Raw genomic sequence first — 55,061 nt, 5'->3', positions numbered from 1 at the left:
CGTCGGCACGTCCACCACCGCGCACGAACGCCAGGAGCTCCTCGGCGGTGCCCAGCTCATCCACGACGTGCATGTCGGGTTCGTGCTCGATCACCGCCCGCAGACCGGCGCGCACGACCGGGTGGTCGTCCGTGAGCACGACGTCGATCACCGGTCCTCCTCGTGCTGCTCGCCGCGGGCGGGTGGGCTCTGGGCTGCGCCGTCCTCGTCGCGGGCAGGGACACGGACGGCGAGCGCCGTACCGTCGCCAGGGCTGGTCTCGATCGTGAGGGAGCCGCCGAGCTCGCGGGCGCGGGAGCGCATCGCGATGAGCCCGAAGCCACCGTGCCGGGCCGGTCCGGGGTGTCGGTCCGGATCGAAGCCGCATCCGTCGTCGACCACGTCGAGGATGACCTCCTCGGGCAGGAAGGTGAGCGTCAGCGTCGCGTGCCGGGCGGCGGCGTGCTGGACGACGTTGGCCAGTGCCGACTGCGCGATGCGCACCAGCGCGGCTTCGACCTGCAGGGGAAGAGCACGGGGAGTGCCTGAGGTGTGGACCCGAACGGTCAGGGACGCCGGCGCCGCGGCCTGAGGACCGCGGTCGGTGGCCGGGGCGCTGACCGCCGCTGCCTGGGTCCGGTCAGCGATGCGATGCAGCGCCGCGACGAGGGTCGTGCCGTCCAGGTCCGCCGGGGCGAGGGCACGGACGAAACGGCGGGCCTCGGCGAGGTTCTCCTGGGCGGTGCTGCGAGCCTGGCCGATGTAGGCGTGAGTGCGGGTGTCGTCGTGTCCCACGCTCTGGTCCGCTGCCCGGAGGAGGAGCTCGATCGCCGAGTAGCCCTGCGCGAGGGTGTCGTGGATCTCGCGGGCGAGGCGTTCCCTCTCGGTCGCGATCGCCGCCTCCTGCTCGGCCGCCGCGACCTCGTGGCGGGCGCGGGCGAGCTCCTCGAGCATCCGCTGCCGCTCCTGGGACTCGCGCACGAGCGCTTCGAGCCCCAGCGTGACGGCCACGGCGACGGCAGCACCGACGGCTGGTCCGAGCGCCGGCGCGATGGAGGTGTCCGTGGCGGCGCGCTCCAGCATGCCGTCGACGCCCGCGACGACGGTGGTCACGGCCACGGCGAGCACCCCACGGTGCGGGCCGAGGACGTGCATCTGCAGCAGCATCAACGGGAAGGCGATCCACAGGGCGCCTGCGCTGAGCTGCAGGAGGATCGTCCAGACGACGATCAGCGCGGTGATCCACGCTCCCGCCGGCCACCATCGGCCCCGAGCAGCGTCCAGGGGCGCCTCGTGGACCCGGATCGTGGCGCGCCCCACTCCGTACAGACCCGTGAACACCGCGGCTGTCAGCAGGGTCGCCCACTGCGGCACGGACTCGGGGGCGCGCAGCACGGCCACGACGACGAGGCCGGCCACCAGGACGTCGAGCCCGACGAGCAGGCGCCGGGTCACCGACGGCAGGGTGTGTGCGCGCACCCTGCCACGGTAGCCAGGGCCCCGCGGGGCACATCGGCCGAAAGGTGGAGCCGGGTGGCCACCCTTCGTCTGCCGAGGTGCGTTCCTGGGCGCGATGGCCGGAGTCCTGGATCGGCGCAGGCTGGTTGCAGCCCGCAACCCAGGAGGTCCCATGTTCGTCGCGCTGCGCGACCTGCGCCACGCCCGTGGCCGCTTCGCCCTCATGCTCGTCGTGATCGCGCTGATCACCTTCCTCGTGGCGTTCCTCTCCTCGCTGACCGCCGGCCTCGCCCGGGAGTCGACGTCGGCCGTCACGGACCTACCGGTCGACCACCTCACGTTCACGATGCCTGCGGCGGACGACGGCCCGGACTTCACCGCGTCGACCGTCACCTCCGCCCAGAGGGACGCCTGGTCCGCGGCGGCCGGCGTCGAGGACGTCGAGCTGCTGGGCGTGGCCACCACACGCGCGCAGTCGGCGGCCACGACCGCCGCCGTCACCGCCTTCGGTGTCGAGCCGGGTTCGGGCCTGCTGCCCGCCCGCACGCCCGCGCCGACCGGCGGGACCGTGACCGTGTCCCGCGGCGCTGCGGACGGCATGTCGGTGGCCGCCGGCGACACGGTGAGCCTCGGCGGCCAGGACCTGCAGGTGGGGACCGTCCTCGACGTCGACGCGTCCTACGCCCACACCCCCGTCGTCTGGGTCGCCCTCGCCGACTGGCAGGCGATCGGCGCCGGGGCGCCTGCGTCCGACGAGGAGGCTGTCGCGACCGTGCTCGCCGTGACCGGCGACGTCGACGACGACACCGTCCGCCGCACCGACGCCGCCGAGGGCACCACCACGCGCGGTGTCAGCGAGGCACGAGCCGCCATCAGCTCGTTCTCGTCGGAGAACGGGTCGCTGCTGACGATGCAGGCCTTCCTGGTCGCGATCTCGGCACTGGTGGTCGGCGCGTTCTTCACCGTGTGGACGATCAGTCGCTTCGGCGACATCGCCGTCCTCAAGGCGCTCGGTGCCTCCACCCGCTACCTGCTCCGCGACGCCATCGGCCAGGCGCTCCTCATCCTCGTCATCGGGGTCGGTCTCGGCACCGGTGTGGCCGCCGTCGGCGCCACGCTCCTGTCCGGGCTCGTCCCCGTGGTCGTCACCACCACGACGACGCTGGTGCCCGCGGCAGCACTGATCGCCCTCGGCCTCGTCGGCGCGGTCCTGGCCATCGCCCGCATCACCACCATCGACCCCCACGCCGCTCTCGCCGCGCGCTGAGCACAGAAGGAAGACGCCATGGACCTGCACCTGGACACCATCACCCTCGTCTACCCGGACGGTGGCTCCACGCTCACCGCCGTCGACGACGTGGACGTGACGATCCCCTCGGGAACCACGACGGCCCTGCTGGGCCCGTCAGGTTCCGGTAAGTCGAGCCTGCTGGCAGTGGCCGGGGGCCTCACCCCGCCCACCGCAGGCACCGTCCGGATCGGCCAGGACGTCGTCTTCCACCCGGGTACCACCGTCGCGGCAGCCACCCGGACGCGGCTCGACCGGATCGGCATCGTCTTCCAGTCCCCCCAGCTGCTGGGATCGCTGACCGCGCTCGAGCAGCTCGAGCTGCACGCGCACCTGCGCGGCAACCGGCCCGCCAGCATGCGAGCACAGGCCATGGACCTTCTCGCCGAGGTGGGGATGAGCGACCACGCGCACAAGCGACCGGCGCAGCTCTCCGGCGGCCAGCGGCAGCGCGTGGCGATCGCGCGTGCCCTGATCGGCACCCCTCAGGTCCTCCTGGTCGACGAACCCACCTCGGCGCTCGACCACGTCCGCGGCACCCAGGTGATCGACCTCATCACCCGCCTCGCCCGAGAGCTGGACGCGGCCACACTCGTGGTGTCGCACGACGCCTCGACGCTGGGGTTCGGTCGACCGGACGGTCCGGATGCTCGACGGACGACTCGACGAAGGATCTCGGCCCGCTGCGTGAGCTGACGCGGACGGACGCCGATCGCGACCACCAGCTCAAGGAACGACGTACGAGGCCTGCGAGACCGTCCAGCCACGCAGCCCGACGAGAACCCCCCATGCTCGGCATGGCAACGGCGTGCGCCGTCACGCGTCGAGCGGCTCGCCGGTCGGATCGGCGCCCGCGTCGTCGCGCAGCGTCGGGCCGCCCAGGGGGTCGGCCGACCATGCGACGAGCCGCCACCCACCGACGGGGTCGCCGTCGATCTCGATCACGCCGGTGTTGTCCAGAGGCGTCTGCTCGACGTCGTCGACGTCGAGACCTGCGACGCGGGCGCCCGCCCAGCACCGGATGGCGGCTCCGTGCGAGACCACGACCGCGGTGCTCCCGCCCGCGGCGACGACCTGCGCCACGGCGTCGTCGAACCGGGCCAGGAACGCCGCCCCGTCGGGCCCGCCCGGCATGCGCCGGCTCGTGTCCCCGCGCGCCCACGCGAACACCGTGGAGAGATAGGCCTGGTGCGACTCGTGACCGCTGGACATCTCCAGGTCGCCGGCCTCGACCTCCCGCAGCCCGTCGTAGGTCGTCGGTGCGAGGTTCAGCCGGTCCGCGAGCGGAGCCGCGGTGAGCGCCGTGCGCACCAGGGTCGAGACCGCGATCGCGTCGATGCGCCTTCCCTGCAGCGCCGGCGGCACCGCAGCGGCCTGTCGCTCGCCCAGCGCGGTGAGCCCCGGGCCCGGGATGGCGGTGTCGACGAGTCCTCGCACGTTCGACGGGGTCTGGCCGTGCCGCAGCAGCAAGAGACGCATGCGGCATTGTCACCGCCGGGCCGTCGGGTGCCGACGACGGTTGCCCGCCGCACAGCGCCGCGCCCGCCTGACGCACGCGAAATCCCCCTCCTGCCGGACAGGCCGACGCCCGTGAGCCGGGCCGGTCCCGACCGTCGGTGAAACGGTTCTTGCCCTGTCTGCCCGGCTCGTACACACGTACGTTCGATCGCGACCGTCCGTATCCGACCCACACCCGGTCGAGGTGACCCAGCATGAGATCCACCGCTCTCCCCCATGCCCGACGACCCGCCCCCGCGCGGCTGCTCCTGTCCGCCCTGGCGGCGATCGCACTGGCGTTCGCGATGCTCACGCTCGCACCCCCGCCGTCGGCACAGGCCCACGGGTGGATCTCCGACCCGCCGAGCCGGCAGGACCTCTGCTACACCGGCGCGATCAGCAACTGCGGCCCGGTCCAGTACGAGCCGTGGAGCGTCGAGGCCAAGAAGGGCTCGATGCTGTGCTCCGGCGGCGGCCGCTTCACCGAGCTCGACAACGAGTCCCGCACCTGGCCGCGCCAGGCGGTCAGCACCAACCAGACGTTCACGTGGGACATCGTCGCGAACCACTCCACATCGACGTGGGAGTACTTCGTGGACGGCCAGCTGCACACCACGATCAACGACAACGGGGCGATGCCGCCCAAGCGGTTCACCCACCAGATCAACAACCTGCCGACGGGCAACCACAAGATCTTCGTCCGGTGGAACATCGCCGACACGGTGAACGCCTTCTACCAGTGCATCGACGCCTACATCACGCCCGGCGGCAACCCGGCACCGCAGCCGACGGCCACCACGCCGGCACCGCAGCCCACCGCGACGACGCCGGCGCCGCAGCCGACGGCGACGACCCCGGCGCCGCAGCCGGGCAACGGCGCCTGCACCGCCACCGTGCGTGCCGCCAACTCCTGGGGCAGCGGGTTCCAGGGTGAGGTCACCGTCAAGGCCGGCAGCGCCGCGATCAACGGCTGGAAGGTCACCGTGAACGGCGCGACGATCACGCAGGCGTGGAGCTCGACGCTCAGCGGCTCCGACACGCTCGCCAACGCGGGCTGGAACGGGAGTCTCGCCGCAGGCGCCTCGACCACCGCGGGCTTCATCGCCAACGGCAGTGGCAGCAACCTGAGCGCCACCTGCAGCGCGAGCTGAGCCTGACCGGCAGCGCTGCGACGACCGGCCGGGGCGAGGGCGCCCCGGCCGGTCGTGCGTCCGGACGGATGGACGCCCAGCTCGCCCGGCGAGCCCCACGATCACCGCGGAGAGGAGAGCTCGCCGGCGGTCAGCAGGGCCTCAGCGCGTCACCCGTTCAGCCATCGCCTGCACCCACGACGCGATCCGGCGGGCGTGCGGCCGTGGGACGTCGGTGGCAGCCAGTCGCTCCAGGAGAAGCGGCGGGTTGAGCAGACCGGCCTTGAGCATGGCGTACACGAACTCCTGGTCCTTCTCCCGGTACGCGACGAGCTTGGAGATCGCGAGGTCGTGCGGGTCCAGGCACAGAGCCCGACCGGGTGCCGAGGACTGGGACTCCCACCGCACGATCCGGCCCTGCCAACCCTCGGGCAGGACGATCAGACCGTCGATCTCGACGCCTTGGCCGTAGTAGCCGTACATCTGGTGGAAGCCGGAGTCCTCGCCGATGGCCCCGTCGACGGCCAGCGCCTTCTCTGCGGAGCCGTCGCCGAGGAACGCGACATCGGCCTCGATGGACCCGACAGCCTCGTCAGGCAGGTCGTCCTCGTCGAACGACCCGAGGATCGACTGCGACCCGACGATGACGATGTCGGTGGTGTCAGTGATGCGTGACGCTGCACGGAGGATGTGAGCGAGCTCGGCCCGCTTCACCGTGTCGACGCCAGGGCTGCACGACGCTCGTCGTCGGTCAGGACACCGGCGAACGGGGAGTTCTGCCTCAGCTCACGCGAGCGCTGCGAGGGCGACGTCAGGGCGATCAACAGCTCGTCGAGCGGGCCGTCGAGCAGCTCCTGCCACTGCGCCAACCACTGCGCGGGGCGCCCACGAGTGTGCCGCGCACGCATGCGCTCGAGGTTCTGGCGTGCGACGTCGACGAGCGCAGGGTCCTGGACCAGCTTGCCGGCGATCGCGTACGCCAGATGGAGGGAACGTCGCTGGTCGGCCGATAGTCGTTGGGTGGAGTACCGCACGCGGTCCACGTCGGACAGGCGGACACGACGGTGCGTGCCGGTCGTCTCGTAGGGAAGGTCTCCGCGCTTCGTCAGGTTCACGACGTGCTGGCGGGACGTGCCGAGCACGCGTGCGGCCTCACCGGTGGTGAGGAGCTGGTCGCCCGACGGCATCGAGACGCTGCGCATGGATCGACGGTAGAAGGTAACCACCACAAACGCAACACGCACGCACGGTCGTTGTGCCTTTCGCGGTGGATCCGGCCGTCACGTGCGACCCTCCTGAGGCAGTGCCCGCGCGCAGCACACAGCCTGCTCCCGCATCCATCCCTTGCCCGCGCCTCCCCGCCGCTGCCAACCTGAGGTCTCGTCACCGGAGGCACCCATGGGCAAGCTCATCTACGCGGCCAACACCTCGCTCGACGGCTACCTGGAGGACGAGAGCGGCGCGTTCGACTTCTCGGTGCCCGACGAAGAGGTGCACGCCTTCTGGAACGAGCACGAGCGCGGCATCGGCACGTCGCTGTACGGCCGGCGCATGTACGAGACGATGCGCGTCTGGGAGGACGACGACTGGCTGACGGACCAGCCGGCCGTCGTCCGCGAGTACGCGGGGATCTGGCGCGACGCGGACAAGGTCGTCTACTCCACGACGCTCGACGCGGTGTCCACGGCGCGCACGCGGATCGAGCGGGCGTTCGACCCCGAGGCGGTGCGACGACTCAAGGAGGAGTCCACCGCTGACCTCAGCGTCGGCGGCGCGATCCTCGGGGCGGAGGCGTTCCGGCACGGGCTCGTCGACGAGATCGTGCTGCTGCTCTGCCCGGTGGTCGTGGGCGGCGGCAAGCCTGCCCTGCCGCGGGGCGTGCGAGCCGACCTGGAGCTGCTGGACCACCGCCGGTTCACCAACGGCGCGGTCTACGTGCACCACGCGGTGCGCAGCGCCACCTGACACCGGCGGTCGCGTCACGACGGACGAGACCTGGACAGACCGCGCAGATCGGGCAGGATGTCCCCCGAGGACAGGGGGTCCCGATGACGACGAACGGTACGCAGGATCGAACGACGCAGGATCGGACGACGTGCGCGGTCGTCGGCGGCGGACCCGCCGGCCTCATGCTCGGCCTGCTGCTGGCGCGCGCCGGCGTCGAGGTCACGGTCCTCGAGAAGCACGCCGACTTCCTGCGGGACTTCCGCGGCGACACCGTCCACCCGTCGACGCTGCAGGCGCTCGACGACCTCGGGCTCATCGACCGCTTCCTCGCGCTGCCGCACTCGCGCGTCGAGGCCATCCGGCTGCCCGACCCGTCGGGCGGCGCGCCCGTGGCCGCCGTCGACTTCTCGCGCCTGCGCGTGCGGTACCCGTACATCGCGATGGTCCCGCAGTGGGACCTGCTCGACCTGCTCGCCGACGCGGCGGGCGCCGAGCCGGGGTTCACGCTGCTGCGCGAGCACGAGGTGACCGACGTCGTCCGCACCGGCGACCGCGTGACGGGCGTCAGGTACCGGACGCCGCAGGGCGAGGGAACCCTGGGGGCCGACCTCGTCGTGGCGTGCGACGGCCGCTGGTCGGTCGTGCGACGCGCCGTCGGGTTCCCCTCCCGGCAGTTCGGTGTCCCGTTCGACGTCTGGTGGTTCAAGGTCCCCACGAGCCACCCCGTCGGCGGTGCGCTCATGCCGCGCCTCACCCCGGGGCGCGCGCTCGTGACGATCCCCCGCGAGGGCTACCTGCAGATGGCGTACCTGGGCCCCAAGGGCAACGACGCCGCGCTGCGGGAGCGTGGGATCGAGGCGTTCCGGGCCGAGGTGGCCGAGCTCGTCCCCGAGGTCGCCGACGACGTCCACCGCCTCGCCTCGATGGACGACGTCAAGCACCTCGACGTGCGCCTCGAGCGGTTGCGCCGCTGGTCCGCGCCCGGCGTGCTGTGCCTTGGCGACGCCGCGCACGCGATGTCGCCCGTCGGCGGCGTCGGGGTCAACCTCGCGGTGCAGGACGCGATCGCGGCGGCACGCCTCCTCGCCGCGCCGCTGCGGTCGGGGGCGTTCCGGGACGCGTTCCCCGCGCACGTCGTCGCCCGCGTGCAGGCCCGTCGCCGCCTGCCCACCGCGGTCATCCAGGGGGTGCAGCGCGCGATGCACGCACGGGCCATCGGGCCCGTCGTCGCCGGGGCGGACGGCGGGCCGCCCGTCGGCGTGCTCCGGCTCCTGCGGCGGGTGCCCGCGCTCAGCACGCTCACGGCCCGCCTCGTCGGCGTCGGCCCGCGGCCCGAGCGGGTGCCGGTGTGGGGGCGGCGGCCACCGACCCCGGCGCCTGAGGAGGGACCGGTCGGGCGACGTCTCTCACCGTGACCCAGCCCGCGCGTCCTGCTCACGGACGTGCCACAGCACCCGACCGTGCTCGTCGGTCGTGACCCTGCGCACCTCGAAGCCGCCGAGCTTGGCCAGCACGCGCAGCGACGCCGCGTTCGACTCGCGCACCGTGGCCCAGACCCTGTCCCGGCCCGTCGCGAGGACCGCGTCGAGGACGACGCGCGCCGCCTCCGTCGCGTAGCCGCGGCCGTGCGCGGCGGGCAGCAGCTCGTACGCGAGCTCGGGCTCCTCGACGGTGCACCGGCCCACGACCAGGCCGACGTAGCCGACGGGCGCGGTCCCGTCACGCGGCCGCAGGACGTAGACGCCGATCCCGTGCCGGCGCGTCAGCTCGTGCATCGCCGCCATGCGCTGCCACGCCGCGTCGTGCGTCACCGGGCCTGCACCGCGCGCCGTGAACAGCTCCGCGAGCCACGGGACGTCCGAGGGCTCCTCGGGGGTCAGCACGAACCGCTCGGTGTCGAGGCGCTCGGGCATCGGGGAGAAGGGCATCGCCCTAGCCAACACCGCAGGGCGTCACACGGACAGCGCCTGCTGCCGACGCTCCCTGAAGGGGGTCGCCCCAGGACGCGCGCTACGCGATCCGTAAGGAACCGACGGCGGTGAAACGCTTCGACGACTGCGCGGGAGCGCCGTGCCTGGTGGTCTTGGCGCGCGCTCGTCCGCACTCCTGAGAGGGACTCCCCGTGCACGCTCTCCGCAAGGCGCTGACCACGACCACGGCGGTACTCGTCGCGCTCGTCGGCTCGGTCGCGATCACCAGCCCCGCGACCGCCGCCGCAGGCTGCCGCGTCGACTACACCGTGGCGAGCCAGTGGCCGGGCGGCTTCAACGCCGCCGTGCAGGTGACCAACCTCGGGGACCCGCTCACCGCGTGGGACCTGCGCTTCTCGTTCGGCGCGGGGCAGACCGTCAACCAGCTGTGGAACGGCACCGTCGCCCAGACGGGGACCGCCGTGTCCGTGCGCAACGCCGCGTACAACGGCACCGTGCCGACCAACGGCACCGCGTCGTTCGGCTTCAACGGCACGTTCGCCGGCAGCAACCCCGTGCCGACCGCGTTCACGCTCAACGGCGTCGCGTGCACCGGCGCGGCGGCCACGCCGACCGCCTCACCGACCGCGTCACCGTCGACGTCGCCGTCCGCGACCGCGACGCAGTCGCCCCGCCCGACGACGAGCCCGACCACCACCCCGACCCCGACCCCCACGCCGTCCACCGGCACGGTCACGGCCGACCCCGCACGGCTCGTCGCCGAGATGGGGCAGGGCTGGAACCTCGGCAACCAGCTCGAGGCCAGCATCGACGGGGTGCCCAGCGAGACCGCGTGGGGCAACCCGGTGATCACGGGTGCCCTGCTCGACCAGGTCAAGGCCGCCGGCTTCGACACGGTCCGCATCCCGGTGTCCTACCTCGGCAAGATCGGCGCGGCACCGGACCACACCGTCGACCGCGCCTGGCTCAGCCGGATCCAGCAGGTCGTCGACCTCGCGTACGACCGCGGGCTGTACGTCGTGATCAACATGCACGGCGACGGCTTCAAGAGCGTCAGCGGTGCGTGGCTCATCTGCGACGCGTCGGGGCAGGAGCAGATCCGCGCCAAGTACCAGAAGGTCTGGGAGCAGGTGGCGACGACGTTCAAGGACTACGGCGGCCGACTGGTCCTGGAGTCGATGAACGAGAACTTCGACGGGCAGTACGGCAACCCGACGCAGCCGTGCTACTCCAACATCAACGCGTACAACCAGGTCTTCGTCGACACGGTGCGCCGCACCGGCGGCACCAACGCCTCGCGGTGGCTGCTCGTCCCGGGCTGGAACACCAACATCGACTACACCACCGGCGGCTACGGCTTCACGATCCCGACCGACCAGTACCGGTCGTCGGCGATCCCGAGCGCCGACAAGCGGATCATGATCTCCGTCCACTACTACGACCCGTGGGACTTCGCCGGCACCGAGAGCGGGGCGACCACCCAGTGGGGCCCGGCCGTGACCGACCCGTCGCGCAGCGCGACGTGGGGCGACCAGGTCCACATGGAGAACCAGCTGAAGAAGGTGTACGACGCGTTCGTCGTGCAGGGCTATCCCGTGTTCATCGGTGAGTACGGGGCGATCGACAAGACGAGCGCCGACCCGACCAACAACCGGTACCGCGCCGACTACGCCCGCACCATGGTCACCCTCGCCGAGAAGTACGGCGCGGCCACCGCCTACTGGGACAACGGCTACAACGGCGTGTACGGGTTCGGGCTGTTCGACCGCCAGTCCGCGACCGTGACGCAGCAGGGGATCATCACCGCCATCACGGGCTCGTGACCGGGTGACCGGGTGCCCGGGCGCGCGGCTGCCGGCCGCGTGCCCGGGACGCCGCGGTGGTGCCGGCCGCGCGCCGGCGCGTCAGCCGCGGTAGTCCTCGTCGGTGACGTGCTCGAGCCACGTGACGACCTCGCCGTCCTCGTCGGCCTCCTGGATCGCGAGGTGCGCCATGAACCGCTCGGGCGTGGCGCCGTGCCAGTGCTCCTCGCCCGGCTCGACGTACACGACGTCGCCGGGCCGGATCTCCTGGACCTCGCCGCCGCGCACGGCGACGTAGCCGATGCCGTCGGTGACGTAGAGCGTCTGGCCCCGGGGGTGGCGGTGCCAGGCGGTGCGCGCGCCGGGGGCGAACCGGACGTGGGCGCAGCCGACCGCGGACTGCTCGTCGGGGGTGCGGACGCCGTCGATGTGGACGGTGCCGGTGAACCAGTCCTCGGGGCCGGCGGCGGTCCGGCCGCCGCTTCGCGTGAGCTTCATGGTGATCGTCCTCCGTGGGTCGGGGTCGCCTGCCGCCGTTCAGACGGTGAGGAGCACCTTGGTGGCGCGCCGCTCGTCCATGGCCCGGTACCCCTCGGCGGCCTGCTCGAGCGGCAGCGTGAGGTCGAAGACCTTGCCCGGGTCGATCGTGCGGTCCCAGATGAGCTGGACGAGGTCGGGCAGGAAGCGGCGCACGGGTGCGGGACCGCCGAGGATCTGCACCTGGGAGAAGAACAGCAGCTGACCGGGCAGCTGGACGTCGTGGCTGACGCCGACGAAGCCGACGTTCCCGCCGGGCCGGGCCGCACCGATGGCCTGGGTCATCGACTCCTGGCTGCCGACGGCCTCGATGACCGAGTGCGCGCCGAGGCCGCGGGTCATCTCCTTGATGCGTGCGACGCCCGCCTCACCGCGCTCCTCGACGATGTCGGTGGCGCCGAAGTGACGGGCGAGGTCCTGCCGGTCGGCGTGGCGCGACATCGCGATGACACGCTCGGCGCCGAGCTGCCTGGCCGCGAGCACACCCATGAGCCCGACCGCGCCGTCCCCGACGACCGCGACCGTCCTGCCGGGGCCGGCCTGCGCGGCGACGGCGGCGTACCAGCCGGTGCCCAGGACGTCGGAGGCCGCGAGCAGGTGCGGCACCAGGTCGGGGTCGGGCTGTCCGGGCGTCGCGACGAGCGTGCCGTCGGCGAACGGGATGCGGGCCTTCTCGGCCTGGGTGCCGATCGCACCGTCGACGAAGACGCGGTGCACGCAGCTCGACGGGAAGCCGGCACGGCAGATCTCGCACGTGCCGTCCGAGATGACGAACGACCCGACGACGAAGTCGCCCGGCTTCACGGTCGTGACCGCGGAGCCGACCTCCTCGACGACGCCCACGTACTCGTGCCCCATCTTCGCGCGGTCGACCCGGTCCGCACCGCGGTACGGCCACAGGTCCGACCCGCAGATGCACGTCGCGGTGATGCGGATGACGGCGTCGGTCGGTTCGACGATCGTCGGGTCCTCGCGGTCCTCGACCCGGACGTCACCGGGGCCGTACATGATCACGCCGCGCATGGGGGTCTCCTTCTGGTCGGACCTCCACTGTGCGCCCGCTGCCGCCCGCCGGAAAGCCGGGCGCTGTCGACGTCAGCGCGCGAGCGCCGCCAGGACCACCCGCGCGCAGCCCTCCGGCGACACCCGTGACGTGTCGACCTCGACGTCGTACCGCACGCCGCGGTGGACGGCCTCGGCCTGGGCCACCGCCATGCCGGTCACCCGGTCCCCGCGACGGGCCTCGCGTGCGGCGGCCACGTCGGCGTCGCACCGCACGCCGACCCACAGCACGTCGAGACCGGCGAGCGCCGCGGCGAGACGGTCCTGCGACGCGCCGCCGGCGAGGAGGACCTCGTCGAGCAGCACGCCGACCCCCGCCCGTGCGATGGCGGCGACACCCGCCAGCCACGCCTCCTGGACGCGCATGAACACGGGCCCGACCTGCACGGACCCGTCGGGCGGGAACGTGATGGTCGCGGCGGCGCCCGGACCCTGCCGGGGCAGCGCGTCGACGAGGTCGTCCACGCCGAGCAGCAGCCACGCGTCGTCGAGCACGCCCTGCAGCGCCCGCGCGACCGTCGTGGTGCCCGAGCTGGACCCACCGTTGAGGACGACGACGTCGGGGCGCACGTCACGAGCGTAGGTGAGGCGACCGAGCCGCGGCCGGGCAGCGGGTGCCGTCCCGCGCGGCCGGGTGAGCCCCGTCGGCGGGCATACTGCCCCGATGCCCTCCCCCACGTCATGGACACCGGCCGCGCCGCTGTCCACCGCGCGCCTGTCGCTCGAGCCGCTGCGCACGGACCACGCCGACGAGATGTTCGACGTCCTCGACGACCCGGGCCTCCACACCTACATCGGTGGCGATCCTGCGTCGCGCGAGGAGCTCGGTGACCTCTACGCCCGGCAGGTCGTCGGGAGCTCGCCCGACGGGACGCAGGGGTGGCTGAACTGGGTGCTGCGCCGTCACGACACCGGACGCGCGGTCGGGACCGTGCAGGCCACGCTGACGCACGGCCCGGACGGCGGGCGCGAGGCGGAGCTGGCCTGGGTCGTGGCCGGCGACGAGCAGGGCCGCGGGTACGCGCGCGAGGCCGCGGTCGCCGTCGCGGGGTGGCTGCGTGAGGACGGCGTCGGCACGCTCGTCGCCCACGTCCACCCGGACCACGACGCGTCGGCCGGCGTGGCCCGCGCGGTGGGGATGCGACCGACCGGGACGGTGGTCGACGGCGAGGTCCGCTGGACGACCTGACGCGGCCGCCGCACCCGATGACGTGGCCCCCGTGAATCCTTGACCTGGAGCGCGCTCCAGGTCGCACGCTCGTCGTCATGGACACCACGCAGCGGACCCCCGAGCCCGTCCTCGGGGCCATGTACTTCGGCACCCGCGCCGACGAGGCGCTCTCCACCGACCTCCTCGACGCGTTCGTCGACCTCGGGGGGCGATGGATCGACACCGCGAACTGCTACTGCTTCTGGGATGACCCCTCCGGCGTCGGGGGCCAGAGCGAGCGCCTGCTCGGCCGGTGGTTCGCGGCACGCCCCGGCGTCCGGGAGCGCGTGCTGCTCGCCACCAAGGTCCGCCACCAGCCGCTCGTCCCGCACGCATGGCCCTCGTCCTCCGAGGGCCTGTCCGCCGACGCGATCGCGCGGGGCTTCGCGGCGTCGCTCGACCGGCTGGGCCTGGACTCGGTGGACCTGCTGTGGGCGCACGCCGAGGACCGCGACGTCCCCCTCGCCGAGACGGTCGGGGCGTTCGGTGCGCTCGTCGCCTCGGGCCAGGTCGGGCGGGTCGGTGCCTCCAACCACGCGGCGTGGCGGGTCGAGCAGGCGCGCGCGATCGCCCGCGATCGCGGCGTCGAGCCGTGGTCGGCGGTGCAGCTGCGGTACTCGTACGTCTGGCCGCGACCGGGCGTGGCCCTCCCGGAGGGCGGGCACGTGCACGCCGAGCGGGACCAGCTGGACCAGGCGCGCACGCAGGGCCTCGACCTGTGGGCCTACTCGCCGCTGCTCACCGGGGCGTACGTGCGCGACGACCGCCCGCTGTCGGAGGGCTACGACCACCCCGGGACGCACCGGCGGCTCGCGGTGCTCGCGCAGGTCGCCGACGAGCTCGGCGCGACGCGCAACGAGGTGGTGCTCGCCTGGCTCCTGGCGCAGGGCATCAGCCCGATCCTGGGCGTGAGCTCGCTCGACCAGCTGACGGAGGCCATGGCCGCACGGGACCTGCGCCTGCCCGACGAGGTCCGCGCGCGTCTGGACGCCGCGGTCTGACGGGCGCTGCCACGATGGCTCCCATGACGGGGTACGCACCGGGTGAGGTCGCCGAGCGCACGGGCCTGTCCGTGGACACGCTGCGCTACTACGAGCGCGAGGGCCTGGTCGGTCCGATCGCGCGGTCGACGGGCGGGCAGCGCCGGTACGGCGACGACGACGTCGCGTGGATCGGCCTCGTCACGTGCCTGCGTGACGCCGGCCTGGGCATCGCGGAGCTGCGCCGGTTCACCGAGCTGCTGCGCGCCGAGGCGGGCGCGGCGGACCGGGTCGCCTTCCTGCGGGCACGCCGCGCCGAGCTCGAGGAGCAGGCCCAGCGGATCCTCGCCGCGGTCAGCGTGCTCGACGGGAAGATCGCGCACTACGCGCAGGAGCAGTAGACGGCCCGGCGCCGCCCTCGCCCGCCGTCGCGACCGCGGCGGGGCTGCGGGCGAGGGCGACGCACGCGACGAGCGCGGCGACGAGCGCGAGCACGACGGGCACGCCCCAGCCGTGGCGGACGGTGTCCCCGAGGACCGCGACACCCACCGCACCGGGCACGAGCACCTCGATCACCGACGCCAGCGCGGCCACGCCACCGGCCGACCCACGCTCAAGTGCACGCAGGTACGCGAGCACGCCGACGGCGCCGCACGCCACGATCGCGATCGCCAGCGGCTGCGCCACGGTGGCGAGCAGGTCGCCGGACGCGTGCGCACCGCGCGCCGCGACCGCCGCCCCGGAGTAGCCCAGCCCGGCCAGCAGCGCGAGCAGCGCCGCGCCGCCGCGCGCGTACGCGGCCACGGTCGCGACGACCAGCACCCCGGATGCGACCAGCATGCCGCCGGTGAACCCCGGCGGCGGCGTCGCCGCCGGTTGCTCCCCGGACCCGAGCGCGACGACGACGAGCGCGGCGACGACGACCGCGACGGCCACGGTGTCCCGCCGCCGCGTGCGCGCACCGAGCACGAACCGCGCGAGCACCACCACCACGACGACCGACGACGCCTGGATGGCCTGCACCGCGAACAGCGGCAACCGGTCGAGCGCGAGCAGGGACGCCAGCCACGCGGCGCCGTCGAGGACCAGCGCGGCGAGGACGATCGGCTGGCGCAGCGCGCCGGCCCCCGGGGACCGCCGCGCGCCGACCGCCTCCAGCACGGTGCTCACGCCGTACCCGACCGCGGCGGTGACGGCGGCGAGGAGCGCGAGGCTCACCTGTGCCCCTGTGGCCGGAGGAACGGGAACGCGAGCGTGTCGCGGATCGTGCCGCCCACGAGCGTCATGACGACGCGGTCGACGCCGATGCCCACGCCCCCGGTCGGCGGCATGGCGAACTCGAGGGCGTCGAGGAAGTCCTCGTCGACCTCCATCGCCTCGGGGTCGCCGGCGGCGGCCAGCACCGACTGCTCGGTCAGGCGCCTGCGCTGCTCGACCGGGTCGACCAGCTCGGAGTACGCGGTGCCGAGCTCGGCGCCGAACGCCACGAGGTCCCAGCGCTCGGCGAGGCGCGGGTCGGCGCGGTGCGCGCGCGTGAGCGGCGACGTCTCCACGGGGAAGTCGGTGTAGAACGTGGGCGCGACGGTCTGCCCCTCGACGAACCGGTCGTACAGCTCGTCGACCAGCGCGCCGTGCGTCTGCGTCGGCTCCCACGCCACACCGAGGCTGCCGCACACGGCGTGCAGCTCACCCAGGGGCAGGTCGGGGGTGACCTCCCGGTCGACGGCCCGCGAGACGGCCTCGTGCACGGTGACGACGGGCCACGGCCCGTCGAGCCGCACGACGCCGCCGCCCGGCCGGTGCGCCACCGGCTCGCCGTGCACCGCGAGCGCCGCGGCGACGACGAGCTCGCGCGTGAGCTCGCGCATCGTCGTGTAGTCGCCGAACGCCTCGTACGCCTCCATCGACGTGAACTCCGGGTTGTGCGTCGCGTCGACGCCCTCGTTGCGGAAGTTGCGGCCGAGCTCGAACACCTTGCCCACGCCGCCGACCATGAGCCGCTTGAGGAACAGCTCGGGCGCGATCCGCAGGTACAGGTCGAGGTCGTAGGCGTTGATGTGGGTGGTGAACGGACGCGCGTTGGCGCCGCCGTGGACCCGCTGCAGGATCGGCGTCTCGACCTCGAGGAAGCCGCGGTCGACGAGCGAGCTGCGGATCGACCACACGGCGGTGGAACGGGCGCGCAGCGCTGCCGCCGCGGCGTCGTGCAGCGCGAGGTCCATGTGCCGCAGCCGCACGCGCGCCTCGGCATCGGCCAGGCCGTGCCGCTTGTCCGGCGGGGGCGTCAGAGCCTTGGCCGCCATCCGCCACGAGGACACCGCGACGCTGAGCTCACCGCTGCGGCTGTGCGTGACGACACCGGTCACGCCGACGTGGTCCCCCAGGTCGACCACGTGACGCCACAGGTCGAGCCGCGGCGTGCCGGCCGCGGTGAGCAGCGCCTGGACCTCGTCGGTCCCCTCGCGGAGCACGGCGAACACGACCCCGCCGAGGTCGCGCAGCCGCACGACGCGCCCGACGACCGACACCGCCGGGCCGTCGAGTGGGACGCCGCGCGCCGCGCCGACCGTGTGGGTGCGCGGCACCGTGACCGGGTACGGGTCCAGCCCGGCGGCGCGCAGCACGTCGAGCTTGGCGTGGCGGACGCGCTGCTGCTGGGTGAGCCGGCGAGGGGCGACCTTGACCGCCAGCAGGTCCCGCTCCTGCGCGACGGCCGCGGCGACGAACGCCGGGTCGTCGGCCGCGCGCACCGGCGCCCGCTCGGCACCGCTCAGCCGGCGCAGCGGGGGCACGAAGCCCTCCGCCTGCCCGAGCGCGAGCACCACCCGCGTCAGGTGCCCCGCGGCCTCGTAGCAGAGCAGCCGCGGCTGCCACTCGGGCAGGTACTTCTCGTTCGAGCGGTACAGCTGCTCGAGCTGCCAGAAGCGCGACGCCAGCAGCAGCACCCGCCGGTTCAGGCGCTGCACCGGGGTGGCGCCGACGCGCTCACCGAGCTGGAACGTCTCGCGGAACATCGCGAAGTTCATGGAGATCCGCTCGACGCCGAGGTCCCGCGACGCGTCGACCAGGCCGCTGACCATCAGCTCGGTGACGCCCGTGACCGCGTCGGGCGACCGCCGCATGACGTCCAGCGACAGGCCGCGCCGTCCCCACGGGACGAAGGACAGCACGCCGCGCAGACGCCCCTGAGCGTCGTGCGCGGTGACGACGACCTCGCGGGGGTCGACCGGCGAGCCGAAGCGGTCGAGCGCCATCGAGTACCCGCGTTCCTCGCCGCGTCGCCACCGGTCCGCCTCCGCCACCACCGCGGCCAGCTCGTCGGGCGGCACGTCCGCCTGCCGCCGGACCCGGACCTCGTAGCCGGCGTGGCGTCCCCGCTCGACCGCGCGGCGCACACCTCGCATGGCCGGGCGCGCGAGGTCGAAGGACCGTGTGACGATCACGGCCTCGTCGCCCATCGCGATGGGGTGCAGCCCGACCGCCCGGTAGGCCCGCGCACCGGCCTCGGTCGTCGACGTGACCGCGGGCACCCAGCCGTAGCGCCGCGCGGTCGCGAGCCACCGTGCGACCGCGTCCGGCCACGCGCTCGGGTCGCCGAGCGGGTCCCCGGCCGCGAGGCAGACGCTGGACACGACACGGAACGACACGGCGGCCCGCCGGTCGGCCGAGAACACGGTCGAGCGGTCGTCCCGCGTCGCGAAGTACCCCAGGGAGTCGTCGGACGGGTGCTCGAGCAGCAGCCGGCGGACCTGCAGCCGGTCGTCCGCGGCGTCGGTCCCGACCGGCTGCCGGGAGCGCCCGAACACCGCGAGCCCCACCACCAGGCCGACCGCGGCGACGAACCCGCCGGCGACGCCGACCCAGGCGGGCACGCGCCCGACGGTGCCCGGGTCCAGCACCGAGCCGTACGCACCGAACGCCTGCGCGAGCGCCCAGCGCAGCTGGTCACCCGTCGGGGGCAGCGCGTGCCCGACCAGGCGCAGCAGCACGAAGGACAGCAGTGTTCCGGCGGCGATGAACCCCGCGACGACCAGCAGGGACCGCCACCACGCGCCCGGCCGCACCCGCGCCGGGTACGCGCCGCGGGCGCTGACGAGCACCGGCAGGGCGACCAGGGCCACGACCCACGCGACCACGTCACGCGGCGTCACACCGAGCTCGGCGCGGCCCGCGGGGTCGAGCACCCAGGCGAGCGCCGTCACCACTCCCACGACCGCCACGGGCGCCTGCCACGCGAGCACGAGGAACCAGAACGCCACCCGCAGACGCCGCACGAGCCCCGACGCGACCGTCCCGAGCAGCACCAGCGAGAAGAAGCCCGGGCGGGAGGGCAGGTTGAGCACGGAGAGCACGTCGGCGACCGTGCGGACCACGCCGGGTGCCAGCGGCAGCAGGAGCAGCGCCACGACCTGCCAGGCGGCGAACGCCTGCACGACCCGGCCGGTGACCGCGGCGACCGTGGCGGCCCACGGCCCCGCGACCAGGAGGTCCGGGCGCGCCACCGGCGCGTCCGGACCGGTCCGCACCGTGCGACCGCTCACGACGTGCTCCGTCCCGGGCGCCCGCGCCCTGAGCATCCCCCACCGACGCAGGCCCACGATGCGACCGTCGTCCCCCTGGCAGCGTAAGGACGGGTCCGGCTGCGCGCCCCCCGGCGGCTACCGGACGCGGACGACGGGCGGCAGCTCGTAGGTCCCGTCGAGGACCGCGGGTCGCGGCACGTACATCCGCAGCACGGGCCGGAAGGCGCCGGCGGGCGCGGGCAGCCAGTTCGCGACCTCGTCGGGGCGCGCCTGGCTCATGGTGATCGTCACGCCGCCGGCCGCGTCGAGCGACAGGCCGGGCGTGCGGTCACCGATCGAGTACCGGTCGATCTCGTTGGGCACGAGGAAGTAGTGCGGCACGTCGTACATGGTCAGCGACCAGAACCCGTCGACGGGAGGCGGCGGCGCGAGCGTCAGCGTGTACGTCCGCTCACCGGTCAGCGGCTCGCCCTGGTCGTCGACGTACGTCATGACGTACGCGGCCTCGTAGGCGTGGTTGCCCCACAGGCCCCCGAGGGCGGCGGCCGCACGCTCGACGACGCGCTGCTCGGGGTCCGCGATGACGAAGGAGGGGTCGTCCCGGGTGCCGACCTCGAAGAAGTCGGCGTTGTAGTCGAACGCGTGGAACGTCAGGTGCCACCCGTTCACGACCGGGCTGCTGCCCGACCGGAGCGTGCCCTCCACGACCGCGCGACCGCGTGCGTAGCCGTCGCGCAGCGCCCGCTGCACCGCCTCGTCGGCGTCGTGCACCGGAGCGTCGCCGGCCACACCCAGCGGCGCGAACCGCGCCTGGCGGTCGCGGTCACGCTCGGCGGGCGGGAAGCGCCGCGACCAGACCCTGTAGCGCTCCCAGAAGTCGAGGGCCTCGTCGCCGGACCCGGGCACGGGCGGCACGCCGGCCGCGGGGCGGTCGGCGAGCGGCGTCAGCGTGGTCGCGTCCTGCAGCGCGTGGACCGCCGGCAGGTCGTCCGGCCCGTCGACCGCCCACCGGCCCACGATCGACGCCACGTCGGTCGGGAACCGGATCACGGTGCTCCCCTCCGGCGCGTTGCCGTCCCAGCCGGGCGCGACGAGCAGGAACGTGCCGGGGCCCGTCCCGGTCGCACGCTTGCCGACGTACGCGAAGTTGTCCGTCCACGCGTCGACGAGCTGGAGCACGTAGTAGCGGCCGCCGGTGTCGGGGACGTCGAGGCGCACCGGCCCCGCGCTGACGTCGACCTGCGCCATCGAGTACAGGGTGTCGTTGTTGATGGTCACGAACGTGTCGTCCGGCCCGGCCAGCTGCCGGGCACCGCGCCGACCCCGGTCGTGGCGTAGCGCAGCAGCTGGTCGAGGTCGAACACCAGGGGGAAGCCGTAGACGTAGCACTGCGCCGCCAGCCGTCCCAGGTCGTCATCCATGTCGCTCTCCCGTCGCGCGCACCGGTTCGGTCCGCACCCTCCCGGACCCGGGCACCGGACGGCCTCGCCCGTCGCGGATGAGATCCGGCGCGGGGCTCGTGGCGGGGCTGCGGCGGCCCCGCCCGGGACGCCTGACGGCCGCACCGGCACGAGGCGGTGCATAGTGGCGCCATGCGCCCGCAGCCCGTGACCGCGACGGCCCCCGCGCTGCCCGGGCGGGCGATCACGCGGCAGTCGTGGCGCGACCTCACCTTCGTCCACTGGCGCGTCGCGCCCGACGTCGTCGCGCCCCTCCTGCCGACCGGCACGCGACCGGACGTGCACGACGGGTCGAGCTGGGTCGGGCTCGTGCCGTTCCGCATGGTCGGCGTGGGCGCCGGGTTCGGGCCCGGCGTCCCGTGGCTCGGCACGTTCCCCGAGACGAACGTCCGGCTCTACTCGGTCGACGAGCAGGGGCGGCGCGGCGTCGTCTTCCTGACGCTCGAGGCGGCCCGCCTGGCGTTCGTCCTCGGCACGCGCGCCGTGTTCGCGCTGCCGTACACGTGGGCACGGATGCGCGTGAGCGAGGCCGACGGCGTCCTGACGTACACGTCGCGACGCCGCTGGCCGGGGCCGCGGGACGCCACGACGCACGTGGTCGTGCGGCCGGGCGCGGCGCTCGCGCCCGGTGACGCCGAGGCCGAGTTCCTCACCGCGCGCTGGGGCCTGCACACGCGCGCGTTCGGCCGCACGCTGTACGTGCCGAACCGTCACGAGTCGTGGCCGCTCCAGGCCGCTGAGCTGGTCACGATCGACGACCGCCTCGTCGCCGCGTGCGGCATCCCGGGCACGGCCCTGCGCCCGCCGGACTCCGTGCTGTTCTCGCGCGGCGTCCGCACGGACTTCGGCCCGCCCGTCGACGTCCGCACGCCGCTGCCCGCCTGACCCGGGGCGGCACGTCGACCCGTCGCCGGGCGAGGACCGTCGTACGAGCGCGGCGCGAGCCGGACGGCCGCGCGCGGGCCTGCCGTGAGGCCCACGCCCAGCGCAGCCAGCACCTGTACGACCTCCTCGGCGGCGAGCGAGCCGTGCCGCTCGAGCGTCAGGTGGACGCGCCCACGGACCCGCTCCGCCCGGTGAAGGCCCAGGATCGTCGTCGAGACGGTCGTGTGACGAGGGAACAGCGCACGGGCCGCCGCCTCGTCCCGGTGCTCCAGCAGCACGAGGTCACCGCCGGCCAGCTCGGCCCGCAGGGCGTCGGCACGCCAGTGGACCGGCGCGTCGACCTGGCCGGTGACGTGCCGGGAGCGGTTCGCCGACGAGATGGCGAGCAGACCCGCGGCGTCCGACGCCGCCGCGAGGAACGCCTGCGACGGGCACGCGTCGCCCGGCACGATCACCTGGGCGGTCGTCACCGAGCCGTCGGGCGCGGTCAGCCCCGGCGGGACGTGCGCGGCCGCAGGACCGCGGAACCCGAACGGGCCGAGCGCGCAGAAGGCGTCGACGACGTCCGCCAGCAGGCCCGGTGACACGCACGCCGGCAGGGCCGACAGGTCGAACGCCTCCAGAAGTTGCCCGGCCGGCGCGGTCAGGCTGCCGGTCTGGTAGCGGGGCCGGCCCTTGAGGGCGTTGACCCGACCGACCGCGTCGGCGCGGGACGTCAGCGCGTAGATGTTCCCGAACCCGTGCGCGACGGGGACGCCGTCGGCGAGGAGCCTCGCCGCGAGGGCGACGTCGTCGGGGTGGTCGAGGACGAGACGGTCGTCGGGGCGCATGCGGGCCTCCCAGGGGTCTCTGGGAAGGACGGCGCAGCGGCGTCCGGGATACCGGGAGCGTGTCGACGCGGGCGGGCGTCCGGCCGCTGCACGCGACCCGAGGCGCCCGACGCCTCACCACCAGTAGTTGTCCTGCGTCGTGTACGGCTCCTCCAGCGTCGCGATCTCGTCGGCGGTGAGGTGGACGTCGAGGGCCGCCACGGCGTCGCTCAGGTGGTGGGGCTTCGTCGCGCCGACGATCGGGCAGGCCACCACCGGCTTGGCCAGCACCCAGGCGAGCGCCACCTGGGCCATCGAGATCCCGCGGTCGTGCGCGACCCGCTCGACGGCGCGGACGACCGGCTCGTCGACGTCCCGGTCGAACGCCCGCGCCACGTCGTCGCTCGTCGACCGCGCCGTCTGCTCCCCCCACGGCCGCGCGGCGCGGCCCTTGGCCAGCGGCGAGTACGGCGTGAGCCCGATCCCCTGGTCGAGGCAGAGCGGGATCATGTCCCGCTCCTCCTCGCGGCGCAGCACGTTGTACTGGTCCTGCATCGCGACGAACGGCGTCCAGCCGTGCAGGCGGGCGGCCTCCTGCAGCTTCGCGAGCTGCCACGTCCACATCGACGACGCCCCGAGGTAGCGGACCTTGCCGGCCCTCACGACGTCGTGCAGGACCTCCATGGTCTCCTCGACCGGCACGTCGTCGTCGAAGCGGTGGATGTAGTAGACGTCGACGTAGTCCGTGCCCAGGCGGCGCAACGAGGCGTCGAGCTGCTCGAGGACCGCGGTGCGGGACAGGCCGCTGCCGCCGGGGCCGTCGTGCACGCGGCCGTGGACCTTGGTGGCCAGCACGATGTCCTCGCGGCGCGCGTAGCGCCGCACCGCGCGCCCGACGAACTCCTCGGACGTGCCGCCCTGGTAGACGTTCGCGGTGTCCCAGAAGGTGACGCCGAGCTCGACGGCCTGGCGGAAGAAGGGGGCGGCCGCGTCCTCGTCCAGCGTCCACCGGTGCATGCCGGAGGCGGGGACGCCGTAGGACATGCAGCCGAGCCCCACGCGGCTCACCCGGAGCCCGGAGCGTCCGAGCCTGGTCTGCTCCATCGATGCCCCCTGTCGCCGTGCGCGCACCGCCGCCCGCCTCGCCGCGGGTGCGCCGCGGCGCTGCCACCAGGAAACCTCACGACACCCCGCACCGCCCGCTGGCAGCATGCCGGGATGCCCCATCCCCCCGCGACGCTGCAGCTGCGATCACTGACTCCCCAGGACGAGGACGCCGCCAGGGCGGCGCACGACGAGCTCGCGCGCGAGGGGTTCGACTTCCTGCTCGGGGCGCAGGGCGGTGAGGGGTGGGACGCGTACCTGCGGCGCCTGGACGACGAGCGCGCGGGCGTCGGCCTGCCGGACGGCTGGGTGCCGGCGACGTTCCTCGTCGGGGAGGTCGGCGGCGTGCTCGTGGGGAGGGTGTCGGTGCGGCACGCGCTGAACGAGGCGCTGTCCGTCGTCGGCGGCCACATCGGGTACGGGGTGCTGCCGGCGCACCGCCGCCGCGGGTACGCCACCGCGATGCTGCGCGGGGCGCTGACGGTCGCCCGCTCGGTGGGCGTCCGTGAGGCGCTGGTGACCTGCGACGACGCGAACGTCGGGTCGGCGCGGACGATCGAGCGGTGCGGGGGTGTGCTGCAGGACGTGGTCGACGTGCCGGGCGACGGGGCGCCCAAGCGCCGCTATCTGGTGCCCACGGGCGTCGACGAGGAGGGGGCGAGCGCCCCCTCCTCGTGATCCGGGGAGCGTCCCCCGCGGTCAGGCCGTGACGACCCGCAGCACGAGGACCGCGAGGGACAGGACCAGCGGCACGAGCGGCGTCGTGACGCCCTGGGTGTCGCGGACCCGCAGGTGGCCGATGACCGCGCCGACGAAGTACAGGGTGAGGCCGACCGCGGCGGCGATGCCCAGGGGCGCGACCCACAGACCGACGACGATGCCGACCGCACCGGCGATCTCGAGCGCGGCGAGGACCGGGATGCGGCGCTCGGGGAACCCGACGGTGCCGACGATCGAGGAGATGACCTGCTCGTTCTTCCGCAGCTTCATGACGGCGGAGCTGACCGAGACGAGGGCCAGCAGGACGGTGAGGACGACGAGCGCGATGAACATGGGGGTCCTTCGGTGAGAGGTGCGGTGAACGGCGGGGCCGACGGAGAACGCTAGAGCGTCCTGTGCCGCCCGCGTGACGGGCGCCACCCTCGCGAGGGCCGGTTCAGCATACCCCCGGGGGTATCTTGGTGTCATGAGCCCGACCCCCACCTCCAGCCCTGCCGGACCTCGGCGCATCGTCGTCGTCGGCGGTGTGGCGGGCGGCATGAGCGCCGCCGCGCGTGCCCGCCGCCTGGACGAGTCCGCCTCGATCGTGGTGCTCGAGCAGTCCGCCCACGTGTCCTTCGCCAACTGCGGGCTGCCGTACCACCTGTCCGGTGAGATCGCGCAGCGCGACGCCCTCCTGCTGCACACGCCCGCGTCCCTGCACGCCGCGCTCGCGCTCGACGTGCGCACCGGCAGCCGCGTCACGGCGATCGACCGCGCGGCGCGCACCGTCACCGTGGCGACCGCCGACGGCGAGTACGCGCTCGCGTACGACGCCCTGCTGCTCGCACCCGGCGCCGTCGCCGTGCGCCCGCCGATCGACGGCCTCGACCACCCCGCCGTGCACACGCTGCGCACGGTCCCCGACCTCGACGCCCTCACCGCCCGCGTCGCGGACCTGCCCGCCGACGGCCCACGGCGCGCGGTCGTCGTCGGCGCCGGGTTCATCGGCCTGGAGGCCGTCGAGGCCCTCGTCGCACGCGGGCTCGACGTCGAGCTCGTCGAGCTCGCGGACCACGTCCTGCCCCCGCTGGACGCCGAGCTCGCCCCCTTCCTCGCGGACGAGCTGCACGCGCACGGCGTCGGCCTGCACCTCGGCGTCTCGGCGCGCGAGATCGCGGGCGACGACGAGTCCGCCGTCGTCACGCTCTCCGACGGCACGCGCCTGCCGGCCGAGGTCGTCGTCGTCAACGTGGGCGTGCGGCCCGCGAGCGACCTCGCCAGGGACGCGGGCCTCGAGCTCGGCGCCCGCGGCGCCATCCGCGTCGACGCCGACCAGCGCACGTCCGACCCGCACGTCTGGGCGGTCGGGGACGCGGTCGAGGTCACGCTGGCTGTGACGGGCGAGGCGGGCGCCGTGCCGCTCGCCGGCCCGGCCAACCGCCAGGGCCGCCGCGCCGCCGACGCCATGCTGGGACGCCGCACCACGCCGCAGGCACCCGTGCTCGGCACCGCGATCGTGCGCGTCCTCGGGCTCACGGCCGCCGTGACCGGTGCGAGCCAGGCCGCGCTCGCACGCGCCGGGATCGAGCACGAGGTCGTCCGCATCCACGCCGCCCACCACGCCGGGTACTTCCCCGGCGCGCAGCAGGTCCACGTCGTCGCGAGCTTCGCCCCGGACGGGCGCCTGCTCGGCGCGCAGGCCGTGGGCCGCGACGGCGTCGACAAGCGCATCGACGTGCTGGCCACCGCGCTGCGGGCCGGCATGACCGCCGACGACCTCGCCGAGCTCGAGCTCGCGTACGCCCCGCCCTACGGGTCCGCGAAGGACCCGGTCAACATGCTCGGCTTCGTCGCGCAGAACGTCCTGGACGGCACGATGCCGCAGTGGCACGCCGCGGACCTGGACGACGTCCTCGCCACGAGCCTCGTCCTGGACGTGCGGTCGCAGGGCGAGTTCGACCAGGGCCACCTCGTCGGCGCCCTCCACGTCCCCCACACCGAGCTGCGCGGCCGCCTCGACGAGGTCCGCGCCGCCGCCGGCGGGCGTCCCGTCGCCGTGCACTGCGCCAGCGGCGTCCGCTCCCACATCGCGACACGCGTGCTGCTCCAGGCGGGCCTCGACGCCCGCAACCTCTCCGGAGGCTGGATCAGCCTCACCGCCACCCGCCCCGACCTGCCCCTCGAAGGAGCCACCTCATGAGCCTGCGCGACACGATCGCCCGCCTGCTCGGCCGCACGACCACCGACGGCGGGCTGCCGGCCACCGTCGACGGCCCCACGGCCGTGCAGCTCGTGCGTGACGGCGCGAGCGTGCTCGACGTCCGCGAGCGCTCCGAGTGGAGCACCGGCCACGCCGCCCCGGCGGTGCACGTGCCGCTCGCGGAGGTCGCGACCGCACCGCGCCGCCTGAGGAAGGACGCACCCGTCGTCGTCATGTGCGCGTCCGGCATGCGCTCGCGCACGGCCGCCAAGCAGCTGCGGGCGCTCGGCCTGCAGGCGACCAGCCTGTCCGGTGGCATCAGCGCCTGGCAGGCCGCCGGCGGCGCCGTCCGGCGCTGACCCCACCCTCACCGAACCGATCGCAAGGAGCACCACCATGTGCAGTCCCGCCCGTTGCAGCAGCTGTGGCAAGGTCACCTGGACCGGCTGCGGCATGCACGTCGACGACGTCATGGCCGACGTGCCGCAGGACCAGCAGTGCACCTGCCGCTGAGCACGCAGCCGTCCCCGCACCACCCCGCCGGGACACCGGTACGACCCGAGGAGAACCACGTGGACCTGGACCCGGCCGAGATGACGAAGGTCAGCAACCGGCTCAAGCGCGCCCAGGGGCAGCTCGCCGGAGTCATCCGCATGATCGACGAGGGGACCGGCTGCGAGGACGTCGTCACGCAGCTGTCCGCGGTGTCGAAGGCGATCGACCGGGCCGGGTTCGCGATCATCGCGTCCGGCATGCGGCAGTGCCTCACGCAGCCCGACGGCGCCGACGAGGAGCCGACCCTCGACGTCGCGAAGCTGGAGAAGCTGTTCCTGTCGCTGGCGTGACCTCCGGCCGGGCCGAGGCGGGCGGTCAGGCGCGCGCGACCCGTGCCCCCGCCACCCAGCCCGGGGCCCGGAACCCGTGTGGCGGCTCGACGCCCGACACGCCCGCCCGCTCCAGCAGCCACGCGACCACGGAGTCCGACGTCCACATCTCCCCCGCGCCGGCCTCGTCACGACCCCACGTGTACGCCGGCACGTCGGCGAGGAGGTCCAGGACGTCACCCGGCAGCGCGAGGTCGTCGCTCACCTCCAGGACGCCGGGCAACCGTCCGCCGCCGTCGACCACGCGCACCTCGTAGCGGAACAGCGGGCACCACCCCAGCCACCGCGCACCCACCGGCCCGGTCAGCACGACGCGCCGCGTCCCACCCGTCCTGCCCCACGTGGGACCCATGTCGACGCTCCTGACGACCCCGTCGGCCTCCACCTCGAGCACCGCGTGCACGAGCGGCTGCGGCGCTCGCCCTTCACGGGCGGCGACGAGGCGCTCCCACCAGGCGCTCGTGCGGCGCGCGACGTGACCGCCCGCGCCGACGGCCGCCCACCTCACCCGGGCCACGGCGTCCACGGCTCCATCACATCGCGGGCCGCCCCGCGGGGCGAGGGGCGATGGTCCCGCGAGCGAGCGAGCGAGCGAGCGAGCGAGCGACGGGACGACGTCCTCGCCCGCGGGCCGGGTCCGCGGGTCAGTCGGTCGCGGGCGCCTGCGCGACGCACAACGCGCCGGTGTTGCCGTCCTGGTCGGCGACGACGGTGATCCACGGCGCGTCGCTGTCGTCCACGACGGTGCCACCCGCGGCGACCGCGGCGGCGAGCCGCTGCTCGGCCACCTCGGGCGCGACGTAGACCTCGACGTGGAACCGCTGGCGTGCGGTGTCGTCCTGCACGTCCCCGAACCACAGGTTCGGCACCCGTCCGGTGGCGTCCCGGATCTCGTCGCTCGGGGACCCGTGCCCCTGGGACGCGGCGTCCCCCGTCAGCAGCGCCGCCCACACCGGGGCGACGGTCGCGGAACCGGCCGTGTCGAGGCCGAGCTCGACCACGCTGACGGACGCCGGGTCGGCGGTGAGCCCGTGCTCGGCGGCGATCTCGCTGATCCGCCGGGCGAGGTCGACGTCCTTTCGGGTCACCCACTCGACGACCTGCTCGTTGCCCTCGTCGTCGCGGTAGACGGCGTCGGCGCTCACCAGCTTGAGGTCGACGTGCCCCGTGCCGAGCACCGCGCTCGGGTGGTGCCCGAGGGCGTCGGCCGCCTCACCGACCGCGGCGACGAACCGCGCGCCGGTGCCGAAGTCGTCGACGAGGTACCGCGCGTGCAGCCCCTGCGCGAGCTTGCGCCAGTCGGCCAGTCCGGCCTGCGTGATCTCGCTGCCCGAGAGCATGTCCATGCTCGCCGAATCTAGACCCGCTCGACGCGACCCGCGCGGGCTGCGCCACGTCAGGCGGGCGTGCCCGACCGACCAGACGTGGGCGCCCGTCACCGGGTCGCGGTCCTCGAGCCCCACCGCGTGCACACGCGGGACGACCAGGAGGCGGCCCGGCGTCACCGGGTTGAGGTCCATGAACACGACGACCGTCTCGTCCTCGTGCACCACGCCGGCCTCGGCCGGCCCGGCGGGCGAGCGGCTCACCGATCGCGTCTGAGCGACGCGGCGTGAGCGCCCGGCCGCCGGGACGGACCGTCTCAGACGCGCTCGACGCGGTCCGCCTGCGGCCCCCGGTCGCTCTGACGCACCTCGTACCGGACCCGGTCGCCCTCGTACAGGCCGTCGGACCCGCGCACGACCGACACGTGCACGAACAGGTCGTCGCCACCCGCGTCCGGGGTGATGAAGCCGAAGCCGCGCTCCGCGTCGTAGCGCGCGACCGTGCCCGTGCCCCCGCGAGCGGGGGCGCCGGACCCGCGCGGCCGCTCGGACCGGCCGCGGGACGGGCCGGCGGGCGCGCCCCGGCGTGCCTGACCGCCGACGAGCCGCACGTCGTGGGCCTGCGGCCCCCGGTCGCTCTCGGCGACGGTGAAGCTCACGCGGTCGCCCTCGGACAGGCCCGTGACGCCGACCAGCGTCTTGGCGTGGACGAAGACGTCCTCGCCGCCGGCGTCGGGCGTCGCGAAGCCGAAGCCCTTGTCCGCGTCGTAGAACGTGATGGTGCCGTCCGCCCCGTCGGACACCACGGCCGGGGCCGCCTGCGCGACGAGCGGCAGCAGGTGGTCGGCCTGGGGCCCCTTCTCGCCGGGGACGACCAGGAACGCGACCCGCTGGCCCTCACGCAGCACGCCGCCGCCGACGACGGCGGAGCTGTGCACGAAGATCTCGGCGTCGCCGCTGTCCGGGGTGATGAAGCCGTAGCCCTTGCCCGGCTCGTACCAGGAGACGGTGCCGAGCTGGCCCAGGGTCGCGTCGGCGGCGTACTCGCCCGTGACCCGGACGTTGCGCGCCTGCGGCCCGCGGTCGCCCTCGCCGACCTCGAACTCGACCTCCTGGCCCTCGCGGAGCACCTTGCGGCTGTCGTCGCCCACGATCTCGGACGCGTGGACGAACAGGTCGTCGGCGTCGTCCCCGAGGTTGAGGAAGCCGAACCCCCGCTCGGCGTCGAACCAACGGACAGTTGCCTGGGGCACGGTGTACTCCTCGTCGAAAGCAGATGTTGCTCTCCCATTGTCGCCGACATGACGCCCGAGGGCCGCCCCGCCGGCCGGGCCCGCGGCCCGCGGGGGGCAGACGACGTCTGCGGCGCGTGCGGTCAGGCGGCGCTGCAGGTCGCGCTGAGGTTGCTCGAGCTACCGCTGCCGAGGAAGCCGGCGCTGGCCGTCGCCCCTGCTGCGAGCGAGCCGTTCCAGCCCGCCGACGTGATCGTGCTGCCGGACGCGGTGCCGTTCCACGCCTGCGTGATGGTCGCGCCGGCGACCGTCACCTTCCAGCCGGTGATCGCGGCGGAGCCCGCCTTCACCGTCACGCTGGCCTGGTAGCCGCCCTGCCAGGAGCTCTGCACCGACACCGTCGCGGTGCAGGCGCCGGTGCCCGGGTCAGGGGCGGGCGTCGTCGGCGCGGGGGTCGTGGGAGCGGGGGTGGTGGGTGCGGGGGTCGTCGGCGCGGGCGTCGTCGGCGCGGGCGTGGTGGGTGCGGGCGTCGTGGGGTTCGGGCCCGGGTCGCCGCCGCCACCGAACACGACGTCGCTGCACTGGTAGTACGGCTGGTCGAGGTGGCTCGCCTGCCAGATCGTGAACACGACGTGGTGGCCGGTGCGGTCGCGCGGGACGCTCACGTCGGTGACGTACGGGCTGGACGGGGAGTAGCGGCCCGTCGTCTTGATCAGCTCGAGGTCGGACCACGCGAGCGCCTTGGTCCTGGCGTCATAGCCCTGCTTGGTGACGTAGATCTTCAGGTAGTCCGCGCCGTGGTTGGACGGGTCGTGGACCGTGAGCCGGAAGTCGTACGGCTTGGCGGTCGTGCGCCAGGCGCCCGGCGTGTTCGCGGCGTCGTAGATCGGGTTGTCGGCGGAGCAGAGCTTGCCGTCGGGCAGCGCCTGCTCGTGCTGGCCGCCCGCGCCCTCCTTGAACATGCCGTTCCAGTTCCACATGGCGTTCGGGTTGGCACGCCACGCGGCCCAGCACATCGGGTCCTGCGTCTGCATCGCGGGGTCGGTGTGGGCGCCCGACCAGCGGTCGTAGCACCCGTAGATGCGGGACGGGGGGTCGGACACGGCGCCGTGGGCCGATGCGGGCGCGGCGAGGGCGACGGAGCCTGCCACCATGGCGGCGCCGAACGCGAGCGCGCCGGTCACCGCGACGATGCGGCGACCGAGGGAGAAGCGTGACATGTCCACCTCCGGGGGGACGTACGAGACGTACCAGGACCATCGGTGCGGACGACGGGCGCGGCAACCGACGAAACGCTTCGACGGGCGCGGCCCGGGCACCCCGGTGGCGAGGCCCGCCGTGGCTAGGGTGTCGGGCGTGACGACGACAGCGCGGCAGGTGGCGGAGCGGATCGACGCGCACGTGGGGGTGCCGCCGCGCGCGACGACGGTCGACGGGTTCCTCGCCGGCGACCCGGACACCCCGGTCCGGGGGATCGCCGTCACGATCATGGCGACGTTCGACGTGCTGCAGCGCGCCGCGGCGGAGGGCCTGAACCTCGTCATCACGCACGAGCCGCTCTACTTCGACCACCACGGGACGTCGGACGCGAAGCTCGCGGCGGAGGGCGACCCGGTGTACGCGGCGAAGGCAGCGTTCGTCGCCGAGCACGGGCTCGTCGTCCTGCACCAGCACGACGCCTGGCACGACCGCGAGCCGGACGGCGTCCTCACCGGCGTGGCACGGGCCCTCGGCTGGCTCGCCGCCGAGCGGACCGACGACCCGGGGGTCTACGACCTGCCCCCGACGACGCTCGGCGAGCTGGCCGCGCACGTCGCACGCTCCCTCGACGCCCGCGCTCTGCGCTACGTCGGCGACCCCGACGCACGCGTGTCGACCGTCGGCCTGCAGCCGGGGTTCCAGGGCTTCGAGCTCAACCGGCACCTGCTCGCCCGGGACGACGTCGACGTGGTCGTCATCGGCGAGGGCCACGAGTGGGAGACCGGCGAGTACGCGGCCGACGCCGTGACGGCGGGCGTGTCCGCGGGTCTCGTCGTCGTGGGGCACACGCCGTCCGAGCAGGAGGGCATGGCCGAGTACGCCCGCTGGCTGACGGACGTCCTGCCCGAGGTCCCGGTCGAGCTGGTCGAGGCCCCCGACCACTACCGCACCACCCCACGCTGACCCCTCCCCCACCCCCCAACCCCCGCTCGCGGGCGGGGATCGGGTCAGCGGGCGTCCCGAACCCCACCCACCGAGCCGCGGCGTCCGAGCACCGCGTGCGCGGCGCGGCACACCGTCGCAGGATGGCGGGAACGGAGCTGGCCGCCGACGGGACGGGAGTGACATGCCCAAGACGACGAAGAGCGGGAAGCCGAAGCAGGATGAGCTGCCGAGCACGCTGCAGCGGTCGGGCGCGAAGGCCCAGCGCACGTTCGCCAAGGCGCACAACTCGGCGGCCGAGGAGTACGACGACGCCGAGCGAGCCCACCGGGTCGCCTACTCGGCGCTCAAGCACACGCACGAGAAGGTCGGCGACCACTGGGAGCCGAAGGACGAGAAGGGCCCGTCCGACGCCCAGGCGGAGGGCGGCCGCGGCACGTCGCGGCAGACGGCCGAGGGGGTCGACGCCAACGCCTCCCAGAGCCACCTGTACGACATCGCCAAGCGGCTCGACATCTCCGGCCGTTCCACGATGGACAAGGACGCCCTCGTCGAGGCGATCAAGAAGGAGAACCGGCGCCGCAGCCGGTGAGGCCAGGTGGCTCGCGCCTCGGGGTCGAGGCGCACGGCCGGCACGTGACCGCCCGCCGCACACGCACGGGTCGCACGCCCACCCCGATCCGCGCACCATGAGGAGAACCGACCTGACGGAGACTCCCATGACCGAGCCCCCCATCGGTGTCACCGGGGCGACCGGCCACATCGGCGGGCTCGTCGCGCGGCACCTCGACGACGCCGGCCGCCCGCAGCGGCTGCTCGTGCGCTCGCCCGGCAGCCCGCGGCTGCGGGAGCCGGCGTCGGTCACGGGCGTCCGACGCGTCGACTACGCCGAGCACGACCTGTCGGTCGTCGCGCTGCGGGGCGTCTCCGTCCTGCTCATGGTGTCCGCGCACGAGAGCGCTACACGTGCGGCCGACCACGCGACGTTCATCGACGCCGCGGCCGACGCGGGGGTCAAGCACGTCGTCTACACGTCGTTCGCCGCGGCGGCGCCGGACGCGACGTTCACGCTGGCCCGCGACCACTACGCCACCGAGGAGCACCTGAAGGCCTCGGGCATGGCGTGGACGTTCCTGCGGGACACCTTCTACCTCGACCTCATGGACGAGCTCGTCGGCCCGGACGGCGTCATCCGGGGGCCCGCCGGTGACGGGCGTTGCGCGTTCGTGGCGCGCGGCGACGTCGCGCGCGTGGCGGCCGCGGTGCTCCTGACGCCCGACGCGCACGCGGGCGCGACGTACGACGTGACCGGGCCGCAGGGGCTCTCGCTCACCGACGTGGCCCGCGTCATCAGCGACGTCGACGGCCGTGACGTCACGTTCCACGACGAGACGCTCGAGGAGGCGTACGCGTCCCGGGCGTCCTACGAGGCGCCGACGTGGCAGGTCGCGGCGTGGGTCAGCACCTACACCGCGATCGCGAGCGGTGTCATGGCCGAGCCCTCCGACGCGGTGGAACGGCTCACGGGGCTCCCGCCGACGGACCTCGAGACGGTCCTGCGGGCCCGCTGACCGGCAGGTCCGCGTCCGTCGACCCGAGCACGAGGCCCGCGCGGACCTCCGCGTGGCGCAGCAGGAAGGCGCGCTCGTCGAGCTTCTTGCGCCGGAGCCACGTCGTGACCTCGGCGTTGCACTTGCTCGCGTTGCACGAGCCGCACGCCGGGACCACGTTCTCGACCGTGTACCGGCCGCCGCGGGAGACGGGCAGGACGCAGTCGCGCTGCAGAGCGCGACCCGCCGCACCGCAGTAGGCGCAGCCGCCCCACGCGGCCTGCATGGCCTGCCACTGCGCCGCCGTGAGGTCGTTCTCGACCTGGGCCAGCCGGCGTCGGCGTCGACGAGCGACCCGGACCCGGCGCGTCGAGGTGCTCATGCCGACAGCGTAGGAGCCGCGGTGGGCACGGGCCGGGACCCCGCCCGCACCCGTCCGCCGGCAGTGCGCCCCTCCTCCGAGCTCCGGCCTGCCCATGAGCACGGAAGTGGTCAGATCTCGCCGCGTCGGCGCGGCCCGTGGGCGGATGTGTGACCACTACAGGGGCGGAGGGGTGGGGGCGGGGCGGGGCGGGTGGGGACGGGGGCTCGACCAGGCCGTGGGCAGCGGGCTGCGCGGAAGCGGACGAACTGTCATGATCCAGACGCCCGCGGTACCGGTGACTCGAAGGAGCGTCCCGTGCGCAGCTCCCGCCGCCCCACCCTCGCATCCCTCCTCTCCCTCGTCGCGAGCGCGCTCGTCGCGGTCCTCGTCGTCGGCGCGCCCGCCGCCGGCGTGGCGCCCACGCCGACGCCGACGTGGCCAGGGCCCGTGCCGACGCCGTGCCCGTCGCGGTCACCGGTGCCGGCGCCCGAGCCCACGTCCGACGCCGGGCCGGGCGCGCTGGCGACCAGCGCCGGGCCGGTGCCGCTCTCGACGCCCGTGGCGTGCATCCCGCTCGGCACGTCGACGCTGGGCGGCCGCGTCACCGACGAGGGCGGCACGCCGGTGCAGGGCGCGACGGTCCGCGTGCGGAGCACCTCCTCCGGTGAGGTGACGGCGTCCACCGACGGGGACGGCTGGTGGGCGGTCGGCAGCCTGCCCGGCGGGTCGTACCGCGTGTCGTTCGACGCCTGGCAGCAGGGCTTCGTCTCCGAGTGGTGGGACGACGCGCCGGACTCCGTGACCGCGACGGTGGTGACGCTGGCCGAGGGCGAGTCGGTGCGCGACCTGCAGACGCGGCTGGCGCGCACGGCGACCCTGAGCGGGCGCGTCGTCGCGCCGGGCGGCACGGTGCCCACCGGGACCAGCGTCATGGTCGACGACGCGACCGCGAGCGGGACCTACGGGTACGCACCCGTCGGGGCCGACGGCACCTACCAGGTGGACGGGCTGGACCCCGGCTCGTACGTCGTCCGGGCCGTCCCGCCCGCCGGCAGCTCCTGGGGCACCACGTACTACCCGGACGCGCGCGGGCCGGCGACGGCGACGCCGGTCACGGTGGCCGCGGGCCAGCGGCTCGACGGCCTCGACGTGACGCTGCAGAGCAGCGTGGGCATCACCGGCACCGTCACCCTGCCGCCCGGCACCGACCCGTCCCAGGTCCGGGTCGTCGCGACGCCGCTGGACGACCCGCGGCTGTGGGTCCGCGCGGCCGGCGTCGCCGCCGACGGCACGTACCGCGTGGCCGACGTGTTCCCGGGGTCGTACACCGTGCGCGTCGAGGACGCGGGTGCGAACCCGCCGGTCACGACGCGCTACTACCCCGACTCGCCGACGGCCGACGGCGCACGGCCGGTCGTCGTCGCCGAGGGGGCCGACACGACCGGCATCGACATCACCGCGGTGGCCGCCTCCCGCGTCACGGGGGTCGTCACGGGGGCGTCGGGACCCCTGATGTGGGTCGAGGTCATGCTGGAGCCCGTCCACGGAGGCGCCGGGTTCGGGCCCACGTTCACGGACGCCCCCGTCCACGGGGGCGCCGGGTTCGGGCCCACGTTCACGGACGCGCAGGGCGCCTTCTCCTTCGACGGGCTGCCCGCCGGCGAGTACCGGGTCCGGTTCACGGTGCCGACGGACGGACGCAACCGCACCCTGTACTTCCGCGCGCCGTCCGGCACGGTCGCGCAGGCGCGCGCCGCGAGCGTCGTGAAGGTCGGCAGCGGGGCCACGCTCGAGGTCCGGGCGAGGGTCCAGGGCCGCAGCTGACCCGCCCCGCTGCGCCTGGGCGACGTGCGCTCGGGCGACCGGACCCGGCCCGCTCAGCGGCCCTGCGGGGCGGCGCCGGGTCGGGTCGGGTCGGGTCGGGTCGCGCAGCGGACAGGTCGGTGAGCGGGTCGCCGTCAGTAGCGGTAGACCGTGTCCGCACGGTGGACGCCGCGCGGGCCGTACGGCGCCTTCTCGAGCCACACCGACGCGTCGGCGTCCCCGGGGGCCCGCTCCGCAGCGGCCAGGACCCGCGCCGCGGTCTCCGCGTCGGGGCGCAGATGCGCGAGCGCCTCGCCGGCGGCGTCGCGGTTGAACAGCGCCGCGGAGCGCCGCGCGAGGGCGAACGCCTCGACCGGGGTGCGTGCCGCCGCACCCGACGCCCGGGACGCCGCCGCGATCGCGATGGCCGCGGCCTCGGCGTCCGGGACGCCGGAGTTCAGCCCGCGTGCACCGAACGGCGCGAACAGGTGCGCCGCCTCCCCCGCGAGCAGCACGCGGCGGTGCGGATCGGCGAAGTCGTGGGCGACGAGCTGCAGGAACTGGTAGGTCGACACCCACGTCGTGCGCTGCGCGTACCCGGGCGGCAGGACCGCGTCGAGCCACCCGCGCACGCCCTCGTCCGACGCGAGCGCCTCCTGGTCGTCCCCCTCGACGAGCTGCAGGTCGACGCGGTAGCCGCCCGCGAACGGCACGATCAGCACGTTGCGTCCGCCCACCGCGGGGTGGGCGTAGTGGAAGTGCCGCTCGCGCGGCAGCGTGGGGTCGTCCTTCTCGGCCACGTCGACGACGACGTACCAGCCCTCGTCGCGCGTGCCCTCCATGCGCGCACCGATCTGCTTGCGCACCGCCGAGCGTGACCCGTCCGCGCCGACGACGTACGGCGCGTCCCAGCGGCGGCCCGCCGCGGTGGTGAGCACGACCCCGTCGTCGTCCGCCGTGACCTGGGCGATCTCCTGCTCCCACGCGAACCCGACGCCCGCCGCCACCGCGCGTGCGTGCAGGTACGCCTCGATCTGCACCTGCGGCAGGCTCGTGAAGTGCGGGTACACGCCGTCCGGCGGGTCGGGGTAGGTCTTGGCGTAGACCTCCTTGCCGCCGTGGAACGTGCGCTGGGTGTTCCAGTAGACGCCGTGCCGGTACAGCTCGGCGCCCAGCCCGGGGCTGATCCGGTCGAGGATCTGGAGCGTCTGGCTGTGCGTGAAGATCGCGCGGCTGCCGGGCCGCTGACGTCCCTCGGGCCCGGCCTCGAGCACCGTGACGGGGACGCCGTAGGCGCGCAACGCGAGCGCGGCGGTCAGCCCGACGGGGCCCGCGCCGACGACGAGGACGTCCCGGGTGCCGGTGACGTCGTCGCCCGCGGCGAGGGGGTGTGCGCTCACGCCGGACATGTGTCTCCTCTCAGGGGTACGGCCGGGTCTGCCACGACCACGGCGTCGAGGACGAGCGGGCCGTCGGCCGTCATGCGGACCGGGTTGAGGTCGAGCTCGGTGACGTCGCCGTGGTCGCAGACGACCTGGCCGACGGCCCGCAGGACCCCGGCGAGCGCCGGCACGTCGACGGGCGGGGCCCCGCGGAACCCGGCGAGGACGGCGGGCGGCAGGCTGCGGACCATCTCCTCGGAGCGCGCGACCGACAGGGGCGCGAGCCGCAGCACGGGGTCGCGCCCGAGCTCGGCGGCGGCGCCGCCCAGGCCGAGCAGGACCACGGGCCCGAAGGCCGCGTCGCGCACGGCCCCGACGATGAGCTCGACGCCCGGCGCGGCCAGCGCCTCCAGCAGGTAGCGGCGCGGCGTCGGCCCACCGTCGACGGACGGGATTGCGTCGACCGCGTCGAGCGCCGCCTCGAGCGCGTCGGCGTCGGCCACGCCCACGTGCACGCCGCCGACGTCGGACTTGTGCAGCACCGCGGCGTCGAGCACCTTGACGACGACCCGGCCGCCGTCGTGCACGAGGTCCGCGAGCGCCGCCCGGGCCTGCGCCCGGTCGGCGGCGACCCGCCGCGCCGGCGTCCGCACGCCGTACGACTCCAGCAGCGTCTTGCCCTCGTGCTCGTCGAGCGTGCGGCCGACGGTCCGGGTGGCGGCCACGGGTGGCGCGTCGGCGACGGCGCGCCCGCGCGCGTCGGCGACCACGGCGGCCAGGGCCGTCGCGAGGTCGCCGGGGCCGGCGAGCATCGGGATGCCCGCGGCGTCCAGCGCGCGGCAGCGCTCGGCGAGCGCGTCGGGCGGGCCGCCGCTCGCGAACAGCACACGCCCGGCGGCCGGTCCGAGCGCGGCGACGGGGTCGAGGGCGCCGGGCTCGTCGAGCGCGTAGACGCCGACGACGTCGATCGCCGGGTCGCCGGCGACGGCCCCGAGCACGTCGCCGAAGGTGGGCGACGGGCGGCCGGTGTCGACCGGGTTGCGCTGGAACGTCAGAGGCGGCAGCAGCTCGGCGATGCGGCGCCGGGTCGCGTCGGCGAGCGTGGGCAGCTCGACGCCCCGCGCCCCGAGCGCGTCGGTGACGACCAGCCCGGGCCCGGCCTGACCAGTGAGCAGGCCGACGCCGACCCGTGCGGCGGCGGGCAGCCGGACCGCCCGCAGCGCGACCAGCGCGGCGACCAGCTCCTCGAGGCTGTCCACGACCACCGCGCCGGCCTGCTGCAGCGCCGCGCGCGTCACCGCGTACGAGCCGGTCAGCGCGCCCGTGTGCGAGCGCGCGAACTCGGAGACGTCGGACCGGCCGACCTTGAACGCGACGACGGGCTTGCGCGCGGTCGTCCGCCGCAGCGCCGCGACGAGCGCCGGACCGTCGGCGACGCCCTCGACGTGCAGGCCCACCGCGGTGGTGGCCTCGTCGCGAGCCAGGTGGTCGAGCAGCTCGGGGAAGTCGACGTCGACGGCGTTGCCGAGCCCGACGCCGAGGCGCAGGCCCACCCCGGCACGTGCGAGCAGGAACGCGAGCGCGAGGTTCACGCCGCCGGACTGCGCCACGACGCTCACGGTCCCGGGCGCGAGGTCGGCGACGGCGGGCATGAAGTTGGCGGTCGTGCGGTCGACGGGGTTCATGAACCCCGACGTGTTGGGCCCGAGCAGGCGGATGCCCGCCTCCTGCGCGACGCGCACGACGCGCTCCTGGATCCGGGCGCCATCGGGGCCGGACTCCGCGAACCCGCCCGCGCACACGACGGCCGCGCGCACCCCGGCGTCGTGCGCGTCCTCGAGCGCACCGGGCACCGCGTCGGGCGGTACGACGAGCACCGCGAGGTCGACGTCCGACGCCTCGCGCAGCGACGGCAGCGCGGTGCGCCCGAGCACGTCCCCGCCGCGCGGGTTCACCAGGTGCAGCGTGCCGGGGAAGTGGCGCAGCGCCTGGACCATGGCGTGGCCGGCCTTGCCCGGCCGCGCCGACGCACCGACGACCGCGATGCTCGCGGGGCGGAACATCGCGTCCAGGGGGTCGGCGCGCGACGCGTCCCGCGGCCCGGCGGCGCGCGTGGCCGGTGCGCGGCCCGCGGCCGTCGGGGTCGCCGTCACCGGTGCCCCGGGCGGTCGGCATAGGCGATCGCGCCCTCGTCGGTGACGCCGACGTCCAGCCGTCCCAGCCCCGTGATCTCGACCGCCACGCGCTGCCCGGCCGCGATCGGGCCGACGCCCGCGGGCGTGCCCGTCGCGATGACGTCGCCGGGGTGCAGCGTCATGACGTGGCTCGTGTAGGCGATGAGCTCCGCGACGCCGTAGATCAGGTCCGCGGTCGACGCGTGCTGGCGCAGCTCGCCGTCGACCCAGCAGCGCAGGTCGAGCGCGCCCGGATCGGGGACCTCGTCGGCGGTGGTCACCCACGGGCCGAAGGGCGTGAACGTGTCGAACGACTTGCGCGTCGAGCGGTCCTCGCCGGACCGGACCGTGATGTCCAGGACGGGCGCGTAGCCGAGCACGTGCTCCAGGGCGCGCTCGGCCGGCACGCGGCTGGCGGTGCGGCCGATGACGACGCCGAGCTCACCCTCGTGGTCGGTGCGCACGTCGAGGTACGGCAGCCGGATCGACCCGGTGGGGCCGATGACCGACGAGCTCGCCTTGAGGAACATCCCGTAGTCGGCGATGGTGCGCTGCTCGCCCATCTCGGCCTGGTGGTCGAGGTAGTTGACGGGTGCGCCGACGACCTTGCCGGGGCGCGCGACGGGCGCCGCGAGCCGGGCGAGGTCGGTCGGCTGCGACGGCAGCGCGTCGAGGTCGAGCGCCTGGAGCTCGCCGAGCGTGCCGCCGCGCTCGAGGAACGCCAGCAGCGGGCCGCCGACGCCCGGCCGCAGCCCGAGGGCGTCGGTCAGGTCGACCGACCGGTCGTGCAGCACGGCGTGCAGGCGTGCGTCGAGGGTGCTGGCCAACCTCATCGTCAGTGGCTCCCGGGTCGCTCAAAGGTGACACGACTATCGGCGGGCGACGTAAGATATGTCAAGCATCGTCGCGACCGGCGACGAACGGGGAGGGGAGTCGCCGTGGCACGCACGATCGAGGCGGGCGCAGGTACGCCGCGCACGCGCGAGGGGTCCCCACCGAGCCTGCTGCTGACGCTCCTGGGCGACTACTGGTGGGGCCAGACCGACCCGCTGCCGTCGGCCGCCCTGGTCGACCTGCTCGCGGACTTCGGCGTCAGCGACGTCGCCGCGCGCGCCGCCCTGAGCCGCATGGTCAAGCACGGACTCCTCGCCTCGACGCGCAGCGGCCGCCACACGTTCTACGAGCTGACGCCGCGCGCGCAGGCGATCATGCGCACGGGCGCCGAGCGCATCGTCGCGTTCGGCGCCGGGGACGCCGCCGCGTGGGACGGCCGGTGGAGCCTCGTGGCCTTCTCGGTGCCGGAGGCCAACCGCTCGGCCCGCGAGGCCCTGCGCACGCGCCTGCGCTGGCTCGGGTTCGCGCCCCTGTACGACGCCCTGTGGATCTCGCCGCACGCACGGCACGACGAGGCGCTCGCCGAGCTCGGGGACCTCGGCGTCACGCACGCGACCGCGTTCGTCGCGACGTGCCCGGTGCTGCCCGGCACGGCCCTGACGCCCGAGAGCGCGTGGGACCTCGACGGGCTCGCCGAGCTCTACCGCACCTTCCTCGCCACCTGGGAGCCGACCCACGCGGCCCTCAACAAGGGCGCGATCTCCCCGGTCGAGGCGCTCGTCAAGCGCACCGAGCTCATGGACGCCTGGCGCGCTTTCCCCGGCGTGGACCCCGACCTGCCGCGCCGGCTGCTGCCCGCGGACTGGCCGCGGGACCGCGCCCGTGACCTGTTCCTCGACACCTACGAGCAGCTCGGCGCCCCCGCGTCGGTGCGGGTCCGGCAGGTCATCAGCGGCTACGCGCCCGCACTCGCGGACCGTGTCGTCCAGTTCTCGGTCGTCGCGGACCCGCCCGGGCCGCGCCCCGCACCCGTCACGTCGGCGGCTCGAGCGGCGGCAGGGTGATCCCGCTGGGCTGCAGGTGCGGCGCGAACGTGCACTCCCACGCCTCCCCGATCGCCTCGGCGCTCCACCCGCCCTCGCGGTACGTGACGGCGAGCTCCTGCGGGACCGAGTAGACCGACAGCTTGTCCCCGCCGATGCCGATCGCCTGCCCGGTGACGCCCGCCGACGCGTCCGACGCGAGCCACACCACCAGCGGCGCGACGTCCTCCGGCCCGCCCAGCGCGTGCTCCTGGCGCACGGTGCGCGGCAGCGGCTCGCCACGGTCGTAGGCCGCCGCGACCTCCGCGTAGACGGGGATGGTCGCGGTCATCGCGGTGATCGCGGTCGGCACCACGGCGTTGACCGTGATGCGGGCGCGCGCCAGCTCGAGCGACCAGGTCCGGGCCATCGCGACGATCCCCGCCTTCGCCGCCGCGTAGCTCGTCTGGCCGAAGTTGCCGTGCTGCCCGGCGGGCGAACCGACCAGCACGATCCGCCCGCCCTCGCCGCGCTCGCGCATGTGGACGGCGGCGGCCCTCGCGCACGTGAACGTGCCCCGCAGGTGCGTGTCGACGACGAGGTCGAAGTCCTCGTCGGTCGTCTTCCACAGCACGCGGTCGCGCAGCACGCCGGCGTTGGTGACGAGCACGTCGAGCCGTCCGAACGTCTCGACGGCGGCGGCGACGAGCCGGTCGGCGGTCGCGGTCGGGCCCACGGGCGCGACGACGGCGACGGCCGCTCCCCCGTCGGCGACGATCGCGTCGACCGTGGCCTGCGCTGCGTCCGGGTCGACGTCGTTGACCACGACGCCCGCACCCGCGGCGGCCAGCGCGCGTGCGTACGCGCGGCCCAGCCCCCGCCCGCTACCGGTGACGACGGCGGCCCGGCCGGTCAAGTCGGTGCTCGCGCCCACGCCCGCGTTCACGCGTAGTACCGCACGATCATGACGGCGACCGCGGCGGGCTTGGCCAGCCCCTCGGCCTCGAAGGTGTTCTCGAAGACGGCCTGGTACCCCCCGGCGACCTCGGTGACGGCGGACAGCGTCGACGTCACGCGGATGCGCGACCCGACCCGCACGGGCGCCGGGAACCGCAGGCGGTCGAGCCCGTAGTTGACCCCCGTCCCCACCCCGGTCACCTCGACGACCTCCGCCATGAGCGGCACGACCAGCGCGAGCGTGAGGTAGCCGTGCACGATCGTGCCGCCGAAGGGCGTGCTCGCCGCGTAGGCGGGGTCCAGGTGGATCGGGTTGTGGTCGCCCGTCAGGTCGGCGAACCGGTCGACCTGCTCCTGCGTGATGGTCCGCCAGGACGACGGCCCGAAGGTCGTGCCGACCAGGGACGGCAGGTCGGCCAGGGCGACGGTGGTCCGGGTCGGCGTCGGCGCCGCGGTGGTCGCGGTGGCGGGGTCGGTCATGGGGGTGTGCTCCCTCGGGGTCGTGGGGTCGGGCAGGTCGGTCGGGCAGGTCGGTCGGGCAGGTCGGTCGGGCAGGGGGAGGTCGGGCGGCGAGGCGGGCCGGTCAGCCGTCGACGCGCACGACGACGGCCCCGGCGGAGTCGCCCGCGGCGCACCCGGTGAACAGCCCGGTCCCGCCGCCGCGGGCGTGCAGCGCGTGGATCAGCTCGGTCACGGCGCGCGCGCCCGTCGGGCCCTGCGGGTGGCCGTAGACCAGCGAGGACCCGTAGGGGTTCATGCGCTCGAGCGCGAACCCGGTCTGCTCGGCGAACCACAGGTCGTTGACGGCGAACGGGTTGTGCGTCGTCACGACGTCGATGTCGCCGATCTCCACACCGGCGTCCGCGAGCGCGCGCCGGGCGGCGGGGACCGGGGCCTGCGGCATGTACGCGGGCTCGGCACGCGCGAACCCCGTCGCGAGGACCTGCGCGGTGACCCCGTCGCCGTCGAGCTCGCGCGCCCGGTCGGCGCTCGCGACGACGACCCCGGCGCACCCGTCGGCGGGGTGCGTCTGCGCGCCGTACGTCACGACGCCGTCGGGCGACACGGGACGCAGCCTGGCCAGCCCCTCGGCCGTCGTCGGGAAGACGCCGTGGTCCTGCGTGACCCACTCCTCGCCGCGTCGCGTCGGGATCCGCACCGGGACCATGAACGCGCGCTGGACCGCGCGGTCGTCGGCCAGCGCGGCGGCGTACTGCTCGTGGCGCAGCAGGGCGACCTCGTCGACCTGCTCGCGCGTGTAGCCCGCCGCGCGCGCGGTGTTCTCGGCCGTGTCGTTCATGCTCTGGCCGGTGGTCGGGTCGAGCTTCATCGGGTCGAGCACCCAGTGCTCGCTGACGGGTGCGCCGCCGGGTCCACGCCCGCTGCTCCAGAGCATGAGCGGGCCGTTGCTGGTGCGGTCGGTGACGACGCCGATGGTGGTCGTGTGCGCCCCGAGCTGCACCTGCGTCGCGAGGTGCTCGATCACCGCGGCCGAGGTCGCGCACGCGCGCGAGATCCACGGTCCGCCGTGGTCACCGGCGCCGAGGCGGCGCGAGACGAGGGTGACGCCGTAGAAGGAGTGCTGCTGCGGGACGGTGCACCCGAGCGTCCACTCGGTGATCTCCTCGGGCGGCAGTCCCCGGTCGGCCAGCGCGCGGCCCGTGACGTCGACCGCGAGGTCCAGGCTGTTGACGTCCGCGAGCGGCCCCTGCCACTTGGCGAACGGCGAGGTCCAGCACATCCGGAACGGGATGTGGGCGTCGGTGAACTTCATCGGGTCCTCTCGGCGGGGTCGGCGGCGGCGAGCGGCTCGACGACCGGGTCCACGAGCGCGGGGACCTCGACCTCGGTGATGCGCCGGCGCAGGCGATGCATGTCGACCTTGCCGCTGGGGCTGCGCGCGAGCTCGTCGACCAGGTACAGCCGGCGCGGCTTCTTGTACCCGGCCAGCCGGCGGCCCACCTCGTCCTGGACCTGCTCGGCCGTGAGCCCGGCGCCGGGCGCGGTGACGACGACGGCCGTGACGACCTCGCCCCAGCGCGGGTCCGGCAGGCCCAGGACGACGGCGTCCACGACGCCCGGCAGCGCGAGCAGCACCTTCTCGACCTCACCGGGGAACACCTTCTCCCCGCCCGTGTTGACGACCCCCGACCCGCGGCCGAGCAGCTCGACGTACCCGTCGCCCAGCACGCGCACCCAGTCCCCCGGCATCACGTGGCGCACGCCGTCGATCACGGGGTACGTCTCGGCCGTGCGGGCCGGGTCGTCGTGGTAGCCCAGCGGCATGGCGCCGCGGTACGCGAGCATGCCCGTCTCCCCGATCTCGTCGACGGGCGTGAGGTCCGGCGCCAGGACGACGGCACCCTGCGCGAGCCGCGGCCGGCACGGCAGGTCCTCGGGGCCGCGCACGACGCCGTACGCGAACGGCCCGCCCTCGCTCGAGCCGACGATGTCGATGAGGGTCGCGCCCGGCGCGTGCGCGATCAGCCGGGCCTTGAGGTCGTCGGACCAGACCATGCCCGAGCTGAGCACCGTGGTGAGGCTGGAGACGTCCGCACCCGCCCCGGCGTCGAGGACGTCCACGAGCGGCCCGACGATCGCGTTGCCCGCGACGACGAGGCGTGTGACACCGTGCTCCTCGACGGCCCGGACCGCCGCGCGCGGGTCGAACCGCGCGGTGGGCAGGAACACGACGGTGCCGCCGAGGACCATCGCGTTCATGACGTTGAACAGCGCCGTCGCGTGCATCATCGGCGGCAGCGGCAGGCACACCGTGCGGGGCAGGTCCTCGCGCGCGGCGACGCGCGTGACGTCGTCGAGGGACGTCGGGACGTCGACGGGCAGCGAGCCGTAGATGGAGAACAGCTGGCTGTCGAACAGGTTGTCGTGGGTCCACACGACGGCCTTGGGACGCCCGGTCGTGCCGCCCGTGAACATGAAGATCCGGTGGTCGGGCCCGAGCGCGCGGGGCGGCAGCGGCGCGGCGTCGAGCGCCGCCGCGAAGGGCGTCCCGGGGCCCGGGGGCGCGTCGCCCCGGACCTCGTCGGCGACGACGAGGACGAGCCCGGGCAGCGGGACGCGCGTGCCGGCGTCGAGCACCGCGTCCGCGAGGCTGCGCGGGTACACCAGCGCGGAGGGCCGCGACATCTCGAGCAGCTCGGCGAGCTCGGCACCGTGGTAGCGGAAGTTGACGTTGACCGGGATCGCGCCGATCTTGTACGCCGCGTAGAGCGTGGTCAGGTACTCGACGCGGTTGTACATGAAGATCGCGACGGTCGACCCCGGCCCCAGGCCGTGCGCGACGAGCGTGGCCGCGAGGCGCGCGGCCCGCTGCTCGAAGGCCGCGTAGGTGACGTCCTCGCCGTCGGTCCGCACGGCGACGCGGTCCGGCACGGCGCGCGCCACGGCGTCCCAGATCGTCGCGTAGTTGGCGCGATCGAGGTCACCGGACGACGGTGACGGGACGTCTGCCACTGCTCACATCCTCGTGGGCGGGCCGCGCTGGGGCGTGCGGCGGGGTGATGACGTGGCGATCGTGCCCGTCACCCACGGCCGACGTCAACCATTTCGCTGACGATCGTCAGACGGATGTCGAATGACGGACGGGTGACGCTCAGCCCGCGAGCCGCCGCGCCAGCTCCGCCTGCGCCGGACCCGCCAGCGACCCGTGCAGGCCACGGAAGGCCTCGACCGACCGGGCGGCCGGCCAGTCGGGCGCGAGGTGCTCGCGGGGCAGCCGCGGCACCGCCCGCAGCAGGTCGAGCCAGTCGGCGACGAGCGCCGTGACGTCCCGAAGCGCGTGCGCGACGTCCGGCTCGCGGCCCGCCCACCGGTCCTGGAACTGCTCGTGCCGCTCCCGCATCGCCTCGAGCCGCCACGCGGTCCGGACGCTGCGCGCGGCCGAGAACCCCGGCACCTCGTGCGCACGGAACGCGAGCAGCTCGAGCTCGCCGGCGTCGGGGGCTGGGTCGTCGGGGCCGTGGTCGCCGGGGCCGGGGTGGTCGACGCGGGGGTCGTCCCCGTGGACGCCGCCGAGCGCCTGCGCGACGTCGACCTCGCCCGGCGCGATCCACAGCCCGTCGCGCAGCAGCCCGAACCCGGCCCAGGCCAGCTGCGCGCGCACGCGGTGCCGCACGTCGCGGCGGCTCTCCGGCACGGAGAAGCTCACGAGCGTCCACCCGGTGCCGCGCGGCGCGAAGGGGTCGTCGTCGAACACCCGGTCCCGCGCCTCCCCCAGCACGCGCTCGCTCTCCGGCGTGAGCGCGTAGGAGACGGTGCGGCCGGCACGCACGGGCGCGAGCAGGTGGCGGGCCGCCATGCGGCTCAGCGCGGCCCGCGTCGCGGCCTCGCCGACCCCGAGCTCACCCAGCACGGCGATGAGCACGGACGCCGGCAGCGGGCCGGCGCCGCCGGCGACCATGAGCTCGCCCATGAAGGCCAGCAGGAGCTGCTCGGGCCGCCGTCGGACCCCGGCACGGTCCGGGTCGGGCGCGTCCCCGGGCGGCGTCGACATGCGCGCGATTCTCGCACGGAGGCCGGTCACCGACCGGGGTCGGGCGGTTCCGGATCATTGACACATGTGACATTCGACTGCACGATTGCTGGACGAGTGTCATGCATGGTTCGAGCGCTGGTCGGTCCCGACGGCGCGCGGCGCTGACCGCCCGTGACCCGAGATTCAACGGAGAATTGAGGACCCCCCATGAACCGACGTCCCGCTCTCGTCGCGGCGCTCGTCGCGGCACTGTCGATCGGACTGGCCGCGTGCTCCTCGTCCGACCCGGCGCCCGGCGGCGGGAGCGAGTCGTCGGCCGCACCGGACGCCGACAACCCCCGCGCCGTCACGATCGGGGCGCTGAGCATCAGCGAGACGGCCCCGCTGTGGGCGGCCGTGGAGGCCGGCGTCTTCGCCGAGCACGGGCTCGATGTCACGGTCCAGCCGATCCAGGGCGGGGCCCAGGCCATGCCCGCACTCGTCAACGGCGACATCGACTTCTCCGTCGGGCAGCCGTTCGGTGCCATGCGCGCGAGCCTGCAGGGTCTCGACGTCAAGATCGTCGGGAACTACGCGCAGAGCCTGACCGAGGGCGACGACATCAACTCGGTCGTCGTGGGCGCCGGCAGCGACATCACGACGCCCGCCGACCTCGCGGGCAAGAAGGTCGCGGTGAACTCGCTCGGCGCGGCCGGCGACCTGACGATCATGGCGGCGGTCGAGGAGGACGGCGGGGACCCCGGCACCATCGAGTTCGTCGAGGTCGCGTTCCCCGACGCGCAGGCGCAGCTCGAGGCCGGCAACATCGACGCCGCGTGGGTGCCCGAGCCGTTCGTCTCGATCATCGTCGGCGCCGGCGGCGCCCGCGTCGTCGACCCCTACCAGTCGGTGCTGCCCGGCCTGCCGACCCTCGTCCTGCAGACGACCGGCGCGACGGTGGCCGACGACCCCGAGCTGGTCGACGCCGTGCGCGAGGCCTTCACCGCCGCGTTCGCGTGGGCCGCGGACAACGACGAGGCCGTCCGCCAGGCGCTCGTCGACGAGATGTCGCTGCCCGAGCCGGCCGCCGCGAACCTCCGGCTCCCGCAGTTCTCGACCGAGGTCGACCGCGACGTGCTCCAGGGCCTCGCGGACCTCGCCGTCGAGCACGAGTTCTTCGACCAGGCCCCGGACCTCGACACGCTCGTCGTCATCGACTGATGCAGCTGACCGACACGGTGACCGGTCCGGGGCCCCGGGGCGGCGCCCCCCGGGGCCGTCCTGCAGGACGCGGCGCGCGCGCCCCCCCCCGGGCCCCGGCCCGGCCCCCGGGGCCGCCCCCCCCGGGCCCCGGTCCGGGGCCGGTGCCCGGGCGGGTGCCCGCCGCACCGCGCCGCGTGCCGGCGGCCCCGCGGTGCTCGGCACCCTCGGGGTCGCGGGCTTCGCGCTCACCTGGGAGCTCGTCGCGTGGGCCGAGGTCGTCAACCCGGCGTACCTGCCGCGGTTCTCGACGACGGCGGCGCGGCTGGTCACCGAGCTCGGCGAGCCCCGCTTCTGGTCGGCCCTCGGCGACACCGTGGTGACGTGGGCGCTCGGGCTGCTCATCGCGGTCGCCGCGGCCGTCGTCGCCGGTGCGGTCATCGGTCTCGTGCCGTTCCTGCGCCGCGCGACCCACAGCACCGTGGAGTTCCTGCGGCCCATCCCGTCGGTCGCGATCATCCCGCTCGCGGTCCTGGTGGCCGGGCTCTCGCGCGAGGCCGCGCTGGTGATCGTCGTCTACGCACCGTTCTGGCAGGTGTTCATCCAGGTCCTGTACGGCGTCGGGGACGTCGACACCGTCGCCGACGACACGGCCCGCAGCTTCGGCCTCGGGCGGCTGCAGCGGCTGCGGCACGTCGTCCTGCCGACCGCGCTGCCCTACGTCATCACGGGGTTCCGGCTCGCGGCGTCGATCGCCCTGGTCCTGACCATCACGGCCGAGCTGGTGATCGGCAACCCCGGCATCGGCCGGCAGATCGACGTGTACCGCTCCGCGCCCGACGCACCTGGCCTGTACGCGCTCGTGCTGGTCACCGGCCTGCTGGGGCTGCTCGTCAACCTCGTCACGCGGCTCGTCGAGCGCCGGGTCCTGCACTGGCACCCGTCGGTGCGCCGGGAAGGGGTCGCCTGATGCCCGCCGCTCCGGTCCACCCGGGTCCGGTGCACCCGGGTCCGGTGCCCGCGGTGCGTCGCGCGCTCGCGTCGCTCGGGTACGCCGTCGGGCTGCCCGTGCTCCTCGTCGTCGCCTGGGCGCTGGCCACCCGCGGGACGACGAACCTCTACTACCCGCCGCCGTCGCGCGTGCTCACGGCCTTCGTGAGCACCTGGCTCGCGCCGGACACCCTCGTGCGCGACGTCCTGCCGAGCCTCGGCCGGTTCGCGGTCGGCGTCCTGCTGTCGATCGTCATCGGCGTGGTCGTCGGCACCGCGATCGGCGCGACCCCGTGGCTGCGCGCGCTGCTCGAGCCGATGCTCGAGTTCTTCCGGGCCATCCCGCCGGTGGTGCTCGTGCCCGTCCTCATGCTGCTGCTCGGCATCGACGACACCATGAAGCTCGCGGTGATCGTGTCGGGCAGCGTGTGGCCCGTCCTGCTCAACACCATCGAGGGCGTGCGCGGGACCGACCCCGTGCTGGTCGACACCTCGCGGTCCTACCGGGTGCGCGGCCTGCTGGCCTACCGGTACGTCGTCCTGCCGGCCGCGAGCCCGCAGATCATGGCCGGCGTGCGGCTGGCCCTGTCGATCGGGCTCATCCTCATGGTGATCTCGGAGATGTTCGCGTCGTCGTCGGGGCTCGGCTACCAGATCGTCTACTTCCAGCGGCAGTACATGGTCGCCGAGATGTGGAGCGGCATCCTGCTGCTCGGCCTCGTCGGCGTGGCCGTCGCCGCCGTCTTCCAGCTCGTCGAACGACGGGTCCTGCACTGGTACCACGGCTCGAGAGAGGTCGCCCGTGCCTGAGAACACGCCCCTGCTGTCCGTCCGGGACCTGAAGAAGACCTACCAGGGCGCGTCCGGACCGGTCGAGGCCATCGGCTCGATCACCTTCGACGTGCGCCCCGGCGAGCTCGTCTGCATCGTCGGGCCGTCCGGGTGCGGCAAGACGACGCTGCTCAAGTGCCTGTCCGGCCTGCTGCCGCCCACCGCCGGCTCGGTCACGCTCGACGGCGCCGAGGTCACCGCGCCGCCCAAGAAGATGGCCGTGGTGTTCCAGGAGTACGGCCGCAGCCTCTACCCGTGGCTGACCGTGCGCGACAACGTGGGGCTGCCGCTCAAGGCGCGGGGCGTGCCGCGCCGCGAGCGTCTCGCCGCGGTCGAGCGGGCGCTCGAGGAGGTCGGGCTCGGCCACGCGCTCGACACCTACCCGTGGCAGCTCTCGGGCGGCATGCAGCAGCGCGTCGCGATCGCGCGCGCCGTGGCCTACGAGCCCGAGATCCTCGTGATGGACGAGCCGTTCGCCGCGGTCGACGCGCAGACGCGCGCCGACCTCGAGGACCTCGTGCGGCGCGTCTGGCAGGACCTGGGCGTGACCGTCCTGTTCGTCACGCACGACATCGACGAGTCCGTGTACCTGGGCGAGCGCGTGCTGATGCTGTCGAGCTCACCGACGGTCGTGCAGCAGGACCTGGCCATCGACCTGCCCGCCGCGCGCGACCAGCTGACGACGCGGGCGATGCCGCGGTTCACCGAGCTGCGGACGCAGGTGTACGAGCAGATCCAGCGGGCGAAGCGCGGGGAGACGGTCGCGGCGCCGTCCTGACGTGGCCGGCCTCACCAGCGGCGCGGCAGCTCGACCGACGCGTCCAGGCCCCGGTGGCACACAGCGGACGGGAGGTCGTCGATGCGCGGCAGGAGCGCGTGGCGTGCGTCGCGTGCGCGTCGCCACAGCGGCACTGCCACGAGGAGACCGACGACCAGTGCATAGAGCGACATGACGTAGGGCACCATGCCGAGGCGGGTGTCGCCTCCGCGGTACAGGGTCACGACCATCGCGGCGACGCACCACAGGAACGGGACCGCGAGCAGCCCGCTCACGACGACGGCGAGCCTGCGCCTGCGCCGGTACGTCGTACGGTCGGGCACCCACGGGGCCACCGGTCGGCGCTCCATCGCGGTCGCCCGGAACGGCACCGCCTCGCCCGGCGGGCGCTGCGGCGAGCCGCCCGGGGCGACGTCGGGGCTGGACGGGCTCATCCCCGCGCATCGGCCGTTCGACGCGGCTCGACGACCTCCCGGCGCGCGCGTCACCCGGATGACGACCCGCGCGTCACCGGGGAGACCGCGTCGGCGCCCGCGCGTCCCGGGGGTCCTGGACGCCCCCTAGGTACCAGGCGACGGCTGCGTGAGCTCTGGTGGCGGCTGCGGGCTCCAGCCGGGCTCCGGCTCGCTCGCCGGCAGGCCGCGCATCACGTGGACCCGGTCCACGACGGTGACGACGCCGACCACGACGACGGCCAGACCGGCCGCCGCGACGACGTCCGTCAGGAAGTGGTAGCCGAGGTACAGGCGGCTGAGCGCGACCGCCGCGACACCGACGGCGCCGACGACCAACCAGCCGACGACGACCCGGCGCGTGCGGTGCCGGCTCGCCACGAGGTACCCGGCGACCAGCAGGAAGGTCGCCGTCCCGATGGTGTGGCCGGACGGGAACGACCCGGTCGTCTCCGAGCCGGGGATGTACATGGTCTCCTCCGGCGGTCGGGGCCGGGCGACGAGGCCCTTGACCAGCAGCGAGAGCAGCGTGGAGGCGATCATGGCGCCGGCGAGCAGCAGCGGCCGCCACCACTCGCGCGCGTACAGGCCCCAGCCCACGCACGCGGCCAGGATGATGACCGGCAGCACGGTCGGACCGGTGACGAAGGTGAGCGCGGCGAGGACCGCGGTGAGGACGTCGCTGCGGGCGCCCACCAGGAACTCCAGGACCGGCCGGTCCCACAGGGAGAAGTCGTCGCGCTCCTGGACCGCGTCGAACATGCCCCCGAACACGAGCAGGCCGAGAGCCACGAGCAGGACACCCGGCAGGACGGCCCGGAGCAGGGGCTGGTCGGCGTACCACTCGAGCAGACGGCGCGGCGGGTCTCCGGCTGGCATCCAGCCACGCTACCGGCGCTCGTCGCTGACGGCTCCCTGACCGCCTTCGGCTCCTTCTACAGGTCGAGCGTCATCAGACGGTAGCCGGCATCGAGCTCGTCGAGCGCCAGCAGCTCGGCGTATCTCTCGGCCCACGCGCCCGTCGCGATGTCGCTCTCGAGCCGCTCCAGACCTCGGCGGATCTCCGGGTCGCCGACCCGGCTCAGCACCGAGATCCCCGCCCGGACAGACGGATCCAGGTAGGCAGCGGGCCGCCTCCACCAGGCGGCGGCGAACCCGTCGACGCAGTCGTGGGGCACGGGGACGGCCTCCACCGCGCACGGGCCGAGAGCCGCGACGAGGCGCTCCATCGGGACGGCGTGCGCCCGGTCGAGCTCGCGTGCGGCGGGCAGGTAGTCGCGCAGCAGCCAGAAATCACGGGTCACGGTCTCGTCGAACGTCAGCACCACGACGCGGCGACGTGCGACCCGCTTCATCTCAGCGATCCCGCGCTCCAGGTCGGTCCAGTGGTGCACCGTGAGGACCGCCATGGCCGCGTCCACCGCGTCGTCCTCCAGGGGGATCGACTCCGCGACCGCGCACAGGACCGGGGCGGCCCCGGCGGGGCGCTGGTCGATCATCGTCCTGCTCGGCTCGATGGCGACGACGGTGGTCGGCGGCTCGTAGGACCCGGTGCCGGCGCCGACGTTCACGACGGTCGACGCGCCCTGGAGCGCCCGGTCGATCTGCGCGGCGATGCGGGGGTCTGCCTGGCGGGTGGCGGTGTACGTCCGGCCGATGGCGTCGTAGAGGACCATGCGTGGACTCTGCCAGGCCACGGTCCCCGGCGGGCCGTCTCGCCGGGGATCAGTCCTCCGTCGTGGTCGCCCGGCCCTCCACCAGGATCTTCGTGAGCAGCGCCTGCAGCGTCTCGCGCTCCTGGCGGGTCAGCGCGGAGGTCAGGACGTCGTCCACGCGCGCGGCGGCCGGGACCAGCTCGGCGAGCACCGCGAGCCCCTCGTCGGTGAGGCGCACGACGTTGCGTCGTCGGTCCGCCTCGGCCCGCACGCGCGCGACCAGCTCACGGGCCTCCAGCCGCGCGACGAGCCCGGCGATCGTCGACCTGTCCAGGTCGAGGTCGTCGCAGAGGTCGCGCTGGCTCGCCTCCCCGCGCGTGCGCAGGACGTTGAGCACGCCGAACTGCACGTTCGTCAGCCGCGCCCCGACCTCCTGCGCCCAGGCGGCGAGGTGCGCCTGCTGCGTCCGGCGGACGAGGTAGCCCGTGTGGTGCGCGAGGTCGATCGGGTCGGTCACCCGGTCATGGTGGCAGCCGACATCCCCCGAGGCGATGACCTGGGGGCGAAGAGGTCACGTATGTGCCCACTTTCCTTGATCGCGGTGCGAAGAAGTGCCCACATCCGCGGACGCGCGGTTCAGAGCCAGCGTGGTGGGGCGGGGACCGGGGAGCCGTCCGGCGTCGTCAGCAGGCGCTCGCCGCCGCGGCCGGTCGCCCAGCGGGCAAGGTCGGCGGCGCGGCCGCGCACGCGCACGGACCCGTCGTCGCCGTCGCGCGCCACGGGCCGGTCGGTGGGCTCCAGCACGGGGACCTCACCCTCGCCGGGGCGTGAGTGCCACATCCGCGTCACGTCCGCGAGCAGTGCGTCGACGAGCTCGGGCGGGAACTGCCGGTACGACGCGCCGTTGTCGAGGTCGACCGCGTGCACCCAGACCTCGCGCGTGCGCATCCACACCGTCTCGCTCGCCGGCACCGTGCGCCCGAGCGCGGTGCGGACGGGCGCGGCCCAGGCGTCGGGCGCCAGGTCGCGCCACTCGACGTCGAGGTGCACGGCGGCGTGCGCGGACAGGTTCCGCAGCGCGCGGGCCGGCTGCGTCGCGCCGTACGCGATCTCGGCGTCCCGCTCCTCGCGCGACGCGTACATCGGCGTCTCGACGCCCGTCGCCGCCCACCCCGTGAGGCGGGTCAGCGCCCGCGCGTTGAGCCCGACGTGCGCGACGACGTGCCGGCGGGTCCACCCGGGCACGAGGGACGGCGCGTCGAGCTCGTCGTTGCCGAGCTCGTTGAGCTTGCGGGAGAAGTACGCCTGCCCGCGGCGGGCCAGCAGCAGTGCCGCTCGGAGCTCCGGATCCGTGGTGCGGTCGGTCCGCGCCGCCACGTCAGGCCTCCGCGACGACGTCGTTGCGGAGCTCGCCGAGCCCCGTCACCGACGTCGTGAGCACGTGCCCCGGCCGCAGGTAGCGCGGGGGCGTGCGGGCGTGCCCGACGCCGCCCGGCGTGCCTGTCGCGATGACGTCGCCCGGGTGCAGCGTGAGGATCTGCGAGACGTACGCGACGAGCGCAGCCGGGCCGAAGACCATGTCGTCGACCGCGGTGTGCTGCACCTGCTTTTCGTCGACGACGGTACGCAGGTCGCCCGTCAGCGGCCCGGCCCCGGCCACCGTGAGCCAGGGGCCGAACGGCGTCGTCGCCTCGAACGTCTTGCCCTGCAGCCACTGCGCGGTGCGGTACTGGTAGTCGCGCATCGTGACGTCGTTGAGGACCGCGTACCCGGCGATCGCGGCGCGCGCGGCGGCCTCGTCGAGCCGCCGGGCGGTCGCGCCGACGACGACGGCGACCTCACCCTCCCAGTCCACCGCGTCGGCCGCGTGCGCGGGCAGCACGATCGGGTCGTACGGCCCGACGAGCGCCTCGGGGTACTTCGCGAACAGCGTCGGGTGCGCGGGGAGCTCGCGCCCCATCTCGAGGATGTGGTTGCGGTAGTTCAGCCCGACGCACACGATCTTCGACGGCCGCAGCACGGGCGGCGCCCAGGCCCGCGGCTCGAGGTCCGCGAGCGCGTGCCGTCGTCCGTCCGCGGCCGCGGCTCGCTCCCGCCAGTCGGCACCCGCGAGCAGCGCGCCGACGTCGGCCACCCCGGGCAGCTCGACGGCCTCGCGCTCGTCGACCCGCACGGCGACGGTCGCCGTCGGCGCCTCGCCGGGGGCGGCGAGGCGCAGCGTGCCCAGCCTCACGCGAGGTCCTCGTTGCGCTGCCCCGGCACGTAGGTGCGCGCGAACTGCAGCCGGTCGATGATCGGGCCGTCGGTGAACCGGAAGAGGTCGAACTGGCTGTCGGCGTGCAGCGACCACGGCACCCAGGAGGGGACGGCGAACAGGTCGCCGGTCTCGACGCGGTGCTCCGTGCCCCCCAGCACGACCGTGCCCTCGCCCTCGAACACCTGCCACACCGACGACCCGACCTCGTGGCGCCCGGGCGTCTCGGCGCCCGCGCGCAGGCGGGGGAACTC

Annotated in this window: 57 protein-coding genes and 1 pseudogene (1 of these 58 running past the window's edge); 23 read left to right on the top strand and 35 right to left on the bottom strand. The window is 74.7% G+C overall.

Features of this window, described 5'->3' with window-relative positions; genetic code table 11:
- Both H9657_RS14010 and H9657_RS14005 read right to left on the bottom strand, forming a co-directional pair.
- Nucleotides 1-151: the 5' portion of a LuxR C-terminal-related transcriptional regulator gene (locus H9657_RS14010; RefSeq protein ID WP_191784035.1), read on the bottom strand. 476 nt of this gene lie to the left of the window's left edge; 151 of the gene's 627 nt are visible here — the first part of the coding sequence; the start codon lies at nt 149-151; its stop codon lies off the left edge, out of view.
- Nucleotides 148-1,458, bottom strand: a complete 1,311-nt coding sequence (locus H9657_RS14005; protein WP_318241505.1) for a sensor histidine kinase — start codon at nt 1,456-1,458, stop codon at nt 148-150. The genes H9657_RS14010 and H9657_RS14005 overlap by 4 nt, the downstream gene beginning before the upstream one ends.
- Nucleotides 1,459-1,609: 151 nt before the next feature.
- On the opposite strand from H9657_RS14005, the gene H9657_RS14000 reads away from it, so the two are divergent.
- On the top strand, nt 1,610-2,704 hold the full coding sequence (locus H9657_RS14000; protein WP_191784033.1) for an ABC transporter permease: 1,095 nt from the start codon (nt 1,610-1,612) through the stop codon (nt 2,702-2,704).
- Nucleotides 2,705-2,815: 111 nt separating this feature from the next.
- Nucleotides 2,816-3,421, top strand: a pseudogene (locus H9657_RS13995) (ABC transporter ATP-binding protein); the annotation flags it as partial.
- A 120-nt stretch (nt 3,422-3,541) separates the two neighbouring features.
- On the opposite strand, the gene H9657_RS13990 reads toward H9657_RS13995, so the two are convergent.
- Nucleotides 3,542-4,204 carry a histidine phosphatase family protein gene (locus H9657_RS13990; protein WP_191784032.1) on the bottom strand — a complete coding sequence of 221 codons (663 nt, stop codon included), beginning with the start codon at nt 4,202-4,204 and terminating at the stop codon, nt 3,542-3,544.
- A gap of 233 nt (nt 4,205-4,437) precedes the next feature.
- On the opposite strand from H9657_RS13990, the gene H9657_RS19225 reads away from it, so the two are divergent.
- A complete protein-coding gene (locus H9657_RS19225) occupies nt 4,438-5,373 on the top strand; it encodes a lytic polysaccharide monooxygenase (RefSeq protein WP_225215324.1) in 936 nt (311 codons plus the stop codon).
- Between the two features lie 141 nt (nt 5,374-5,514).
- Here the strand turns inward: H9657_RS19225 and H9657_RS13980 are convergent, their stop codons facing one another.
- Both H9657_RS13980 and H9657_RS13975 read right to left on the bottom strand, forming a co-directional pair.
- Nucleotides 5,515-6,066, bottom strand: coding sequence for a DUF6036 family nucleotidyltransferase (locus tag H9657_RS13980; RefSeq protein WP_191784031.1), 552 nt, complete (start codon nt 6,064-6,066; stop codon nt 5,515-5,517).
- Nucleotides 6,063-6,554, bottom strand: a complete 492-nt coding sequence (locus H9657_RS13975; RefSeq protein WP_191784030.1) for a helix-turn-helix domain-containing protein — start codon at nt 6,552-6,554, stop codon at nt 6,063-6,065. The genes H9657_RS13980 and H9657_RS13975 overlap by 4 nt, the downstream gene beginning before the upstream one ends.
- A gap of 196 nt (nt 6,555-6,750) precedes the next feature.
- On the opposite strand from H9657_RS13975, the gene H9657_RS13970 reads away from it, so the two are divergent.
- Together H9657_RS13970 and H9657_RS13965 are read left to right on the top strand one after the other, a co-directional pair.
- Entirely contained in the window at nt 6,751-7,317 is a 567-nt protein-coding gene (locus H9657_RS13970) for a dihydrofolate reductase family protein (RefSeq protein ID WP_191784029.1), read from the top strand.
- Nucleotides 7,318-7,400: 83 nt separating this feature from the next.
- Nucleotides 7,401-8,714, top strand: coding sequence for an FAD-dependent oxidoreductase (locus tag H9657_RS13965; protein ID WP_191784028.1), 1,314 nt, complete (start codon nt 7,401-7,403; stop codon nt 8,712-8,714).
- On the opposite strand, the gene H9657_RS13960 is transcribed toward H9657_RS13965, so the two are convergent.
- Nucleotides 8,706-9,227, bottom strand: coding sequence for a GNAT family N-acetyltransferase (locus H9657_RS13960; protein WP_191784027.1), 522 nt, complete (start codon nt 9,225-9,227; stop codon nt 8,706-8,708). The two genes, H9657_RS13965 and H9657_RS13960, sit on opposite strands and share 9 nt — an antisense overlap.
- 194 nt (nt 9,228-9,421) lie before the next feature.
- Between H9657_RS13960 and H9657_RS13955 the strand changes: the two genes are divergently transcribed.
- Nucleotides 9,422-11,053, top strand: coding sequence for a cellulase family glycosylhydrolase (locus H9657_RS13955; RefSeq protein WP_191784026.1), 1,632 nt, complete (start codon nt 9,422-9,424; stop codon nt 11,051-11,053).
- An 81-nt stretch (nt 11,054-11,134) separates the two neighbouring features.
- On the opposite strand, the gene H9657_RS13950 is transcribed toward H9657_RS13955, so the two are convergent.
- The 3 genes from H9657_RS13950 to H9657_RS13940 all read right to left on the bottom strand — a co-directional run bounded on the left by H9657_RS13950 (nt 11,135) and on the right by H9657_RS13940 (nt 13,201).
- Complete coding sequence (locus H9657_RS13950) at nt 11,135-11,530, bottom strand: (R)-mandelonitrile lyase (RefSeq protein ID WP_191784025.1); 396 nt, start codon at nt 11,528-11,530, stop codon at nt 11,135-11,137.
- Between the two features lie 39 nt (nt 11,531-11,569).
- The gene (locus H9657_RS13945) at nt 11,570-12,592 is read right to left on the bottom strand and encodes a zinc-dependent alcohol dehydrogenase family protein (protein ID WP_191784024.1); all 1,023 of its coding nucleotides are present in this window, start codon (nt 12,590-12,592) and stop codon (nt 11,570-11,572) included.
- A 72-nt stretch (nt 12,593-12,664) separates the two neighbouring features.
- Nucleotides 12,665-13,201 (bottom strand): chloramphenicol phosphotransferase CPT family protein, encoded by a 537-nt coding sequence (locus tag H9657_RS13940; protein ID WP_191784023.1) that lies wholly within the window; start codon nt 13,199-13,201, stop codon nt 12,665-12,667.
- 94 nt (nt 13,202-13,295) lie between these two features.
- On the opposite strand from H9657_RS13940, the gene H9657_RS13935 reads away from it, so the two are divergent.
- The 3 genes from H9657_RS13935 (at nt 13,296) to H9657_RS13925 (ending at nt 15,222) form a co-directional block, all read left to right on the top strand.
- Nucleotides 13,296-13,820, top strand: coding sequence for a GNAT family N-acetyltransferase (locus tag H9657_RS13935; protein WP_191784022.1), 525 nt, complete (start codon nt 13,296-13,298; stop codon nt 13,818-13,820).
- Between the two features lie 77 nt (nt 13,821-13,897).
- Nucleotides 13,898-14,842: an aldo/keto reductase gene (locus H9657_RS13930; protein ID WP_191784021.1), complete on the top strand. Its 945-nt coding sequence runs from the start codon at nt 13,898-13,900 to the stop codon at nt 14,840-14,842.
- Nucleotides 14,843-14,865: 23 nt separating this feature from the next.
- The gene (locus H9657_RS13925; protein ID WP_225215323.1) at nt 14,866-15,222 is read left to right on the top strand and encodes a MerR family transcriptional regulator; all 357 of its coding nucleotides are present in this window, start codon (nt 14,866-14,868) and stop codon (nt 15,220-15,222) included.
- On the opposite strand, the gene H9657_RS13920 is transcribed toward H9657_RS13925, so the two are convergent.
- The 4 genes from H9657_RS13920 to H9657_RS19220 all read right to left on the bottom strand — a co-directional run bounded on the left by H9657_RS13920 (nt 15,176) and on the right by H9657_RS19220 (nt 20,765).
- A complete protein-coding gene (locus H9657_RS13920; RefSeq protein WP_191784019.1) occupies nt 15,176-16,039 on the bottom strand; it encodes a hypothetical protein in 864 nt (287 codons plus the stop codon). The genes H9657_RS13925 and H9657_RS13920 overlap by 47 nt on opposite strands.
- Nucleotides 16,036-19,362, bottom strand: coding sequence for a bifunctional lysylphosphatidylglycerol synthetase/lysine--tRNA ligase LysX (gene lysX / locus H9657_RS13915; protein ID WP_318241503.1), 3,327 nt, complete (start codon nt 19,360-19,362; stop codon nt 16,036-16,038). The genes H9657_RS13920 and lysX overlap by 4 nt, the downstream gene beginning before the upstream one ends.
- Nucleotides 19,363-19,479: 117 nt before the next feature.
- On the bottom strand, nt 19,480-20,622 hold the full coding sequence (locus H9657_RS13910) for a DUF1254 domain-containing protein (RefSeq protein WP_318241502.1): 1,143 nt from the start codon (nt 20,620-20,622) through the stop codon (nt 19,480-19,482).
- The gene (locus H9657_RS19220; RefSeq protein WP_225215365.1) at nt 20,619-20,765 is read right to left on the bottom strand and encodes a hypothetical protein; all 147 of its coding nucleotides are present in this window, start codon (nt 20,763-20,765) and stop codon (nt 20,619-20,621) included. Before H9657_RS19220 ends, H9657_RS13910 begins: the two co-directional genes overlap by 4 nt.
- 171 nt (nt 20,766-20,936) lie before the next feature.
- Between H9657_RS19220 and H9657_RS13905 the strand changes: the two genes are divergently transcribed.
- Complete coding sequence (locus tag H9657_RS13905; RefSeq protein ID WP_191784018.1) at nt 20,937-21,689, top strand: YqjF family protein; 753 nt, start codon at nt 20,937-20,939, stop codon at nt 21,687-21,689.
- Nucleotides 21,690-22,633: 944 nt separating this feature from the next.
- Here the strand turns inward: H9657_RS13905 and H9657_RS13900 are convergent.
- A complete protein-coding gene (locus H9657_RS13900) occupies nt 22,634-23,602 on the bottom strand; it encodes an aldo/keto reductase (RefSeq protein ID WP_191784017.1) in 969 nt (322 codons plus the stop codon).
- Nucleotides 23,603-23,716: 114 nt separating this feature from the next.
- Here H9657_RS13900 and H9657_RS13895 point away from each other — a divergent pair, with 114 nt between their 5' ends.
- Nucleotides 23,717-24,280, top strand: a complete 564-nt coding sequence (locus tag H9657_RS13895) for a GNAT family N-acetyltransferase (RefSeq protein WP_191784016.1) — start codon at nt 23,717-23,719, stop codon at nt 24,278-24,280.
- 21 nt (nt 24,281-24,301) lie between these two features.
- Here H9657_RS13895 and H9657_RS13890 read toward each other — a convergent pair whose 3' ends face one another.
- Nucleotides 24,302-24,655, bottom strand: a complete 354-nt coding sequence (locus H9657_RS13890; protein WP_191784015.1) for a DoxX family protein — start codon at nt 24,653-24,655, stop codon at nt 24,302-24,304.
- A gap of 133 nt (nt 24,656-24,788) precedes the next feature.
- Here H9657_RS13890 and H9657_RS13885 point away from each other — a divergent pair, with 133 nt between their 5' ends.
- The 3 genes from H9657_RS13885 to H9657_RS13875 all read left to right on the top strand — a co-directional run bounded on the left by H9657_RS13885 (nt 24,789) and on the right by H9657_RS13875 (nt 27,349).
- The gene (locus tag H9657_RS13885) at nt 24,789-26,504 is read left to right on the top strand and encodes an FAD-dependent oxidoreductase (protein ID WP_191784014.1); all 1,716 of its coding nucleotides are present in this window, start codon (nt 24,789-24,791) and stop codon (nt 26,502-26,504) included.
- Complete coding sequence (locus H9657_RS13880) at nt 26,501-26,863, top strand: rhodanese-like domain-containing protein (RefSeq protein ID WP_191784013.1); 363 nt, start codon at nt 26,501-26,503, stop codon at nt 26,861-26,863. Before H9657_RS13885 ends, H9657_RS13880 begins: the two co-directional genes overlap by 4 nt.
- Before the next feature lie 213 nt (nt 26,864-27,076).
- Entirely contained in the window at nt 27,077-27,349 is a 273-nt protein-coding gene (locus H9657_RS13875) for a metal-sensitive transcriptional regulator (protein WP_191784012.1), read from the top strand.
- Nucleotides 27,350-27,374: 25 nt separating this feature from the next.
- Here H9657_RS13875 and H9657_RS13870 read toward each other — a convergent pair whose 3' ends face one another.
- The 4 genes from H9657_RS13870 to H9657_RS13855 form a co-directional block, all read right to left on the bottom strand.
- Nucleotides 27,375-27,914 (bottom strand): hypothetical protein, encoded by a 540-nt coding sequence (locus tag H9657_RS13870; protein WP_191784011.1) that lies wholly within the window; start codon nt 27,912-27,914, stop codon nt 27,375-27,377.
- Nucleotides 27,915-28,032: 118 nt separating this feature from the next.
- Complete coding sequence (locus H9657_RS13865) at nt 28,033-28,977, bottom strand: VOC family protein (RefSeq protein ID WP_191784010.1); 945 nt, start codon at nt 28,975-28,977, stop codon at nt 28,033-28,035.
- A 53-nt stretch (nt 28,978-29,030) separates the two neighbouring features.
- On the bottom strand, nt 29,031-29,966 hold the full coding sequence (locus tag H9657_RS19725) for a cold-shock protein (RefSeq protein ID WP_191784009.1): 936 nt from the start codon (nt 29,964-29,966) through the stop codon (nt 29,031-29,033).
- Nucleotides 29,967-30,088: 122 nt separating this feature from the next.
- Nucleotides 30,089-31,165, bottom strand: a complete 1,077-nt coding sequence (locus tag H9657_RS13855) for a lytic polysaccharide monooxygenase auxiliary activity family 9 protein (RefSeq protein WP_191784008.1) — start codon at nt 31,163-31,165, stop codon at nt 30,089-30,091.
- Between the two features lie 136 nt (nt 31,166-31,301).
- Here H9657_RS13855 and H9657_RS13850 point away from each other — a divergent pair, with 136 nt between their 5' ends.
- From H9657_RS13850 to H9657_RS13840, 3 genes are all read left to right on the top strand, one after another.
- A complete protein-coding gene (locus H9657_RS13850; protein ID WP_191784007.1) occupies nt 31,302-32,108 on the top strand; it encodes a Nif3-like dinuclear metal center hexameric protein in 807 nt (268 codons plus the stop codon).
- Between the two features lie 163 nt (nt 32,109-32,271).
- The gene (locus H9657_RS13845; protein ID WP_191784006.1) at nt 32,272-32,679 is read left to right on the top strand and encodes a ChaB family protein; all 408 of its coding nucleotides are present in this window, start codon (nt 32,272-32,274) and stop codon (nt 32,677-32,679) included.
- A gap of 127 nt (nt 32,680-32,806) precedes the next feature.
- A complete protein-coding gene (locus H9657_RS13840; protein ID WP_191784005.1) occupies nt 32,807-33,658 on the top strand; it encodes an SDR family oxidoreductase in 852 nt (283 codons plus the stop codon).
- Here the strand turns inward: H9657_RS13840 and H9657_RS13835 are convergent.
- Nucleotides 33,609-34,019 carry an HNH endonuclease gene (locus H9657_RS13835; RefSeq protein WP_191784004.1) on the bottom strand — a complete coding sequence of 137 codons (411 nt, stop codon included), beginning with the start codon at nt 34,017-34,019 and terminating at the stop codon, nt 33,609-33,611. The genes H9657_RS13840 and H9657_RS13835 overlap by 50 nt on opposite strands.
- Before the next feature lie 297 nt (nt 34,020-34,316).
- Here H9657_RS13835 and H9657_RS13830 point away from each other — a divergent pair, with 297 nt between their 5' ends.
- On the top strand, nt 34,317-35,825 hold the full coding sequence (locus H9657_RS13830) for an MSCRAMM family protein (protein WP_191784003.1): 1,509 nt from the start codon (nt 34,317-34,319) through the stop codon (nt 35,823-35,825).
- A 134-nt stretch (nt 35,826-35,959) separates the two neighbouring features.
- On the opposite strand, the gene H9657_RS13825 is transcribed toward H9657_RS13830, so the two are convergent.
- Genes H9657_RS13825 through H9657_RS13815 form a run of 3 tightly spaced genes read right to left on the bottom strand, consistent with a single transcriptional unit; the run spans nt 35,960 to nt 40,193 of the window.
- The gene (locus tag H9657_RS13825; protein WP_318241501.1) at nt 35,960-37,204 is read right to left on the bottom strand and encodes an FAD-dependent monooxygenase; all 1,245 of its coding nucleotides are present in this window, start codon (nt 37,202-37,204) and stop codon (nt 35,960-35,962) included.
- Entirely contained in the window at nt 37,201-39,339 is a 2,139-nt protein-coding gene (locus tag H9657_RS13820) for an acetate--CoA ligase family protein (protein WP_318241500.1), read from the bottom strand. The genes H9657_RS13825 and H9657_RS13820 overlap by 4 nt, the downstream gene beginning before the upstream one ends.
- Nucleotides 39,336-40,193: a fumarylacetoacetate hydrolase family protein gene (locus tag H9657_RS13815; RefSeq protein WP_191784001.1), complete on the bottom strand. Its 858-nt coding sequence runs from the start codon at nt 40,191-40,193 to the stop codon at nt 39,336-39,338. The genes H9657_RS13820 and H9657_RS13815 overlap by 4 nt, the downstream gene beginning before the upstream one ends.
- A gap of 105 nt (nt 40,194-40,298) precedes the next feature.
- Here H9657_RS13815 and H9657_RS13810 point away from each other — a divergent pair, with 105 nt between their 5' ends.
- Nucleotides 40,299-41,258 (top strand): PaaX family transcriptional regulator, encoded by a 960-nt coding sequence (locus H9657_RS13810; protein WP_191784000.1) that lies wholly within the window; start codon nt 40,299-40,301, stop codon nt 41,256-41,258.
- Here H9657_RS13810 and H9657_RS13805 read toward each other — a convergent pair.
- The 5 genes from H9657_RS13805 to H9657_RS13785 form a co-directional block, all read right to left on the bottom strand.
- Nucleotides 41,227-42,162: an SDR family NAD(P)-dependent oxidoreductase gene (locus H9657_RS13805; RefSeq protein WP_318241499.1), complete on the bottom strand. Its 936-nt coding sequence runs from the start codon at nt 42,160-42,162 to the stop codon at nt 41,227-41,229. The two genes, H9657_RS13810 and H9657_RS13805, sit on opposite strands and share 32 nt — an antisense overlap.
- Nucleotides 42,159-42,653 carry a MaoC family dehydratase gene (locus H9657_RS13800; protein WP_191783999.1) on the bottom strand — a complete coding sequence of 165 codons (495 nt, stop codon included), beginning with the start codon at nt 42,651-42,653 and terminating at the stop codon, nt 42,159-42,161. Before H9657_RS13800 ends, H9657_RS13805 begins: the two co-directional genes overlap by 4 nt.
- 103 nt (nt 42,654-42,756) lie before the next feature.
- Nucleotides 42,757-43,947, bottom strand: a complete 1,191-nt coding sequence (locus H9657_RS13795) for a thiolase family protein (protein WP_191783998.1) — start codon at nt 43,945-43,947, stop codon at nt 42,757-42,759.
- Nucleotides 43,944-45,647, bottom strand: a complete 1,704-nt coding sequence (locus tag H9657_RS13790; RefSeq protein WP_191783997.1) for an AMP-binding protein — start codon at nt 45,645-45,647, stop codon at nt 43,944-43,946. Before H9657_RS13790 ends, H9657_RS13795 begins: the two co-directional genes overlap by 4 nt.
- Nucleotides 45,648-45,786: 139 nt before the next feature.
- On the bottom strand, nt 45,787-46,686 hold the full coding sequence (locus tag H9657_RS13785) for a PaaX family transcriptional regulator (RefSeq protein ID WP_191783996.1): 900 nt from the start codon (nt 46,684-46,686) through the stop codon (nt 45,787-45,789).
- A gap of 189 nt (nt 46,687-46,875) precedes the next feature.
- Between H9657_RS13785 and H9657_RS13780 the strand changes: the two genes are divergently transcribed.
- From H9657_RS13780 to H9657_RS13765, 4 genes are all read left to right on the top strand, one after another.
- Nucleotides 46,876-47,868, top strand: a complete 993-nt coding sequence (locus tag H9657_RS13780; protein ID WP_191783995.1) for an ABC transporter substrate-binding protein — start codon at nt 46,876-46,878, stop codon at nt 47,866-47,868.
- A 193-nt stretch (nt 47,869-48,061) separates the two neighbouring features.
- On the top strand, nt 48,062-48,817 hold the full coding sequence (locus H9657_RS13775) for an ABC transporter permease (protein ID WP_191783994.1): 756 nt from the start codon (nt 48,062-48,064) through the stop codon (nt 48,815-48,817).
- Nucleotides 48,817-49,647, top strand: coding sequence for an ABC transporter permease (locus tag H9657_RS13770; RefSeq protein ID WP_191783993.1), 831 nt, complete (start codon nt 48,817-48,819; stop codon nt 49,645-49,647). The genes H9657_RS13775 and H9657_RS13770 overlap by 1 nt, the downstream gene beginning before the upstream one ends.
- The gene (locus H9657_RS13765; protein WP_191783992.1) at nt 49,640-50,446 is read left to right on the top strand and encodes an ABC transporter ATP-binding protein; all 807 of its coding nucleotides are present in this window, start codon (nt 49,640-49,642) and stop codon (nt 50,444-50,446) included. The genes H9657_RS13770 and H9657_RS13765 overlap by 8 nt, the downstream gene beginning before the upstream one ends.
- A gap of 11 nt (nt 50,447-50,457) precedes the next feature.
- Here the strand turns inward: H9657_RS13765 and H9657_RS13760 are convergent, their stop codons facing one another.
- From H9657_RS13760 to H9657_RS19190, 7 genes are all read right to left on the bottom strand, one after another.
- Nucleotides 50,458-50,880 (bottom strand): hypothetical protein, encoded by a 423-nt coding sequence (locus H9657_RS13760; RefSeq protein ID WP_191783991.1) that lies wholly within the window; start codon nt 50,878-50,880, stop codon nt 50,458-50,460.
- A 126-nt stretch (nt 50,881-51,006) separates the two neighbouring features.
- On the bottom strand, nt 51,007-51,777 hold the full coding sequence (locus H9657_RS13755) for a phosphatase PAP2 family protein (RefSeq protein WP_191783990.1): 771 nt from the start codon (nt 51,775-51,777) through the stop codon (nt 51,007-51,009).
- Nucleotides 51,778-51,833: 56 nt separating this feature from the next.
- A complete protein-coding gene (locus H9657_RS13750; protein WP_191783989.1) occupies nt 51,834-52,574 on the bottom strand; it encodes a class I SAM-dependent methyltransferase in 741 nt (246 codons plus the stop codon).
- A 49-nt stretch (nt 52,575-52,623) separates the two neighbouring features.
- The gene (locus tag H9657_RS13745; RefSeq protein WP_191783988.1) at nt 52,624-53,070 is read right to left on the bottom strand and encodes a MarR family winged helix-turn-helix transcriptional regulator; all 447 of its coding nucleotides are present in this window, start codon (nt 53,068-53,070) and stop codon (nt 52,624-52,626) included.
- 119 nt (nt 53,071-53,189) lie between these two features.
- Complete coding sequence (locus tag H9657_RS13740) at nt 53,190-53,930, bottom strand: maleylpyruvate isomerase family mycothiol-dependent enzyme (RefSeq protein ID WP_191783987.1); 741 nt, start codon at nt 53,928-53,930, stop codon at nt 53,190-53,192.
- A gap of 1 nt (nt 53,931) precedes the next feature.
- The gene (locus H9657_RS13735; RefSeq protein ID WP_191783986.1) at nt 53,932-54,786 is read right to left on the bottom strand and encodes a fumarylacetoacetate hydrolase family protein; all 855 of its coding nucleotides are present in this window, start codon (nt 54,784-54,786) and stop codon (nt 53,932-53,934) included.
- The coding region (locus H9657_RS19190) for a cupin domain-containing protein (protein WP_225215321.1) at nt 54,783-55,061 on the bottom strand (279 nt) is incomplete at its 5' end. The genes H9657_RS13735 and H9657_RS19190, both read right to left, overlap by 4 nt.

This window comes from Cellulomonas avistercoris (assembly GCF_014836445.1).
Taxonomy (GTDB): domain Bacteria; phylum Actinomycetota; class Actinomycetes; order Actinomycetales; family Cellulomonadaceae; genus Cellulomonas; species Cellulomonas avistercoris.
Note: the sequence above shows the minus strand (reverse complement) of the source record. Positions and strands in the feature narration are given on the sequence as shown.

Bases quoted from the DNA above. Each gene is read 5' to 3' on its own strand.
- H9657_RS13960 (WP_191784027.1), bottom strand. From the start codon at position 9,227: ATGCCCTTCTCCCCGATGCCCGAGCGCCTCGACACCGAGCGGTTCGTG.
- H9657_RS13855 (WP_191784008.1), bottom strand. From the start codon at position 31,165: ATGTCACGCTTCTCCCTCGGTCGCCGCATCGTCGCGGTGACCGGCGCG.
- H9657_RS13970 (WP_191784029.1), top strand. From the start codon at position 6,751: ATGGGCAAGCTCATCTACGCGGCCAACACCTCGCTCGACGGCTACCTG.
- H9657_RS13880 (WP_191784013.1), top strand. From the start codon at position 26,501: ATGAGCCTGCGCGACACGATCGCCCGCCTGCTCGGCCGCACGACCACC.
- H9657_RS13900 (WP_191784017.1), bottom strand. From the start codon at position 23,602: ATGGAGCAGACCAGGCTCGGACGCTCCGGGCTCCGGGTGAGCCGCGTG.
- H9657_RS13840 (WP_191784005.1), top strand. From the start codon at position 32,807: ATGACCGAGCCCCCCATCGGTGTCACCGGGGCGACCGGCCACATCGGC.
- H9657_RS13780 (WP_191783995.1), top strand. From the start codon at position 46,876: ATGAACCGACGTCCCGCTCTCGTCGCGGCGCTCGTCGCGGCACTGTCG.
- H9657_RS14000 (WP_191784033.1), top strand. From the start codon at position 1,610: ATGTTCGTCGCGCTGCGCGACCTGCGCCACGCCCGTGGCCGCTTCGCC.
- H9657_RS13815 (WP_191784001.1), bottom strand. From the start codon at position 40,193: ATGAGGTTGGCCAGCACCCTCGACGCACGCCTGCACGCCGTGCTGCAC.
- H9657_RS13975 (WP_191784030.1), bottom strand. From the start codon at position 6,554: ATGCGCAGCGTCTCGATGCCGTCGGGCGACCAGCTCCTCACCACCGGT.
- H9657_RS13835 (WP_191784004.1), bottom strand. From the start codon at position 34,019: ATGAGCACCTCGACGCGCCGGGTCCGGGTCGCTCGTCGACGCCGACGC.
- H9657_RS19220 (WP_225215365.1), bottom strand. From the start codon at position 20,765: ATGGATGACGACCTGGGACGGCTGGCGGCGCAGTGCTACGTCTACGGC.
- H9657_RS13935 (WP_191784022.1), top strand. From the start codon at position 13,296: ATGCCCTCCCCCACGTCATGGACACCGGCCGCGCCGCTGTCCACCGCG.
- H9657_RS13885 (WP_191784014.1), top strand. From the start codon at position 24,789: ATGAGCCCGACCCCCACCTCCAGCCCTGCCGGACCTCGGCGCATCGTC.
- H9657_RS13945 (WP_191784024.1), bottom strand. From the start codon at position 12,592: ATGCGCGGCGTGATCATGTACGGCCCCGGTGACGTCCGGGTCGAGGAC.
- H9657_RS13950 (WP_191784025.1), bottom strand. From the start codon at position 11,530: ATGAAGCTCACGCGAAGCGGCGGCCGGACCGCCGCCGGCCCCGAGGAC.
- H9657_RS13925 (WP_225215323.1), top strand. From the start codon at position 14,866: ATGACGGGGTACGCACCGGGTGAGGTCGCCGAGCGCACGGGCCTGTCC.
- H9657_RS13895 (WP_191784016.1), top strand. From the start codon at position 23,717: ATGCCCCATCCCCCCGCGACGCTGCAGCTGCGATCACTGACTCCCCAG.
- H9657_RS13890 (WP_191784015.1), bottom strand. From the start codon at position 24,655: ATGTTCATCGCGCTCGTCGTCCTCACCGTCCTGCTGGCCCTCGTCTCG.
- H9657_RS13750 (WP_191783989.1), bottom strand. From the start codon at position 52,574: ATGGTCCTCTACGACGCCATCGGCCGGACGTACACCGCCACCCGCCAG.
- H9657_RS19225 (WP_225215324.1), top strand. From the start codon at position 4,438: ATGAGATCCACCGCTCTCCCCCATGCCCGACGACCCGCCCCCGCGCGG.
- H9657_RS13965 (WP_191784028.1), top strand. From the start codon at position 7,401: ATGACGACGAACGGTACGCAGGATCGAACGACGCAGGATCGGACGACG.
- H9657_RS13800 (WP_191783999.1), bottom strand. From the start codon at position 42,653: ATGACCGACCCCGCCACCGCGACCACCGCGGCGCCGACGCCGACCCGG.
- H9657_RS13770 (WP_191783993.1), top strand. From the start codon at position 48,817: ATGCCCGCCGCTCCGGTCCACCCGGGTCCGGTGCACCCGGGTCCGGTG.
- H9657_RS13760 (WP_191783991.1), bottom strand. From the start codon at position 50,880: ATGAGCCCGTCCAGCCCCGACGTCGCCCCGGGCGGCTCGCCGCAGCGC.
- H9657_RS13905 (WP_191784018.1), top strand. From the start codon at position 20,937: ATGCGCCCGCAGCCCGTGACCGCGACGGCCCCCGCGCTGCCCGGGCGG.
- H9657_RS13845 (WP_191784006.1), top strand. From the start codon at position 32,272: ATGCCCAAGACGACGAAGAGCGGGAAGCCGAAGCAGGATGAGCTGCCG.
- H9657_RS13785 (WP_191783996.1), bottom strand. From the start codon at position 46,686: ATGTCGACGCCGCCCGGGGACGCGCCCGACCCGGACCGTGCCGGGGTC.
- H9657_RS13755 (WP_191783990.1), bottom strand. From the start codon at position 51,777: ATGCCAGCCGGAGACCCGCCGCGCCGTCTGCTCGAGTGGTACGCCGAC.
- H9657_RS13990 (WP_191784032.1), bottom strand. From the start codon at position 4,204: ATGCGTCTCTTGCTGCTGCGGCACGGCCAGACCCCGTCGAACGTGCGA.
- H9657_RS13795 (WP_191783998.1), bottom strand. From the start codon at position 43,947: ATGAAGTTCACCGACGCCCACATCCCGTTCCGGATGTGCTGGACCTCG.
- H9657_RS13930 (WP_191784021.1), top strand. From the start codon at position 13,898: ATGGACACCACGCAGCGGACCCCCGAGCCCGTCCTCGGGGCCATGTAC.